The sequence below is a fragment of the Enterobacter sp. FB genome (assembly GCF_000805795.1).
GTDB lineage: Bacteria > Pseudomonadota > Gammaproteobacteria > Enterobacterales > Enterobacteriaceae > Enterobacter > Enterobacter roggenkampii.
In genome coordinates, this window is the sequence record NZ_JSZC01000015.1 from 1 (window position 1) to 48,793 (window position 48,793).

52 protein-coding genes and 7 pseudogenes are annotated in these 48,793 nt (G+C 49.9%); 29 read left to right on the top strand and 30 right to left on the bottom strand.

The window, feature by feature from the left end:
- A partial coding sequence (locus PI91_RS20480; protein ID WP_039267002.1) for a DUF4158 domain-containing protein occupies positions 1–177 on the bottom strand: 177 nt, incomplete at its 3' end.
- 161 nt (positions 178–338) lie between these two features.
- Here PI91_RS20480 and PI91_RS20485 point away from each other — a divergent pair.
- Positions 339–894: pseudogene (locus PI91_RS20485) on the top strand (recombinase family protein).
- Between the two features lie 100 nt (positions 895–994).
- Positions 995–1,656, top strand: a pseudogene (locus PI91_RS20490) (IS30 family transposase); the annotation flags it as partial.
- 39 nt (positions 1,657–1,695) lie between these two features.
- Here PI91_RS20490 and PI91_RS20495 read toward each other — a convergent pair.
- Positions 1,696–2,400, bottom strand: coding sequence for an IS6-like element IS26 family transposase (locus PI91_RS20495; protein WP_001067855.1), 705 nt, complete (start codon positions 2,398–2,400; stop codon positions 1,696–1,698).
- A 355-nt stretch (positions 2,401–2,755) separates the two neighbouring features.
- Between PI91_RS20495 and PI91_RS20500 the strand changes: the two genes are divergently transcribed.
- Positions 2,756–3,352 carry a recombinase family protein gene (locus tag PI91_RS20500; RefSeq protein ID WP_000583524.1) on the top strand — a complete coding sequence of 199 codons (597 nt, stop codon included), beginning with the start codon at positions 2,756–2,758 and terminating at the stop codon, positions 3,350–3,352.
- A 759-nt stretch (positions 3,353–4,111) separates the two neighbouring features.
- Here the strand turns inward: PI91_RS20500 and PI91_RS20505 are convergent.
- Positions 4,112–4,831 (bottom strand): replication initiation protein, encoded by a 720-nt coding sequence (locus tag PI91_RS20505; protein ID WP_000359513.1) that lies wholly within the window; start codon positions 4,829–4,831, stop codon positions 4,112–4,114.
- A 559-nt stretch (positions 4,832–5,390) separates the two neighbouring features.
- On the opposite strand from PI91_RS20505, the gene ardK reads away from it, so the two are divergent.
- A complete protein-coding gene (gene ardK, locus PI91_RS20510) occupies positions 5,391–5,732 on the top strand; it encodes an antirestriction protein ArdAB regulator ArdK (RefSeq protein ID WP_000057569.1) in 342 nt (113 codons plus the stop codon).
- 14 nt (positions 5,733–5,746) lie between these two features.
- Here the strand turns inward: ardK and PI91_RS20515 are convergent, their stop codons facing one another.
- From PI91_RS20515 to mucA, 3 genes are all read right to left on the bottom strand, one after another.
- Positions 5,747–6,538: a SprT-like domain-containing protein gene (locus PI91_RS20515; RefSeq protein ID WP_001452808.1), complete on the bottom strand. Its 792-nt coding sequence runs from the start codon at positions 6,536–6,538 to the stop codon at positions 5,747–5,749.
- A 150-nt stretch (positions 6,539–6,688) separates the two neighbouring features.
- Entirely contained in the window at positions 6,689–7,954 is a 1,266-nt protein-coding gene (mucB, locus tag PI91_RS20520) for a translesion error-prone DNA polymerase V subunit MucB (RefSeq protein ID WP_000457702.1), read from the bottom strand.
- Positions 7,942–8,382, bottom strand: a complete 441-nt coding sequence (mucA, locus tag PI91_RS20525) for a translesion error-prone DNA polymerase V autoproteolytic subunit MucA (RefSeq protein ID WP_000861760.1) — start codon at positions 8,380–8,382, stop codon at positions 7,942–7,944. Before mucA ends, mucB begins: the two co-directional genes overlap by 13 nt.
- 412 nt (positions 8,383–8,794) lie before the next feature.
- On the opposite strand from mucA, the gene ardB reads away from it, so the two are divergent.
- The 8 genes from ardB (at position 8,795) to ccgAII (ending at position 13,921) form a co-directional block, all read left to right on the top strand.
- Positions 8,795–9,220: an antirestriction protein ArdB gene (gene ardB, locus PI91_RS20530; RefSeq protein WP_000447669.1), complete on the top strand. Its 426-nt coding sequence runs from the start codon at positions 8,795–8,797 to the stop codon at positions 9,218–9,220.
- A gap of 57 nt (positions 9,221–9,277) precedes the next feature.
- Positions 9,278–9,682 (top strand): antirestriction protein ArdAB regulator ArdR, encoded by a 405-nt coding sequence (gene ardR, locus PI91_RS20535; RefSeq protein WP_000881514.1) that lies wholly within the window; start codon positions 9,278–9,280, stop codon positions 9,680–9,682.
- Positions 9,683–9,691: 9 nt separating this feature from the next.
- Entirely contained in the window at positions 9,692–9,931 is a 240-nt protein-coding gene (locus PI91_RS20540; protein WP_015059329.1) for a hypothetical protein, read from the top strand.
- A gap of 883 nt (positions 9,932–10,814) precedes the next feature.
- The gene (gene ccgD, locus PI91_RS20545) at positions 10,815–11,111 is read left to right on the top strand and encodes a protein CcgD (RefSeq protein ID WP_000545925.1); all 297 of its coding nucleotides are present in this window, start codon (positions 10,815–10,817) and stop codon (positions 11,109–11,111) included.
- Positions 11,112–11,243: 132 nt separating this feature from the next.
- Complete coding sequence (gene ccgC, locus PI91_RS20550; protein WP_000274934.1) at positions 11,244–11,528, top strand: protein CcgC; 285 nt, start codon at positions 11,244–11,246, stop codon at positions 11,526–11,528.
- Between the two features lie 497 nt (positions 11,529–12,025).
- The gene (locus PI91_RS20555) at positions 12,026–12,535 is read left to right on the top strand and encodes an antirestriction protein ArdA (RefSeq protein ID WP_000129958.1); all 510 of its coding nucleotides are present in this window, start codon (positions 12,026–12,028) and stop codon (positions 12,533–12,535) included.
- An 831-nt stretch (positions 12,536–13,366) separates the two neighbouring features.
- Entirely contained in the window at positions 13,367–13,546 is a 180-nt protein-coding gene (gene ccgAI, locus PI91_RS20560) for a protein CcgAI (RefSeq protein WP_000214483.1), read from the top strand.
- Between the two features lie 54 nt (positions 13,547–13,600).
- Complete coding sequence (ccgAII, locus tag PI91_RS20565; protein WP_000211833.1) at positions 13,601–13,921, top strand: protein CcgAII; 321 nt, start codon at positions 13,601–13,603, stop codon at positions 13,919–13,921.
- A gap of 110 nt (positions 13,922–14,031) precedes the next feature.
- Here the strand turns inward: ccgAII and PI91_RS20570 are convergent, their stop codons facing one another.
- The 4 genes from PI91_RS20570 to stbA form a co-directional block, all read right to left on the bottom strand.
- Entirely contained in the window at positions 14,032–14,376 is a 345-nt protein-coding gene (locus PI91_RS20570) for a hypothetical protein (RefSeq protein WP_015059326.1), read from the bottom strand.
- A 181-nt stretch (positions 14,377–14,557) separates the two neighbouring features.
- Positions 14,558–14,926, bottom strand: coding sequence for a plasmid stabilization protein StbC (stbC, locus tag PI91_RS20575; protein ID WP_000414913.1), 369 nt, complete (start codon positions 14,924–14,926; stop codon positions 14,558–14,560).
- A 1-nt stretch (position 14,927) separates the two neighbouring features.
- Positions 14,928–15,644, bottom strand: coding sequence for a StbB family protein (gene stbB, locus PI91_RS20580; protein WP_000861577.1), 717 nt, complete (start codon positions 15,642–15,644; stop codon positions 14,928–14,930).
- An 8-nt stretch (positions 15,645–15,652) separates the two neighbouring features.
- Positions 15,653–16,021 carry a plasmid stabilization protein StbA gene (gene stbA / locus PI91_RS26515; protein WP_031942885.1) on the bottom strand — a complete coding sequence of 123 codons (369 nt, stop codon included), beginning with the start codon at positions 16,019–16,021 and terminating at the stop codon, positions 15,653–15,655.
- Between the two features lie 512 nt (positions 16,022–16,533).
- On the opposite strand from stbA, the gene PI91_RS20590 reads away from it, so the two are divergent.
- From PI91_RS20590 to PI91_RS26650, 4 genes are read left to right on the top strand one after another with little or no spacing between them, the layout of a single operon-like run.
- Positions 16,534–16,950 carry a hypothetical protein gene (locus PI91_RS20590; protein ID WP_001532083.1) on the top strand — a complete coding sequence of 139 codons (417 nt, stop codon included), beginning with the start codon at positions 16,534–16,536 and terminating at the stop codon, positions 16,948–16,950.
- 1 nt (position 16,951) lies between these two features.
- The gene (locus PI91_RS20595; RefSeq protein ID WP_000342688.1) at positions 16,952–18,481 is read left to right on the top strand and encodes a type IV secretion system DNA-binding domain-containing protein; all 1,530 of its coding nucleotides are present in this window, start codon (positions 16,952–16,954) and stop codon (positions 18,479–18,481) included.
- Positions 18,481–21,717, top strand: coding sequence for a MobF family relaxase (gene mobF / locus PI91_RS20600; protein WP_011407157.1), 3,237 nt, complete (start codon positions 18,481–18,483; stop codon positions 21,715–21,717). Before PI91_RS20595 ends, mobF begins: the two co-directional genes overlap by 1 nt.
- A complete protein-coding gene (locus PI91_RS26650) occupies positions 21,717–22,343 on the top strand; it encodes a DUF6710 family protein (protein ID WP_000434930.1) in 627 nt (208 codons plus the stop codon). The genes mobF and PI91_RS26650 overlap by 1 nt, the downstream gene beginning before the upstream one ends.
- Before the next feature lie 173 nt (positions 22,344–22,516).
- Here PI91_RS26650 and PI91_RS20610 read toward each other — a convergent pair whose 3' ends face one another.
- From PI91_RS20610 to PI91_RS20670, 14 genes are all read right to left on the bottom strand, one after another.
- A complete protein-coding gene (locus PI91_RS20610) occupies positions 22,517–23,050 on the bottom strand; it encodes a phospholipase D family protein (protein WP_000731968.1) in 534 nt (177 codons plus the stop codon).
- Positions 23,050–24,045: an ATPase, T2SS/T4P/T4SS family gene (locus PI91_RS20615; protein ID WP_000128596.1), complete on the bottom strand. Its 996-nt coding sequence runs from the start codon at positions 24,043–24,045 to the stop codon at positions 23,050–23,052. Before PI91_RS20615 ends, PI91_RS20610 begins: the two co-directional genes overlap by 1 nt.
- 41 nt (positions 24,046–24,086) lie before the next feature.
- On the bottom strand, positions 24,087–25,247 hold the full coding sequence (gene virB10 / locus PI91_RS20620; protein WP_000101711.1) for a type IV secretion system protein VirB10: 1,161 nt from the start codon (positions 25,245–25,247) through the stop codon (positions 24,087–24,089).
- The gene (locus tag PI91_RS20625; protein ID WP_000735067.1) at positions 25,247–26,131 is read right to left on the bottom strand and encodes a TrbG/VirB9 family P-type conjugative transfer protein; all 885 of its coding nucleotides are present in this window, start codon (positions 26,129–26,131) and stop codon (positions 25,247–25,249) included. Before PI91_RS20625 ends, virB10 begins: the two co-directional genes overlap by 1 nt.
- 10 nt (positions 26,132–26,141) lie before the next feature.
- Positions 26,142–26,840, bottom strand: coding sequence for a virB8 family protein (locus PI91_RS20630; protein ID WP_000646594.1), 699 nt, complete (start codon positions 26,838–26,840; stop codon positions 26,142–26,144).
- On the bottom strand, positions 26,830–26,988 hold the full coding sequence (locus PI91_RS26655; protein WP_012561180.1) for a hypothetical protein: 159 nt from the start codon (positions 26,986–26,988) through the stop codon (positions 26,830–26,832). Before PI91_RS26655 ends, PI91_RS20630 begins: the two co-directional genes overlap by 11 nt.
- Positions 26,989–27,058: 70 nt before the next feature.
- The gene (locus PI91_RS20635; protein ID WP_000886022.1) at positions 27,059–28,099 is read right to left on the bottom strand and encodes a type IV secretion system protein; all 1,041 of its coding nucleotides are present in this window, start codon (positions 28,097–28,099) and stop codon (positions 27,059–27,061) included.
- 15 nt (positions 28,100–28,114) lie between these two features.
- Positions 28,115–28,342 (bottom strand): IncN-type entry exclusion lipoprotein EexN, encoded by a 228-nt coding sequence (eexN, locus tag PI91_RS20640; protein WP_000734973.1) that lies wholly within the window; start codon positions 28,340–28,342, stop codon positions 28,115–28,117.
- Positions 28,343–28,349: 7 nt separating this feature from the next.
- Entirely contained in the window at positions 28,350–29,063 is a 714-nt protein-coding gene (locus PI91_RS20645; RefSeq protein WP_000749362.1) for a type IV secretion system protein, read from the bottom strand.
- Between the two features lie 17 nt (positions 29,064–29,080).
- A complete protein-coding gene (locus tag PI91_RS20650) occupies positions 29,081–31,681 on the bottom strand; it encodes a VirB4 family type IV secretion/conjugal transfer ATPase (protein WP_001200711.1) in 2,601 nt (866 codons plus the stop codon).
- Positions 31,681–31,998, bottom strand: a complete 318-nt coding sequence (locus tag PI91_RS20655) for a VirB3 family type IV secretion system protein (protein ID WP_000496058.1) — start codon at positions 31,996–31,998, stop codon at positions 31,681–31,683. Before PI91_RS20655 ends, PI91_RS20650 begins: the two co-directional genes overlap by 1 nt.
- A 49-nt stretch (positions 31,999–32,047) precedes the next feature.
- On the bottom strand, positions 32,048–32,341 hold the full coding sequence (locus PI91_RS20660) for a TrbC/VirB2 family protein (protein WP_000209137.1): 294 nt from the start codon (positions 32,339–32,341) through the stop codon (positions 32,048–32,050).
- A gap of 9 nt (positions 32,342–32,350) precedes the next feature.
- The gene (gene korA, locus PI91_RS20665; RefSeq protein WP_000440698.1) at positions 32,351–32,632 is read right to left on the bottom strand and encodes a transcriptional repressor KorA; all 282 of its coding nucleotides are present in this window, start codon (positions 32,630–32,632) and stop codon (positions 32,351–32,353) included.
- An 8-nt stretch (positions 32,633–32,640) separates the two neighbouring features.
- Positions 32,641–33,375 carry a lytic transglycosylase domain-containing protein gene (locus PI91_RS20670; RefSeq protein WP_000033783.1) on the bottom strand — a complete coding sequence of 245 codons (735 nt, stop codon included), beginning with the start codon at positions 33,373–33,375 and terminating at the stop codon, positions 32,641–32,643.
- A gap of 112 nt (positions 33,376–33,487) precedes the next feature.
- Here PI91_RS20670 and PI91_RS20675 point away from each other — a divergent pair, with 112 nt between their 5' ends.
- From PI91_RS20675 to PI91_RS20700, 6 genes are all read left to right on the top strand, one after another.
- A complete protein-coding gene (locus PI91_RS20675; RefSeq protein ID WP_000960954.1) occupies positions 33,488–33,793 on the top strand; it encodes an H-NS family nucleoid-associated regulatory protein in 306 nt (101 codons plus the stop codon).
- Positions 33,794–33,808: 15 nt separating this feature from the next.
- On the top strand, positions 33,809–34,186 hold the full coding sequence (locus tag PI91_RS20680) for a hypothetical protein (RefSeq protein WP_000504251.1): 378 nt from the start codon (positions 33,809–33,811) through the stop codon (positions 34,184–34,186).
- Positions 34,149–34,463: a TrbM/KikA/MpfK family conjugal transfer protein gene (locus PI91_RS20685; protein ID WP_000734776.1), complete on the top strand. Its 315-nt coding sequence runs from the start codon at positions 34,149–34,151 to the stop codon at positions 34,461–34,463. The genes PI91_RS20680 and PI91_RS20685 overlap by 38 nt, the downstream gene beginning before the upstream one ends.
- A 113-nt stretch (positions 34,464–34,576) precedes the next feature.
- Entirely contained in the window at positions 34,577–34,810 is a 234-nt protein-coding gene (locus PI91_RS20690; protein ID WP_001191790.1) for a hypothetical protein, read from the top strand.
- 55 nt (positions 34,811–34,865) lie between these two features.
- Positions 34,866–35,510, top strand: a complete 645-nt coding sequence (locus PI91_RS20695; RefSeq protein ID WP_113771515.1) for a restriction endonuclease — start codon at positions 34,866–34,868, stop codon at positions 35,508–35,510.
- Positions 35,511–35,708: a hypothetical protein gene (locus PI91_RS20700; protein ID WP_000844102.1), complete on the top strand. Its 198-nt coding sequence runs from the start codon at positions 35,511–35,513 to the stop codon at positions 35,706–35,708.
- 200 nt (positions 35,709–35,908) lie between these two features.
- Here PI91_RS20700 and PI91_RS20705 read toward each other — a convergent pair whose 3' ends face one another.
- Together PI91_RS20705 and PI91_RS25380 are read right to left on the bottom strand one after the other, a co-directional pair.
- A complete protein-coding gene (locus PI91_RS20705; RefSeq protein WP_000027057.1) occupies positions 35,909–36,769 on the bottom strand; it encodes a broad-spectrum class A beta-lactamase TEM-1 in 861 nt (286 codons plus the stop codon).
- A 176-nt stretch (positions 36,770–36,945) separates the two neighbouring features.
- A pseudogene (locus PI91_RS25380) lies at positions 36,946–37,281 on the bottom strand (IS30 family transposase); the annotation flags it as partial.
- 60 nt (positions 37,282–37,341) lie between these two features.
- Here PI91_RS25380 and PI91_RS20710 point away from each other — a divergent pair.
- The 3 genes and pseudogenes from PI91_RS20710 to PI91_RS20720 form a co-directional block, all read left to right on the top strand.
- Positions 37,342–38,046 (top strand): IS6-like element IS26 family transposase, encoded by a 705-nt coding sequence (locus tag PI91_RS20710; protein WP_001067855.1) that lies wholly within the window; start codon positions 37,342–37,344, stop codon positions 38,044–38,046.
- A gap of 54 nt (positions 38,047–38,100) precedes the next feature.
- Positions 38,101–38,871 (top strand): annotated as a pseudogene (locus PI91_RS20715) (ISKra4-like element ISKpn19 family transposase); the annotation flags it as partial.
- Positions 38,872–38,903: 32 nt separating this feature from the next.
- A pseudogene (locus PI91_RS20720) lies at positions 38,904–39,332 on the top strand (recombinase family protein); the annotation flags it as partial.
- Positions 39,333–39,650: 318 nt separating this feature from the next.
- On the opposite strand, the gene PI91_RS20725 reads toward PI91_RS20720, so the two are convergent.
- A complete protein-coding gene (locus PI91_RS20725; RefSeq protein ID WP_001516695.1) occupies positions 39,651–40,307 on the bottom strand; it encodes a quinolone resistance pentapeptide repeat protein QnrS1 in 657 nt (218 codons plus the stop codon).
- Positions 40,308–40,701: 394 nt separating this feature from the next.
- On the opposite strand from PI91_RS20725, the pseudogene PI91_RS20740 reads away from it, so the two are divergent.
- Positions 40,702–41,717: pseudogene (locus PI91_RS20740) on the top strand (IS3 family transposase); the annotation flags it as partial.
- A 42-nt stretch (positions 41,718–41,759) separates the two neighbouring features.
- On the opposite strand, the gene PI91_RS20745 reads toward PI91_RS20740, so the two are convergent.
- Positions 41,760–44,765, bottom strand: coding sequence for a Tn3-like element Tn3 family transposase (locus PI91_RS20745; RefSeq protein WP_001143760.1), 3,006 nt, complete (start codon positions 44,763–44,765; stop codon positions 41,760–41,762).
- A 163-nt stretch (positions 44,766–44,928) separates the two neighbouring features.
- Here PI91_RS20745 and PI91_RS20750 point away from each other — a divergent pair, with 163 nt between their 5' ends.
- Positions 44,929–45,486 (top strand): recombinase family protein, encoded by a 558-nt coding sequence (locus PI91_RS20750; RefSeq protein WP_001235713.1) that lies wholly within the window; start codon positions 44,929–44,931, stop codon positions 45,484–45,486.
- 103 nt (positions 45,487–45,589) lie between these two features.
- Positions 45,590–46,252: pseudogene (locus PI91_RS20755) on the top strand (IS30-like element ISApl1 family transposase); the annotation flags it as partial.
- Positions 46,253–46,291: 39 nt separating this feature from the next.
- Here the strand turns inward: PI91_RS20755 and PI91_RS20760 are convergent.
- Positions 46,292–46,996 (bottom strand): IS6-like element IS26 family transposase, encoded by a 705-nt coding sequence (locus PI91_RS20760; RefSeq protein WP_001067855.1) that lies wholly within the window; start codon positions 46,994–46,996, stop codon positions 46,292–46,294.
- Positions 46,997–47,351: 355 nt separating this feature from the next.
- Here PI91_RS20760 and PI91_RS20765 point away from each other — a divergent pair, with 355 nt between their 5' ends.
- Entirely contained in the window at positions 47,352–47,948 is a 597-nt protein-coding gene (locus PI91_RS20765) for a recombinase family protein (protein ID WP_000583524.1), read from the top strand.
- A 713-nt stretch (positions 47,949–48,661) separates the two neighbouring features.
- On the opposite strand, the gene PI91_RS26660 is transcribed toward PI91_RS20765, so the two are convergent.
- Entirely contained in the window at positions 48,662–48,790 is a 129-nt protein-coding gene (locus PI91_RS26660; RefSeq protein ID WP_006789970.1) for a hypothetical protein, read from the bottom strand.
- Positions 48,791–48,793 lie beyond the last annotated feature (3 nt).

A 48,793-nucleotide genomic window follows, 5' to 3' on the forward strand; every position in this document is an offset into this window, starting at 1 on the left:
GACACATCCAATTTGCAGGGCAATGCCCAGACGGTTGTGATCACCTCTGCTTTTTCCGATAAATTCCTTGTCTGCTTCATCAAGGTGAAAATATCGTGCCAGCTGAAGCTCATCCGGTTCACCGGTGAATCTGCCATAGCTTTCAGTCTGCTCAGTGGTCAGAAAGTCAACGGGCATATCGCCTCCCTGCCTGACGGGCATTTAGTAACATTTTTCCAACCGTACGAAATGTTATAAATTATCGGACATCGTAAAACTGTTACATTAATATGTCTATTAAATCGTAAATTGTAATAATTAGACATGAGTTGTCCGATATTCGATTTAAGGTACATTTTATGCGACTTTTTGGTTACGCTCGGGTCTCAACCAGTCAGCAGTCTCTTGATCTTCAGGTCAGAGCACTCAAAGACGCAGGTGTGAAAGCAAACCGTATATTTACCGATAAGGCATCCGGCAGTTCAACAGACCGGGAAGGGCTGGATTTGCTGAGGATGAAGGTGGAGGAAGGTGATGTCATTCTGGTTAAGAAGCTCGACCGTCTTGGCCGCGACACTGCCGATATGATCCAACTGATAAAGGAATTTGACGCTCAGGGCGTGGCAGTCCGGTTCATTGATGACGGGATCAGTACCGACGGTGATATGGGGCAAATGGTGGTCACCATCCTCGGCTGTGGCACAGGCTGAACGCCGGAGGATCCTAGAACGCACGAATGAGGGCCGACAGGAAGCAAAGCTGAAAGGAATCAAATTTGGCCGCAGGCGTACCGTGGACAGGAACGTCGTGCTGACGCTTCATCAGAAGGGCACTGGTGCAACGGAAATTGCTCATCAGCTCAGTATTGCCCGCTCCACGGTTTATAAAATTCTTGAAGACGAAAGGGCCTCGTGATACGCCTATTTTTATAGGCTGAATTTACAATCCAAGTGCAACAAAAAAAAGAAGTACTCAACTAGAATATAATTTTTTTCCACACAAAAACCATTTCCAAATGATGAGTACTTCCTACCGACATCTTACAATAAACGAGCGAGAAAAGATAATGATTTTACTCGCACAGGGCAAAAAACAAGCAGAAATTGCCAAAGCACTGGGACGTAGCTCCAGCACCATTTCTCGCGAGCTGAAACGACACGCTCTAGAAAGCTACAGTGCAACGAACGCACAAAACAGCTATTTGAAGCATCGTCAAAATAGCAAAGCACAGCGCAAATTAGAGCAGCCTGAATATTTCAATTTGGTGCAAGAAAAGTTTCTGACAGAAAACTGGTCGCCCGAACAAATCAGCGCACGATTAAAATTGGAAAAATCTGAATTATCCATTAGTTATTCAACCATTTATCGTGGTATTTATTCAGGGTTGTTTGATATAAGCGAACGCAAAGCCAGTCGCAAACTGCGCCACAAAGGCAAAACACGGCATACAAAAATCATCATGAAAAACGTGGCAAAATTCAGATATCCAACCATTTGAACGACCGTCCCATTTCGGCGCAAAATCGCAGTCGCTTTGGACATTGGGAAGCCGATACCGTACTGGGTAAAGCGGGTGGAGCTTGTTTGCTGACGCTGACGGAACGCAAAAGTCGTTTTGAGTTGGTGAAGAAAATTCCTGCCAAAAAAGCCGAAGCAGTCCAAAAGGCACTGTTGCAAAGTTAGCGATGAGGCAGCCTTTTGTCTTATTCAAAGGCCTTACATTTCAAAAACTCTGCTTACCAGGCGCATTTCGCCCAGGGGATCACCATAATAAAATGCTGAGGCCTGGCCTTTGCGTAGTGCACGCATCACCTCAATACCTTTGATGGTGGCGTAAGCCGTCTTCATGGATTTAAATCCCAGCGTGGCGCCGATTATCCGTTTCAGTTTGCCATGATCGCATTCAATCACGTTGTTCCGGTACTTAATCTGTCGGTGTTCAACGTCAGACGGGCACCGGCCTTCGCGTTTGAGCAGAGCAAGCGCGCGACCATAGGCGGGCGCTTTATCCGTGTTGATGAATCGCGGGATCTGCCACTTCTTCACGTTGTTGAGGATTTTACCCAGAAACCGGTATGCAGCTTTGCTGTTACGACGGGAGGAGAGATAAAAATCGACAGTGCGGCCCCGGCTGTCGACGGCCCGGTACAGATACGCCCAGCGGCCATTGACCTTCACGTAGGTTTCATCCATGTGCCACGGGCAAAGATCGGAAGGGTTACGCCAGTACCAGCGCAGCCGTTTTTCCATTTCAGGCGCATAACGCTGAACCCAGCGGTAAATCGTGGAGTGATCGACATTCACTCCGCGTTCAGCCAGCATCTCCTGCAGCTCACGGTAACTGATGCCGTATTTGCAGTACCAGCGTACGGCCCACAGAATGATGTCACGCTGAAAATGCCGGCCTTTGAATGGGTTCATGTGCAGCTCCATCAGCAAAAGGGGATGATAAGTTTATCACCACCGACTATTTGCAACAGTGCCGTAATTCTCACATGCGATCTCGAGTAGCCAGTTGTGGAAAACCGACATAAACATCCCCTGTTACCCTGAAACTCTACTCACCATTTTTTCATAATTATATACAAACAGCCAGAAAGGCTGTTACAGGCGATTTGATCTGCAACCTATTGGTTAAATTAATGTATCAAAAACGATGGTTTCTGTGACACATCCCTATAAGCAGTTGCCTATACAATAAAACGCTCTCCGGCTGTAACAAAACCCGTTACAGTATCAATACAACAAAAACGATGTAACAAAATAGGGTGGCAAAATGATAATCGGCTATGCGCGTAAATCGACACATCTTCAGGATGTAACGCATCAGGTTGATGAACTGACAAAAGCGGGTTGCGAGCAAATCTATCATGAACAGATCTCACGCGGCGGCACTAAACGCGCCAAAAATGGTGCCCCGGAACTGGAGAACTGTCTGAAGGCATTGCGCGAAGGTGATACCCTGGTTGTTTGGGCGCTTGATCGGCTCGGCGGTTCATTGAGCCAGGTGATTACGTTGCTTGACGACCTGAAAAAGCGCGGAATCACCTTTATAGCCATCAAAGACAGAATAGATACTAGCGCTCCTGTTATCGGGGAAATCTATACTCATCTGATGGCTATATTCTCTAACTTTGAACGCAACCGCAATATTGAACGAACGAGATCTGGACTCGCAGCTGCTCGCGCAAGGGGCCGTGTAGGGGGAAGAAAACCGTCACTTTCGGAAGATGATATTAAGCAAATGAAAATTCTGCTTGCTGATCCTGAAATGACAGTAGGAGCTGTTGCGAAGCGCTTCAATGTTTCTCGCATGACTATTTATCGCTACACGACAAAAGGCAACCATTCAGAGAAAATAAATGATGAATAACATTCTAGCCTGATGACTCCGGTTAGGTTGGGTTTCGTCGAATGCGATGTGCCGCCATATGCCCGTCAGGGCATGGAAGGCGACCGCGCCGGACTCCACCGGACACCGGCCGCAAATCGCCGGAAACTGCGGGACTGACCGGAGCAACAGGCCAACCCCCCTCCCTGCTAAGCCATAACCCAGCCCGCCGCCACGCAGCTGCCGCACGTCCTCCACGGGGGTGCGCAGTGGGCGCCGCGCGCCTGCGCGCGGGTACGGCGGCCCGCCTGCGGGTCGCGGCGCCGTACTGCGAGTTAGCGGCCGCCGCGCGGCCGGTTACGGGGGACACCGCACCGTCACGGCCAGCGCCCCACTGAGCTGCACAATCCACAAATAACACAAAGGTATAATTAAAGTTATGGAAATCCGCCCACCTTGCCGGGCGCCGGTGCTGTGTGGAAATCCGCCCACCTTGCCGGGCGCCGGTGCTGTGTGGAAATCCGCCCACCTTGCCGGGCGCCGGTGCCGTGTGGAAATCCGCCCACCTTGCCGGGCGCCGGTGCCGTGTGGAAATCCACCCACCTTGCCGGGCGCCGGTGCCGTGTGGGAATCCGCCCACCTTGCCGGGCGCCGGTGCCGTGTGGGAATCCGCCCACCTTGCCGGGCGTCGGTGCCGTGTGGGAATCCGCCCACCTTGCCGGGCGCCGGTGCTGTGTGGAAATTCGCCCATCTTCATGACAAAAATTTGTCAAATGACAGGCTCATGTGTGCTGATTTATGTCAGACGGGATTTTGCTTATCAATTATTGAGAACAGAAATTTTCCTGAATCATCAATACTATACTTAGCAAGTAAAGGTGTTTTCTCATTTATCTGCTTGAGAGCAGGATCAAGGAAAGATCGTTTCAACTCTGCCAAGTTCTTCTGTTGGGATTCCGGCAAAAGGAAACGGTCATTTAACCAAGCATGAGTAGTAACCCATAAGCCTGAAGATTTGAATTGAGCAAGACTTTCATAAAGGCGGATCGTCCGTGGATTTCGAAGACTGCCACAATCGCGGAGCGAGTAGGTGGTGAACTGGTTCGTCAGGCCGTAAATGTACCGCAGGAGTTTATGGTTAAATTCGATTTCCCAGATACCACGAGCTGATCGGCTGCCAGCCTCTGTTAGCCAGGGGCGCGCGACGCAGTCAAAACTCCCTTCTTTCGGGTAAAAGATTACCGCAGAACGGCTTAACTCAAACACGCCTTCTTTAACATCCTTGATAGCCTGGTTACGGCTTACCTGAAAAATTTGCTGATAGTCAGCCACCTTTACTTTGAAAGTAGAGTCACCGAGTACAGCCATCTCATCATCATCTTCGCTTACTGAAGCTGTGAAATACGTCTGCATAAGACATAACCAGAGAACGCGCTTTGCTTTTAGCGAGAGGTAGTAAGCAGCTTCGGTAAGCTCGTTAGACTGCTTAACTTTTATCTTTTTGTTCAGCAACTTATCCATGAGCCTTGCCTTTGTGGGTTAAAAATTACTCTCCACACTACCACAAAGTTCAAACAAGTAAATACATTTTTTACAGTTTCGTCTAAGGTGGGCCAATTCCCATAACAAGGTGGGCTAATTCCCATAGTAAGGTGGGGTGTTTCCCATAGATAGGTGGGCCAATTCCCATAACAAGGTGGGCGGATTCCCAGAGATAACACTTATTTATGATTTTAAATCAATGAGTTATATAGCTCTAAAAGACTTTAAAAAGATAAAAAATCTATAAAATACCTTTTAAAAATATGCCTGTGGATATGTGCATATCATCGCTTACCAGCGCCGCTTCGCGGCTCGGTCAACCCCTCAGAACCGCGAAAACAAGTTTCGCAGTTCTTCACGGTTCATGTTTTAATCCAAGCATGGCGCCAGCACCTTCGCGGCACCATCGAGGCCCGCGCTGCTGCCGCACCGGGCCTCACCCTCAAATAAAATAAAGTTTATAAAAATCGTACTTGTATTGACCCCTATTTATTCTGAGTATATCCTTTCTGTAACCAAAACTACGGAGGCGCCACAGATGGCTCAGAAAAACAGAATTTCAGAAACAGAATGGAAACAGCTGCTGCCGCAAATGGCTTCCTTTGCACACATCACAACAGATATTGGCTATTCCGTGCTTGTCAAAGGTGAGAAATCATCAGACGTAGCCACGCGAGTAGGCCGTTCCAAGCAAAACATTTCCAGCACCGTTAAGCGAATCTGGGATTTGTACCAGAACACCACTCTTAAAGCCGAGAACGGCGAACCATTAAAATTAGTTCAGGTCTGGATACCAGCAAGCCTTGCTGAAACTGTTTTAAAAGAAGCCGCGAAGTACAGCATTAATAACATCACGACCTCCGAAATGGAAAAAAAATAAAGTCCGAAAGGACTTTATTTTAAGACTACTAACGCGGCTTTATTACAGTGCTCGCCACCACAGTAAACCACTATCCCCGGTTTACCCCAGAGATTGATATGACACACCGGGCAGCTGTACTTTTCCCGGTTTGTTTTGTTCACCGGCGCTTCAGGCGGCGGGGTTACAAATCGCATGGCCTCTATGATCTCGTCGTCGAGTTCAACCGGGTCGCGCCCTTCCTCCACCTCCTGTTCGTGTTCGCTATCATCTTCCTCGTCGTCAATATAGCCTTTTCCTGTAGGGCTTAGCACAGCGCCAGGCTTAGGCTGGTAAGGCGGAAACCTGTCCATCCAGGAAAGCCGGAAATGGCCTGTCAGCAGTTCATCACAGGCCATATCGAAAGGGCCACCGGCAATAATATAATGGGTCATGCTCTGGCCCACTTTCCTGCCTCCCGGTTCGCCGGTATCAGAAGGCATTAGTCCTACCCGTTCCATCCGGGCCGCCCACTGTTTGTTGTGATAGCCACGGCGGCCAGGCTCGCCAAAATGGAATTGCCACTGATGAACCATCTCATGCACCAGTGTTGAAAGCGTGGCCTTTATGGTTCTGATCGAGAAATACACCGGATTCATAGCGATCTCGTCTACCGTGTACCCACTCTCACGGCCGACGAAACGCTTAAAGGAACAATAGCCATACGTTCGCTTCTCACGCTGCAACGTTATCAGGCATGGCGGCAGCTCGTTGCTGAATAGCTTCTCATTGAAAAAATCGTAGGCTCTCTGAAGTTCATCGTAGGTTTCGGGTGTAGGCAAATTCACTGCTAACCTCACATATATGTATTGTGCAATACACATAATTTAGATGATCTTTTATACAGAGGAAACGGCTTTTACCGAAAACCGCGAAACCGTGCCGAAACTTGTTACGGCCGGTTGAGGGGTTAACCGGCCCGGGTACGGCGCCGGTAATTATTTGATGGTGGCTATTGGTATTGAGCGCCAGTCTGTCGTGTAATCAGGTGACAACATCTGACGACGCATGGCAAAGGAGTTATCGATGCCCTGGCCTGCAAAAAAAAGCTGGTTCTTTCCACGCCGGTTTATACCATCAAGAACAGCCATTAAAGCCTCGCTGCCAGCTGAAGGCGTAGCAGAGTCGAATAAATCAAGCTGGGCCTCCTTCCCGCTAAAATCTGCCAGCATGACCCCTGCTTTTGCATACGCAATATCTTCCCGCCAGATCCGCGCCAGCGCGGCTTGTGCTGCCTGAATTATCGTGCGGCTGTCCTGGGTTGCCACCGTCAGTTTTTCGGTTGCCTGATTGGCATACTGTGTATCACGCACTGAATAAGGACTGGTACGGATAAAGACGCTTATGACGCGGCAGTATTGCCTCTCATTACGCAGTTTTTCAGCTGCGCGCGCTGCAAATCCGGTGACAGCCTGCTGCATGTCCGTCAGGGTTTCTACGCGTTGGCCGAATGAGCGCGACACAACAATCTGCTGCTTCGCAGGAGGGTTTTCTTCCAGGCTGAAGCAAGCCTCGCCGCGCAACTCCCGTACCGTTCTTTCAAGCACAACGCCGAATGTTTTACGGATTAGGCGCGTATCTGCCCTGGCTAAATCCAGCACCGTTTTGATCCCCATTGTGGCGAGTGCTTTCTCTGTACGATGGCCGACGCCCCAGACTTCCGCAACCGGCAGGATGCTCATTAATTTCTTCAGTCTGGCGCCATCGTCCAGAGCAACCACCCCGCCAGTAGCGGGCCATGTTTTTGCAGCGTGGTTACACAGCTTCGCCAGCGTCTTAGTACGGGCAATACCGACCCCGCATACCAGCGTTGTGTGTCGCCTGACTTCCTCGCGCAGTTGGCGCCCGAAAGCGTCAAGGCTCATGGCGGCCGTTATCCCTTTGCAGTCAACAAAAAGCTCGTCGATTGAATACTGTTCGACGTGGCTTGCAAGGGACTCAACTACGGCCGCGAACCGGGCCGACATGGAGGCATAAAGAGTGTAATTAGAGCTAAAAATAGCGATGTTATGACGCTCGATTATGGGTCTGACTTTGAAGTACGGATCGCCCATTTTCAGGCCCGCTTTCTTCGCCAGGTAATTACGGGCCACAATGTTGCCGTCATTGTTGGATAAAACGGCCACTGCTCGGTTTGCCAGATCTGGCCTAAATGCCTGCTCACAGCTGGCGTACATGCCATTGACATCAATCAGCGCAAACATACCGGATGCTCGATAAGGGAATGCGTAACCACTCCCCAGATTTCAACGCTCTCATTATCCGGGTCAATGTAGTACACAGGAAAATCTTTGTTCATCGGCATTAGGCAGGGTCTGGGCCTCAGCAGTAGTCGCTTCACGGTAAATTCATTATGGATGCAGGCGACTACGATTGAGCCGTGGCTGGCCGTCAGCGAGCGATCCACAACCAGTACGTCACCATCATGGATGCGGCCATCTTCCATTGACGAGCCAGAAACCCGCAGGAAGTAAGTTGCTGAAGGGTGACGAACACAATACTCATGCAGGTTTAACTCCTGCTTTTCATAGCCCTGGGCCGGGCTGGGGAACCCCGCAGAAATTCTTTGCAGATAAAAAGGGATGCTGTGTACCCGGCTGGCGCCGGAGCTTTCAAAAATATCGACCTTCATAGCGATCTTCCAAATAACTGTTTATTTATACAGTATCGCTGTTATGGTCAGGTTGGCAAGTTTTACAGGTTCTCTACTATATGTAGTGCTGCTTCAGCTGCCAACGAACGCTATATATAGTGTTTGTTGGCTTTCTGCTTTCTCAGTGTCCCCTGTAACCGGCCGCGTGGCGGCGGGCTAGCAGGAAGGGGGGTGGCCTGTCGCTCCGATCAGTCCCGCAGTTTCCGGCGATTTGCCCCCGGTGTCCGGTGGAGTCCGGCGAGGTCGCCTTCCATGCCCTGACTGGCATAAAATAGGTAAATAAATTCCGTACTTGTATTGACCTTTAAGGCATAATCACCGATAATTAAATCATCGGGAGGCAATACCGCCGCCCGAAAAATTGCCGGTATCGGCTTAAAGAGGAAGTATCATGGAAACTATCGAAATCACCGCCCGCTACATTTCTGAAAACGCCCGCATGAACTTCATGCCTGCGGCATTTCGTGGCGCTTTCTTCAGCGCAGATCACTTCATTCAGTCCTTTCTGAATCGTTACGCTAAAGACTACCAGGGAGGGTATTGGGAATACCTTCAGGCCAGCAATGGCGCGTTTTTTATGGAAGCGCCCCAACCTCTTTGGCTCTCGTTACCTAACTATTTTGAAGGTGAATGCAGCGCGCGCGAAGTAGGGATTATTGTTTGTCTGTATGCCTACAGTTACTTTTGCGGGCTGGCATATGAAGAAGGCAAAGCCGAACTGAACGAAACGATGGCTAACCGGTATCACCTGTTGCGGGAGTACGTTAATACGCTGGAGAACGAAAGCCAGAATCGTATTTATCGTGCCATTGATTAACTGATAACCAGGCGGGCAAAGCCCGCCTTATCGTGACTGTCACGCTCAGGGGAAACTATGTTAGCGACACTTCAACACCCTACCGTCTGGCAATTGCCAGATCGGTTAATGCTTTTGGAACTGTTAATGTTCGATTACCGAAATTCCGATCAGGAGCGCTACGGCCAGCAAATCTATCACCACTATCGTAAACAGGGTAATCATCGCTGGGATACTTCTGTTCATCAGGATAGCGGCGGCCAATACGCGATTATTTTCCGGCACTCCTTCAGCAAAAAACAGGCTGATGGCGTTAAGCGAACGATGATCCGCGATGAAACCGTTATACGGGCAGGTACGGCGCAGGAGCTGACAGAAGCGACATTTCCCGACTTCCAGGATAGCGATATTCTGAAGGCGTCGGATTTCTTTAAGTCGCTTATCCAGCGCAAAGCGGCAGACGTAACACAAACCGATATTTGAGGATCAGCGATGCTGAACAAAACCGAAAACAACACCAACATTAGTAGTATCAACCCCTGTTCTACAGAGAGCCTAATAGCCGTGACGGGAAATGATGGAGAGACGCATATCATTCAGCGTGAGTTAATATCCCACTCTGTTGAAGGGCATGAAGCCACAATCATTCACCTTGTAACCAGGAAGTCGATAAGGGTTTCTTTGTCATCTGAAATTCTGGCAAAAAAACTAGGCATTACCGTGTCTGAATAACGGGTTTTGTTGCTTGTTATAAGGTTTTATCTGTGTGTGGCAGAGTTCTAAAAAGGGAAACGTGAGAGATTCTGAATACGATTAGTATAACGGAAATCGTGTTGAGTGTGCTTCTTGCGGGCGCTTTGGGGCCGGTTTTATTACGTCGAAAAAAAGGTCTGCTGTTACTGTTGTTGATTCTGGTCTGCACGATACTTTTGCTTCATGGTGTCACTACGATTTACTGATGTGGTCGAAAATCTTTAAAAGCGAACCCCCGGACGTCACCCCTCCGGGGCCGTTCTGCTGTGCTGCGCATCGAGCCGCTACGCGTCTCGCCCCGCTCACGCGGGCAGCTGCCACTGACGCCTCCGGCCTGCGGCCTCCGCGCTCCGCTTGGCAACCCCTTCCCCTGCTGCCGCTCATTTCCCTTTCAGCCTCCTATCATGATTCGTCTCCTGCATTATCCGTGGATTGTGCAGCTCAGTGGGGCGCTGGCCGTGACGGTGCGGTGTCCCCCGTAACCGGCCGCGCGGCGGCCGCTAACTCGCAGTACGGCGCCGCGACCCGCAGGCGGCCGCCGTACCCGCGCGCAGGCGCGCGGCGCCCACTGCGCACCCCCGTGGGGGACGTGCGGCAGCTGCGTGGCGGCGGGCTGGGTTATGGCTTAGCAGGGAGGGGGGTTGGCCTGTTGCTCCGGTCAGTCCCGCAGTTTCCGGCGATTTGCGGCCGGTGTCCGGTGGAGTCCGGCGCGGTCGCCTTCCATGCCCTGACGGGCATAAAAACAGGTAAATAAATTCCGTACTTGTATTGACTTTTAAGGCGTAATCACCGATAATTAAATCATCGGGAGGCAATACCGCCACCCGAAAAATTGCCGGTATCGGCGCTTACAGGAGTCGTCATGCACTTTACTAACTTCCTTCAGCGTTACTTCGATATAGAGATTGAACATACCTTTGACCCTACCATTCAGGGCAGCAACGAAACGGGTAAAGACGTCACTAAAATCTGGATCTATGAGAAGGGCGAGGATAGCGAACCGCTGCTTACTCTGACAGAAGCATGGTGGTATACCGAGACAAAAACGGCTGGTAACTGGCTTATCGGCAACGTGTATTCAACGCTTGAGCATGGGCGTGAAATTCATGAAAGCGAATTTCGTAAACTGGTAACAGCTGGCAAGGTGATATCAGCATGAGTAAGGGGAAAAGTTTCACGTTACCCCGGCTCAGGTCAATCTCCTGGACGCGCAAAACCTCTAATTAAATCATCGGGTGGCAATACCGCCGCCCGAACAATCGCCGGTATCGGCAACCATTAAGGAGTTCACATGTATCACTATCTCGTTTTTGTCCCTCTCGCATTAATTATTAGCGCCGCTGCGCTTGCCCTGCCCTGGTTTATCGTTCGTGCGGGATACAGGGATCTGGTGCAGATCACCTGCGCCTGCGTCTCTATTCTGGGCCTGTGTGCGGCGACAGGGGTTTTCAGCTACTTCGATAATAAGCCGCTTGCGTTTCTGTACGGTTGCGGCGCGCTGGCGTGCTTTTTGTACGCGGTAGACTGCGCGATACCGTTGTATATGACGCGTAAAAAGCCACGTAAGCAGCTGTAAGAAAAAAGGCGGGTAATCCCCGCCTTTTTTTATTGAGGCTGTCAGGAAGCGATTCAGGCACTCGATTGTGCATCTCAGCGGGGCGCTGGCCGTGACGGTGCGGTGTCCCCCGTAACCGGCCGCGCGGCGGCCGCTAACTCGCAGTACGGCGCCGCGACCCGCAGGCGGGCCGCCGTACCCGCGCGCAGGCGCGCGGCGCCCACTGCGCACCCCCGTGGGGGACGTGCGGCAGCTGCGTGGCGGCGGGCTGGGTTATGGCTTAGCAGGGAGGGGGGTTGGCCTGTTGCTCCGGTCAGTCCCGCAGTTTCCGGCGATTTTCGGCCGGTGTCCGGTGGAGTCCGGCGCGGTCGCCTTCCATGCCCTGACGGGCATAAAAACAGGTAAATAAATTCCGTACTTGTATTGACTTTTAAGGCGTAATCACCGATAATTAAATCATCGGGAGGCAATACCGCCACCCGAAAAATTGCCGGTATCGGCGCTTTAAGGAGTACACCATGACTGATATTACGACCCCTTCTGTTTATGTTGGCACTTACCATAAATACAACTGCGGAAGCATTGCGGGAGCCTGGCTCGATCTGACCGATTTTGATAGCTCAGAGGAGTTTTACGAGCGCTGCCGCGAGTTACACGCAAATGAGGCTGATCCAGAATTTATGTTCCAGGATTGGGAGGGTATTCCGTCTGATATGGCGTCAGAGTGCCATATCAACTGGGATTTTATTAACGGCTTTAAACAAGCCCGCGAGGAAGGAAACGAAGCGGCGTTTGTGGCCTTTGTTGATCTGTTTAATAGCACTGATTTCGACCTGTTTAGAGATGCCTATATGGGCGAAGCTAAGGACGAAGAAACTTTTGCAGAGGAATACCTGAATGATAGCGGTCTACTGAATGAAATTCCTGAATCCGTAGCCCGATATTTTGACATCGTAGCCTATGCGCGGGATCTGTTTATTGGGGATTTCAGTTTACATGACGGACACGTATTTAACATGACTTGCTGAAACCTAGTCCCCCGCCACGCGGGGGATATTAAACACCGCTCTAATTAATCGCCGGTATCGGCAAACAGCCATCTGGGCGGCTGCGCCGCCCCTTTGCTGCTGCTTGCCGGTGATCTCTACAGCTCATGTTCTGCCATTGCGCTAAATCCTGATGCCACACCGGGCGTTACCCCTTCGGGGTCGCTCTGCTGTGCTGTGCATCGAGCCGGTTCCCGTCTCGCCCCGCTTACGCGGGCAGCGGCCGCTAACGCCTCCGGCCTTCGGCCTCCGCGCTCCGCTTGGCAGGCCACACCCTGCGCCGGACTCGCCCGGCCGCAAGCGGCCGCCCCGCCCCTTCGGGGTGCCAACGCCCTTCAGGCGTCGGCATCCTTTGCCAGTGCGCTATTGTGTTATCCGTGGATTGTGCAGCTCAGTGGGGCGCTGGCCGTGACGGTGCGGTGTCCCCCGTAACCGGCCGCGCGGCGGCCGCTAACTCGCAGTACGGCGCCGCGACCCGCAGGCGGGCCGCCGTACCCGCGCGCAGGCGCGCGGCGCCCACTGCGCACCCCCGTGGGGGACGTGCGGCAGCTACGTGACGGCGGGCTGGGTTATGGCTTAGCAGGGAGGGGGATTGGCCTGTTGCTCCGGTCAGTCCCGCAGTTTCCGGCGATTTGCGGCCGGTGTCCGGTGGAGTCCGGCGCGGTCGCCTTCCATGCCCTGACGGGCATAAAAACAGGTAAATAAATTCCGTACTTGTATTGACTTTTAAGGCATAATCACCGATAATTAAATCATCGGGAGGCAATACCGCCACCCGAAAAATTGCCGGTATCGGATCACTAAGGAGTAAGCATGACCACTGTTACCACCCCTTCCCAGCTGAAAAAAGAAGTCGAATCTCAGAAAGAATTATTGCTGCGCGCCTGCCTCGAAGCGTTCAACCAGCTGCCTAATCAGCGCCTGCAAGGCGCTTTCACATCGACGTATGCACTGGCGGCAAAATTAGACCAGCTGCTGCAACAAACTAAATAGCACTGACGACCCGGCCAAGCCGGGTCTTTAACAGAAAGATCGAGGACAAACGACATGACCACACAAACCCTTGAGCAGACTCTTGAAGATTTTCGTCGCCAGTGTGAGAGTTTTGCGCGCAAACAGCAGCCCCGCTGCGGCCTAATTTATGAACTGTATCAGCGCCGCCTGAGCGCGGATATTGACGGCTATCTTGCTGGCGTTCCGGCCGAGTATCGGGAAGAACTGATCGCGGTAGCGCGGCGTGAATTTGACTATCTGACCCAAGACGAGATCGCGGAAGAAATCCGGCAGGATCGGGAAAACGATTATTGCAGCCACGGTATTGAGCGTAATTGTTGCCCGCTGGGCTGCGGAGATCTAGACGATTACTGAGCCGCCGAAAGAAAAAAACCCGGATTGACCGGGCTTTTTTCTTTCCGCTGCGCGGCCGTTTCAGTTATTACTCCGCGCTGCTTTTGGCTATTTCTGTATAGCACAATACACTACACATTAAGCTCGTTTGCTTCGACGGCTAGCCAGCAGTTAAAGGTTTCGCTCTGCCGTTCGCCGCCGCAACCTCCCTCCGCTTTCAGCTTTCCGCAAGCCTGGCATTTCCCCAGCTGCGCCTTTTGCTCCTGCCACTGTTGCCAGTTTCGGATCAGCAGCAGTTGGAAAAACTCATTCGTTGAATAGGCTGTTCGTCCTGGACGGCGAACCCGGCAAAGCTCCTGTAACATTGCTTCTTCCTGTTTTATTAGCGTGACTGTCACGCTAGCGCCTTCCTCTTTGAGTCGCGCGCGGCGCCGGGCCTGGCGAATACGGGCTTGTTCACGCTGTCGGTCATTCATATTTTTCCTCCACGTGACTGTCACGTTGAATTAAACTGGGCATTACCCCTGCGGGGCCGTTCTGCCGTGCTGCGCATCGAGCCGCTACGCGTCTCGCCCCTTCGGGCGGCGGCCACTAATGCCTCCGGCCTGCGGCCTCCGCGCTTCGCTTGAAAAAAAACCGGGACATGCCCGGTTTACATTATCTCAGTAGAATTATGGCTATCGCGGCACCCACGGCGGCGCCCACAATAGTGCAGCCAGCTGTAATAAAAAGGATCTGACGGGTTAACGTCTCAGCTCTGGACGCCTGCGCGCGGCGGAACTTCGTCAGAAATTCCTCACGCGCCTTAGCATCATCACTAATTGCCAGGCTAATTGAACGCTGGTTTTCTACTAAAGTCCGTTTAAGAGAGTCTGCCGTCTCTCCTAAACTTTCGGTGTCTTTTGCCAGCTTTTCCGAAAGCGCAGAAAGTATCTCAGTCATTTCTTTCTGACTTGCGGTGATTTCCTTCGCGTCACCTAAAAACCAATCCATCAGAACTTCAAATTTATCTGGCTGCTTTTCCATTTTATTCTCCCATTAAAGCCGCATATGCTTTATCGAGATTAGCTTTAACAGGAATTGCCTGTTTCATGTAGGTATAACGGCGGGCCAGTTTTTTGCGCTCGTCAGCATCCGTTGTTTGTTTAGCGCGGGCTTTAAATTCTTCTGGATCTTCAGCGGTCAATGCTTCGAATGAGATACGGTGATACGCGAGATATTCGAAAACTTCACTGTTATAAATAACAGATTTCTTGCTGATTTTGCCAATTTTCGTTCGTTTGACAAATTCAAATACCGGCGCCAGTACATCCTCTACTTCACTATCTGGACTAATGCGGTTTGGAACAAAGATGATTTTATCGCTGCTTACACCTGCCTTACTTAACGTATGTGCTGTTTTCATGCTTTCATCAATGGCCTTATTATCAGGCGTAACCGGGATTACATACTTATCAAATTCATTCGCGCCACTGTCAAAGCGGGACATTGCCATCAGGAACGCTTCTACGTTTGACGCACCAATATCAATAATCCCGGCATCTTCAAAAACAATATCTTCAATCAACCGTGAAAAGTCATCACCTTTAAAAATGGAAACATTCTCAATCCCCAGATCGGAAGCAGACTGGTTGATAGTTTCAACCGCATAGAATTTTGCTCCAGTCAGACGCGGGGCTAACAGGTAGGATGAAATTAAGGTTTTACCAACGCTGCCACTGTAATTAATTACCGCTACTTTCATAAATCACCTCAGAATTTTTTGTTGAACATCTTAGGGTCGAAATCTTCACTGATTTTATTGAAGAACTCTTTATCAATAATGCCGGGACTTTCTTTTTTTTCACTTCCTTGCGGTTCAGGCTCAGGCGGCGTTTGTGTATTGTGCAATACACTATCTTCATTGTTCGGCATCCTTCCATGTGTATTGTGCATTCCATTTTTCCGGATTTGCCGCGCTCTATATAGGGACGTATCAAAGCTACGAACGTTCACACCTTCCAGGCCGAAGCGTTCAGAAACTGCTTTATAAATTTCCGCCCTGGAAACTCCCAGTGACATCATTTCTTCTATTTCCGGCAACATCAACTGAAGTGCCGCCCTGATACTTTTGGGCTTCATAGTACCCTCATTTAGAATGATGTAATTTTGATGTATTTCTGATGTATTTATGATGTATTTTTGATGTACTTTTGTTGTACTGGCTACCTCATGACCAGATAATGATGTAATTCTGTTGTACTGTCAACCTTCAAGTGATGTACTTTTGATGTAATTTTGATGTACTTTTGTTGTAATAGTGTTGTACTGGTATTCATGCAAGCATGAATACGGAATATTGAACGCTTTTTAGTCAGTTAGTCCTTAACCTACGTAGATCGCTCCTACCAAAAAAGATGATTTTTTATCCCTTAACCTGCTATACACCTAACGCAGCGCGATAAATCACGCTATCACACTGATTTAAAAAATAAAAAAATAAATAGCGTCAATATTCGGTAATAATTAGGTATTAAAAACACCTAATAACTCATTGTTTTATAATGAGTTTGCTTTATTACTTTGGTAATACTAAGATTTCAGCTTGTTAGATCCCAATCTTTTGTTTAAGAAATGCACAATGTGAGGACTGAATGCCAATAATAACCGCAAAAGTATCAGATGAACTTTTGGCCTATATAGACCTGGTTTCAGGAGGTAATCGGTCAGATTATCTGCGGCGCTGCCTTGAAGCTGGCCCAGGTGATCGGGAGTCCGGGTTGAAAATAGTTGCCGACCGGCTGAGCGACGTAAATCGCAAACTGGATTATCTTTTTGACCGTGCTTCAGATGCGGATTTTGGCCCACTGCGCGATGAGCTGAAGGCAATAACCGAAACGCTATCTGGCGTAAAATTCCCACCGGCAGGACAGATGATGTTGCATGAATCACTCGCTATTGAAACGCTAATCCTCCTGCGCTCGATAGCAGAACCGGGCAAAACCAAAGCGGCAAAAGCAGAGGTTGAACGTAACGGCTACAAAGTCTGGGAACCAAAAAAGGAGCGCTGAAATGGACGATAGAGAAAGAGGCTTAGCATTTTTATTTGCAATTACTTTGCCTCCAGTGATGGTATGGTTTCTAGTTGCAAAATTTACCTACGGTATTGATCCATCCACGGCTAAATACCTGATTCCGTATCTGGTTAAGAATACTTTTTCGCTATGGCCTTTATGGTCAGCTTTAATTGCAGGCTGGTTTATTGGTGTTGGCGGTCTGATCGCTTTTATCATTTATGATAAATCACGCGTGTTTAAAGGCGAAAGATTCAAAAAGATTTATCGTGGTACAGAGCTTGTTCGCGCCAGAACACTCGCTGATAAAACACGCGAAAGAGGTGTCAACCAGTTAACCGTGGCTAATATCCCCATACCTACATACGCTGAGAACTTGCATTTTTCGATTGCCGGTACAACCGGTACTGGTAAAACCACAATTTTCAATGAACTGTTATTTAAGAGCATCATTAGAGGCGGCAAAAATATTGCTTTAGATCCAAATGGGGGGTTCTTAAAGAATTTCTATCGTCCCGGCGATGTTATTTTAAACGCCTATGATAAACGCACTGAAGGCTGGGTGTTTTTCAATGAAATTCGCCGTTCATATGATTACGAGCGCTTAGTGAACTCTATTGTTCAGGAAAGCCCTGATATGGCTACTGAAGAATGGTTCGGCTATGGCCGTCTTATTTTTAGTGAAGTTTCGAAAAAACTTCACAGCCTATACAGCACAGTAACTATGGAAGAAGTTATTCACTGGGCCTGTAACGTTGACCAGAAAAAATTAAAAGAATTTTTAATGGGGACGCCTGCCGAAGCTATTTTTTCCGGGTCTGAAAAAGCAGTTGGAAGCGCGCGATTTGTTCTCAGTAAGAATCTTGCCCCACATTTGAAAATGCCGGAAGGTAATTTTTCCCTGCGTGACTGGCTTGATGATGGAAAGCCGGGAACCCTGTTTATCACCTGGCAGGAAGAAATGAAAAGGTCACTTAATCCGCTAATTTCCTGCTGGCTGGATTCGATTTTTTCTATCGTGCTGGGTATGGGTGAAAAAGAAAGCCGCATTAATGTATTTATTGACGAGCTGGAATCACTCCAGTTTCTGCCAAACCTCAACGATGCACTGACCAAAGGGCGTAAAAGCGGTCTGTGTGTTTATGCTGGCTATCAAACCTATTCTCAGCTGGTTAAGGTTTATGGTCGGGATATGGCTCAGACCATTCTGGCTAACATGCGTTCTAACATCGTGCTGGGCGGCAGCCGTCTCGGTGATGAAACGTTGGATCAAATGTCGCGCTCACTCGGTGAGATAGAAGGCGAAGTTGAGCGTAAAGAATCCGATCCTCAGAAGCCCTGGATTGTCCGTAAACGCCGCGACGTTAAAGTTGTTCGTGCCGTAACGCCTACCGAAATATCAATGTTGCCAAACCTCACCGGCTATCTGGCGTTGCCTGGTGATATGCCCGTCGCTAAGTTCAAGGCTAAACACGTTAAATACCATCGCAAAAACCCTGTTCCTGGCATTGAACTGAGGGAGATCTGATGCTTGATATAACCACGATTACCCGCCAGAACGTCACTAGCGTTGTGGGCTACTACTCTGATGCAAAGGATGATTACTACAGTAAGGATTCATCATTCACGTCCTGGCAGGGAACCGGAGCTGAAGCCCTCGGCTTGTCCGGGGACGTTGAATCAGCCCGGTTTAAAGAGCTGCTTGTCGGTGAGATAGATACCTTCACGCATATGCAGCGACACGTGGGTGATGCCAAAAAAGAGCGTCTGGGCTACGACCTGACGTTTTCAGCGCCTAAAGGGGTATCCATGCAGGCGCTGATACACGGCGATAAAACCATTATCGAGGCTCATGAAAAAGCTGTTGCCGCTGCTGTGCGTGAAGCTGAAAAACTCGCGCAGGCCCGGACGACTCGCCAGGGGAAATCAGTAACCCAGAATACCAATAACCTTGTCGTCGCTACTTTCCGCCACGAAACGTCCAGGGCGCTAGATCCTGATTTGCACACACACGCTTTTGTCATGAACATGACCCAGCGCGAGGACGGCCAGTGGCGCGCGCTCAAAAATGATGAGCTGATGCGTAACAAAATGCACCTGGGCGATGTTTACAAACAGGAGCTGGCGTTGGAGTTGACCAAAGCCGGTTATGAGCTGCGTTACAACAGCAAAAATAACACGTTCGATATGGCCCATTTTTCAGATGAACAGATTCGCGCTTTTTCCCGCCGGTCGGAGCAAATTGAAAAGGGACTCGCTGCAATGGGTCTGACGCGGGAAACCGCCGATGCTCAGACGAAAAGCCGCGTCTCGATGGCTACGCGTGAAAAGAAAACAGAGCATTCCCGTGAAGAAATTCACCAGGAATGGGCCAGCCGCGCCAAAACGCTCGGCATTGATTTTGATAACCGTGAATGGCAGGGACACGGTAAACCTCTGGAGGCTGATATAGCGCGCAACATGGCCCCGGATTTTACCAGCCCGGAGGTTAAAGCTGACCGGGCTATCCAGTTTGCAGTTAAGTCGCTGTCAGAGCGCGATGCCAGCTTTGAACGCCAGAAGCTGATTCAAATCGCTAATAAGCAGGTGCTGGGCCATGCCACAATAGCCGATGTTGAAAAAGCGTACCTGAAGGCGGTACAGAAGGGCGCCATCATCGAGGGCGAAGCCCGGTATCAATCAACTCTGAAGGTCGGTGCTTCAGTTATGGCCGAAACTCTGACGCGCAAAGAGTGGATCGACTCGCTGACGAATAGCGGGATGCGTGCGGATAAAGCCCGTTTTGCGGTAGATGATGGTATTAAAAACGGCAGGCTTAAAAAGACCAGCCACCGCGTCACTACCGTGGAGGGTATTCGCCTTGAGCGTTCCATTCTGACTATCGAATCACGCGGCCGGGGGCAGATGCCGCGACAGCTGACCGCAGAGATTGCAGGCCAGCTGCTTTCCGGGAAAACCCTCAAGAAGGAGCAGATGCGCGCGGTTACAGAAATTGTGACGAGCAAAGATCGGTTTGTGGCCGCACATGGTTACGCCGGTACCGGTAAAAGCTATATGACGATGGCCGCTAAAGAGCTGCTGGAGTCACAAGGGCTGAAGGTCACGGCGCTGGCCCCCTATGGGACACAGAAAAAAGCGCTTGAAGATGATGGATTACCGGCCCGCACCGTTGCCGCTTTCCTCAAAGCGAAGGATAAAAAGCTGGATGAAAAATCAGTCGTATTCATTGATGAAGCCGGGGTTATACCCGCCCGACAGATGAAACAGCTGATGGAGGTAATCGAGAAGCATAACGCTCGCGCGGTATTCCTGGGGGATACGTCACAGACGAAAGCGGTAGAAGCCGGTAAGCCTTTTGAGCAGCTGATTAAAGCAGGTATGCAGACCAGCTACATGAAAGACATTCAGCGACAGAAGAATGAAGTTTTGCTTGAGGCGGTTAAGTATGCCGCTGAAGGTAATGCCGCGCGCGCCCTGAAAAATATCACCGGCGTGAACGAACTGAAGGAAGAAGCGCCCCGACTCGCTCAACTTGCCGATCGCTACCTGTCTCTGTCCTCAGAACAACAGGATGCCACCCTGATAATCTCTGGTACGAACGCCTCACGCAAAACCCTCAATGACTACATCCGGGGCAATCTGGGGCTTGCCGGAACCGGCGAAACGTTCACGCTACTTGACCGCGTGGATTCGACACAGGCGGAACGCCGCGACAGCCGTTATTTCAGTAAAGGGCAAATCATTATCCCCGAACAGGATTACAAAAATGGTATGAAGCGGGGCGAGTCTTACCAGGTTCTTGATACCGGGCCGGGCAACAAATTGACGGTTGAAAGCATCAGCGGTGAGCAGATCGCTTTCAGCCCGCGTACACACACCAAGCTGTCTGTATACCAGGCAGTCAGCGCCGAACTGGCGCCGGGCGATAAGGTTATGGTAACGCGTAACGATAAAACGCTGGACGTTGCCAACGGCGACCGCTTCACGGTGAAAACCGTGGAGGGTGAAAAACTGACGCTTGAGGACAAAAAAGGGCGCACGGTTGAGCTGGATAAAAAACAGGCTTCTTATCTTTCCTATGCTTATGCAACCACCGTCCACAAATCCCAGGGGCTTACCTGTGATCGCGTGTTGTTCAACATAGATACCAAATCGCTTACCACTTCTAAGGACGTTTTTTATGTTGGTATTTCGCGTGCGCGTCATGAGGTGGAAATTTTTACCGACGATAAAAAATCTTTGGCATCGAGCGTGAGCCGCGACAGCCCGAAAACCACGGCCGCAGAAATTGACCGTTTCTTTGGGCTTGAGGCCAGGTTTAAGGATATTGGCCGCGATACCAGTTTAGAAACCCGATCAGCTGAAAAAGGTCTGCCAGAAGCCACGGGGGAAAGCATGGCGTTTAACCAGAAACCCGATGAACATAACATGACAACCGGCACTGATTATCAGCCGGTGAGCAACGCAGAGGACGCCTTTCATCTTAAGCAGAACCCTATGGATGATTCCGTTGGCCTGCGGCGTCATGAAGCACAGCAAAATGATGCAGAGCTGGCCCATGATTATGCTGCTGCCGACGATCAGCAGTGGAGCGCGCAGGAGTATGCCGATTACGAGCATTATGCCGAAGCATCCGACTACGACTTTGACAGCAGCATTTACGACGATTACGCCATGCCGCAGACGTCTCAGGCGGAACAGAGCCATACCGGAAAAGAACACACCCATGAGCATGAGCATGAAGAAGGGGGCCATGAAATCTGATGGAGCAGATCGACAAGCGCAAGCAGGATAAACTGAAGTTCGACCGGGTAATTAATCTGGCGCACAGACTGCCGCAACCGGCGATCCATGACTTACTACGCGCGCTGATACTGCCAATTCAGGCCGATTACTTGCTGGCCGTTGGCACGGAGGGCCAGGACGCGCGCCCGGACATGAACGAGCGCGAGTTCTTCTTCACAAAAATCATCTGGGCGATGGATTACACGCACATGAAATCACTCAGGCTTGCAGCTGAAGATTTTCCCCTGGCGCTTGCGACGGCCAAGATCCTGCCGTGGCCGTGGGGTGAATCAAGCTACCGGAGTGCTTTAGCCGATATAGGCAGCGCTAAGGGCAATCCGTGGGTACAGGATATTAACCACCGCGTTACTTTGTGGTTGCCCTGGCGGATAGGCTTTGTACGAGGAGGGAATCATTCTATTGCCAGCGGCGTTCTGGCCGGTGAGGGTGAGGTAATACCCGATACGGTTTATGATATGCGGTATTTGCTCGATATTGTCAGCACTGACGGGTATTACTGGTACATGAGCGGGAAGATCTGCGAGAGAGTCAGTGACTACCGTACAGCCGCCTTTTTTGAAATAGGCCGCCTGCTTACACTGTGATTCCTTCAAAATATCTCAACGAAATTTCCCGACACCTGTTTAAGCTATCTTGCTGATATTTCTGTTTTTCGATTTTTGCCGGCGCGATGCCGGCGACGTTGGCCAGCTGCCCCGGGCGCGATACTGAGATCAGTTTCTTTGAACAAAAAAAACCGCCTTTTGGCGGTCAGTATTCAGTAGCTGGAACGGTAGTCTCTTCCCTGATTCCAGCGGTCTTGCCAGTGTTCGAGGAATGATTCAGCGAGCTTAGGCATGTTCCAGATCACCACCGCATTCTCCGAGTTTTTCGTTTCGGCCGCTTTGGTGAAATTAAAGCTGCCAGTTTCAACGGTCACATTATCCACGATGATCACCTTGTCATGCTGGATAGGGAAATTACTGTCAGTACGCAAAGGGATGCCGCTGTTCGCTATGTAGTTCATGGCCGCAATGCTGGCGCGCCCCGTATTGCCCCTTTCATCAATTACGATTTTCACATCAACTCCCCGTTTTTTGGCTGCTACCAGTGCCTTCATAATATCCGGGGCGGTAAAAGAATAAGCCATCATCCGTATCGAGGTTTTTGCGGAGTCAATGGCGCTCAGGACGAGAACGCGGGCGCTTCCTTCAGGCGAGTAGCCAACCTGAACGGATGGTTCCACCGCAAAGGCGGGCAGGGCGGCTGTCGTAAATGCTGCGGCCAGAAGCCAGGTTGCTAATTTTTTCATTACAGGCTCCCGTTCACACACTGCATTTTATATTCAGGGTCAAAATAAATTTCTTTGATTTTCCGCTTTTCCATATGCACCACAACGTCAATGGTGGAGTAGAGCATTCGCATAATATCGCTCATATCGAGCATACGGCCGATAGGGGTCGCCTTGATAAGCAGCCCAATACGGTTAAAGGCATCGCGCGCAGAGTTAGCGTGCGTTGACATAACACCGCCTGGATGGCCGGTATTAAGTGCTTTAAGATAATCCCACGCAGCATCATCCCTAAGCTCAGTCATGATGATACGGCCCGGTGTCAGACGCATACAGGCTCGCAGGGCATCAGTGGCGCTGACGCGGCCGATCTTTCCTGCATCGCCGTACATCATATAAACGGCTTCTACAACGTGATCGACCGTGACTTCGTGAACGTCCTCTAAAATAATTACACGCTCGTCTTTATGTAGCGATTTTAACAGCGCGCGCGTGAGTACCGTTTTCCCCGACCCGGTTTCACCGCAGATCACGATAGTGCGTTTCTTCTCAACGGCGGTTTGCAGGAATGCGGGCCATTTTTCGCTGCTGTGCAGCTCTTTAAGGAAAAAATCATCATCCGTTAGGCTTTGCTTGCTGCCGGTAATCTTCCGGCAGTCACTGAAAATCCCCTCGCTGGTCAGCTGCTCCAGATTTTTATCGGCCGCCAAATCCTTACGAAACGCTACGGCCGTTGTACCGTCAATCACCGCAGGGGGCAGACAGATAACGCCCCTGATCCCGCCAGGCAGGATCACGTCATTAATGGCCTGCATGGTCAGCTTGTTGCTGCTCACCAACGATTTAGCAAGGTTCCTAATAAAATCTGCCGTAATTGCCGCGTTCTGCACAACCCTGCGGCCGCTGAACGTATCACAGATAACTTCCTGAAAGCAGTTAATGCGAATTTCAAAAACAGTAGGATCTTCTAAATACTCGCGCAGTGGGCCAAGTTGATAGAAAGCTGCATCAGTCATGATTACTCCTGAAGAAAAGCGGGCGCTAAGCGCCCACTTTTTTAGTTGTCTGCGAGCGTATAAACGCCGCTGAAATCGAGGTCGCGGGCAACAAAAATGCTCACCGCATCACCCTGCTGATCGTAGAGGGTAGGGGGGATAGACATGTAAGAGCGGAGTGCTTCAGACGCCAGCTGCCCACCGCTGTTTTCTGTGCTGTTGTACTGAATGTTATTACTCTGCGTCTGGTTAACCAGCGCCGTTAAGGTGTCAGAGAACAACGAAATCATGATCGCACCACGCAGACGCTCCCACATATGGGCATCCACCTGGCCCGGAATCCCCGCGCTGCCGAGTGAGTTCGTTCCGGCACTGTCAATATTAACGATTGTCCCGTCCTGGTCATTACGGATACGCTCCCAGAGAACAAACACGCGCGCCTGGCCGTCTTTGATACCACCGGTAATCTGCCCGTCAACCCATGAGCCTTTATCAATCAGCCTAACGAGTCCATCAGCTGAGTAAACGTCCTGTGAAACCCGGCAGGAAACCTGACCCGGAACAGTGGTATCCAGCTCGGTGCCGGTACCACAGGGGATCATTTTGCCTTTCGGAACAGTCAGGCTGGGATTAGCCATGACTCCAGCGCGGCTAGCCTTCAGCCTTGCAGGAGTCAGGTTTTTAGCGAGTGCTGAACTACCTTCGCTTGTTTCGTTGTCCTGGGGCTGCGCTCCGGGACTATTGCTTGTAGCCGCCTGATTAGTCTGGGCCAGCTCGCCGCCCAGACGACGCTGCATAGCCAGTTCTTCAGGCGAAGGTTCTTTACGCTTATTAGAGGTACGCGCGCCGGTATTGCTGCTGCCCGCATCTGCATCTGCCTGTGCGGCAGCCTGCACAGCACGGGCATCAGTGGCGCTATTCTGCGCAGTTGCAGGTTTATTAACATCAGGATCGCTGTTAAAGCTGTAGTTTGGCAGTGTATTGGCCTGTTGCGCTTTACCACCGTCTTTATCAGCTTCAGCTTTAGCCGGGGCGCGAATTTTACCCATGACCGTAATCCCGATGAATACCAAAGCAAGCAGCGCCATCAGTATGACAAAGGCTTTCATACCAGGAGCCGAACGGCGGTTACTGCCATTAAATCCGCCACGCTCGCTTTCAAATTCACCGTCTCCGGTGTTTTCATCGAGTTCCTGATCTACATCGACACTTTTACGGGCCATCAGTTATCCTCCCCAATTTGAACCCTGCGCACATCCGGGGAAGCCGTACCGGTTGCTACCGCACCGGCGCCCGGCGCGAAATTATTATTACGAACGCCAACGACTTTATCGCCCAGACGAATACGCCACTCTTTAGCGACGGTTTCCACCTCGATGATGTTGCGGTTCTCACCCACAACATGAGAGTTAGGCAGCGTTTCTTTGCCACTGGCCGAGATCATGTAGACCTGCGGTAACTCCGCATTGGCCGGAAACTCAAACCGGGTAAAGCGGTAGTTATCCCAGACGTGAACCGGCTGGATGCTGCGCATTTCAGGCTGTTCGCTCATTACGTACTGATAGTTCTTCGCCCCCGCAAAAGCCGTCTGCTTCAGCTTCTGCGTAATGCGTTTTTTATCAGCCGCGCTTTTGGCTTTTTCCTGCTGCTCAAACGGATATTCATAGGTCAGCTGAAGAACGGCATGGCGCACAGCCCACGGCGTTTCAATAAAGGATTTTGATACCGTACCGTCTGCATTTTTCTTCGTTTCTTCACCGATGAAATGGAGGACGATGTTATAGGTGCGCTTATCGGTGACGATCACCAGGTTGGTATCACTCATGGCCTGTTTCGGCTTCACAAAAAAATGGTTCATTTTGTGCGCAAACGTCCAGCTTTCAGAATCGCCAAAAGCATGAGTGATATAGGTTTCGTCAGGCGCGACAACAATGTGGGTAGCCACACCGGCGACAGCGTCAATTTTGACCACATTAACAGGGTTATAAACAACGCTTTTAATGCGATAGTCATAAGGAGAATTGCGGCCAACCTCAAGCGCCATAACGTTAGTGGCCGCGCCTCCCAGGACTGACAAAACGACTGCTGAAAGAAGTAGTTTTTTCATGGGGCAGCCCTCAGTTAACTTCCGGGTTGACGCGATAACTCGTCACGCGGAAACCCAGCGGGTTGACATAACGCTGCTCAGCATTCATCGCCAGCGATTTATATTCATACCCCATAATGGCAATCCAGCGCTGCGGCTGATCATCAACGGGATTGCTGCGCACGCGGCGAACCGTAGTAAAGCGTATTGTTGCTACGCCGTGCGGTTTATCGAGGATCACAGAGTTAATCTTCACGCGGGTCGTTTCACTGTCGCCCAGAACCTTATCAAGACCATTGCGGCCCTTGAACTTGCTCTGGTAAGACTCTGCCACGTTCGGCGTGGACATTAAGCCAACGGCCGTATAGTCGACCTGAACTGAATAGAAGTCATAGCTCTCACGGTGAATGACATATTGTGTCAGCCAGAACTTATCAATTTCGTCACCATAAGAGGTCTGGTCGCGGGTCAGCTTGACCTGCTGTACTTCGTGAGTGGCCTCGTTGAGCGTTAGCAGATGTGCGGGGATTGGCTGGCTGTACTTATGCACTACGTAACCAACTAAAGAGAGTGCAAAAACAGTTACCACCGCTGAACCGGTGGCAACCATCCAGGCGGTACGCCGGGACTTCAGCACTTCATCCATCAGATCAACTTCAAGCCCTTTACGGCTTTCGTTGAACTCTTTAATGGCTTCACGTGTAAGCCCTGTTTTTTTATTAGCTTTCATTTGCACCACCTTGCGTATCAACCGGGATTGTTTTGTTTACTGGAACGGTGTTGCTCCAGTCCGGCTCCGGTGGCGGTTTATGCCCGCTGGAACAGGCGCTAATCAGAAGAACTCCCATAAGCAATAAGCTGCGCATTACGGCATCCATTATCGGTTGTTGAACGTACCAATTATAATAAGTCGTCGAAATTGCAATTTCAACGACTTTTGTTTTAATTTTATGCAGCCTTCTTCCCGCGACTGCCCCTTGCCTTACCACTTAAATTAGAACCACTGCTTCCTCCGCTGTTGCTGCCACTTCCTCCACCTGCCGATTGCTGGCCGCCGCCGGTATTACCGCCCCGGAACGCATTACCGCCAAACATGCCATGACTACCCATGTTGCCAAGCGCCTGCATTGAAGAACCGGTAGAACGTGCAGCATCTGCGACACCGGCACTGATACCGCTACCCCAGCTCTGGGCGACCTGCGGGATCTGAAACAGAACAAAGATAGAGATAATGGTCAGCAGCAGCGCGGCCATAGAGCCAGTGATAGATGAATAGGCCGCATCGGAGTTCATCGAGGACAGAAGGTTGTCGAACATCTGCATGATGAAACCAAACACGAGAGCCAGCACGACAACGACCAGCCCGTAGTTGATTACCGATCCAAGCCAGCGCGCGAAGATGTTTTTTGTTGGCCCCCACAGCAGGCAGAAAATGGCAATCGGGCCGAAACAAAGCGTAACGGCAAGAAGGATTTTCGCCATGATCACAAAGCCCGCACCGAGGCCACCCAGCACAACGGTAGCAACCAACATAATTCCGCCAATGGCATATGCGGCCAGACCGCTTGACGAAAATACATCTGCCGCATCCCACGCTGTATTTACAATCCTGACGCCTTTTTCAATACCGCTATCAATGATCGCCGGTACGCCGCTGGCTTCGACTTTATCAGGGGAAGATAAGATGCCAGCAAAATCATCTGGCATGTGAAGCGCCACATTAACCAAATCCTGCTGAAACCAGCCGCCTGCCGTCGCAAAGCTCAGGATAAGGGCTATAGATAGATACTCTTTAATCAGCGAGCTTAGGCTGTCGCCTGCCCCCGGATTAAACATCGAGTACAAGCCCTGCATCATCAGCTTTATGGTCAGGCAGGTTGCCACCAGAGGCGTAACGTCAGAGATAATGGTGGCAACGTTGGCGCTCACCATTGACGTAATCGCCCCGTCTACTTTTGCGAAAATGTCTTGTACCAGGGTGAATGCCATATTGCCTCCTTACTCTTAAATTTTCGGTGAGTTAATTTCACCGTCCTCTTTACCGTGAACAAACAGCTGGCGATCAGCCTCACGCGCGTTTTTGCAGTCTGGCTTCTGGAGTTCATCAGCATTCTTCTTGCACTCCTCGATCGTTGCCTTGCGCTCTTTGTCATGCTTTTTGTACCAATCAACGTCATGCGAAGCGTCGCAGGCCACCAGGAAGAAAGGGATAAGCAGCAGTAGTTTTTTCATAATTTCCTCAGTTAATTGAAGGTGACGCGGTAACGTCCCCACCGGTTCCAAAAACAAAATTACGGGTCGCACGATCCTTCTGTGCGCGCAAAAGTTTGTCCTGCGATTGCTGTAACATATTCATCAAATTCAGCTTCGCCTGCTCACCCTGTATAGCGCCTTGTGACGTCTGGATACGTGCTTGCAGGTCGGCAATGGATTTCAGGTCTGGCGTCGATTTAATCTGCTCCGTCAGCGCCTGCATATCGCTCAGCTCTTGCATCTGGTTGTTGTAGGCTTTTTCGGCCATCACACGGTCGTAAGCACCTTTTTCCGCCAGCTTTTTGTTCATATAGGCGATTGCTTCGCTGGGCGTCATGTCGTCAACCTCAGCATTAAACTGGCCCATCATGCTGTTAACAGAAGGCGTGACCGACGAACTGGAGTTCATCGCGTCGCTGTACACCTCTTTCCAGTTGTCAGGCAGGTTATTCGCCAGCGTATTGGTTGACGTCCCCAGCAGATCGCCCAGGTTGGTTGTTTTAGCCATCGACTCATACATATTTTTCTGCGTCTCCAGCTGGCTTTTAAGCTGCTCCAGCTGTTGAGCCATTTGTTCAAGCTGTTCACCCTGTTTAATCAGCTCGGTGGGGTTGGATACGATGATGCCAGCGGAGGCGCTTTGCGCGCCCCCAAGAATCAAGCCGGTGGTCAGCAGCACTGCCGTAAGTGATTTTTTCATGGAGTTTTGCCTCGTTGTTAAGCCGTCAGGCGCCAGTATTCTTTGAGCCATACTTCAGGGTCATTACCGAGCCGTTCAACCAGCTCATGCGCAATTTCGGCGTTTTGTGGTTCACCGGACAACACGCTAAGTACGTTGTCCATTGTCTTAATATCTGCATCAATATCGTCGCTGTTGCGAGGGTAGAGATTGAAAGAAGCAATCGCAGACTGTTGCCCTTGTTTAACCAGGAACTGTCTGGAGTGTTCGGTAATCGACATCAGCGCGTCGTATTCAGCATCAGTAAGGAAGGCATAATCCTCTCGGATAGCTTCCGGATCGCGCAGGCAGATTTTTGTGACGGTCTGCGACATGATCGTGCGGCCAATACGGCTGGACAGCGCATCGTTCGGCTCCTGCGTGGCAAACACATAGATAGCGTCTTTCTTACGGTCAGTTTTGATACCACGCTTAACTTCACGCTCGATAACCGGATCGTCAAGGTAGGCGTGGAACTCGTCAAAGCACTGAATGACGCGGCGTTTGCCGTCGATGGAGTCACGTACCCGGTACAGAAGGTACATCATGAGCGGAGTACGGGCCGGGCTGGATACTTCCTCTTTGGCTGCGATAAACTCGGATAAATCGAAGCCAAAAATATCATTCGCGCTGAGATCCAGGCTGTCTTTATCATTGTCAAACAGCCAGCCATACTGGCCTTCGCGCGTCCATTCGCGCAGCAGCCCTTTCAGTGATACGCCATTTTCCACAACTTCATTCACGTACCCGTCCAGGATCGTAACGGTGCGCGCCTCGCGTGGAATAAGTGAGCCTTCCCCCATAACCGCATCAACGCCTTCAGCCAGTTCGGTAGCCATCGTTGCGCTGATAGGCCCGTTATTGGTGGTTTCCACACAAATGCGGAACAGGTTTTTAATGAGGGCAATATTGCGTTTGGTCGGTTCAATCTGAAGCGGGGCAAACCCGGACGGCATACCCTGTTGCAGAACTTTATAGTAGCCACCAACGCTTCGAATGAACGGCTCCATACCGCGGTCACGGTCATAAACAAAAAGTCGCGGGTTGTACTTCATTGACTGCGCCAGCAGGAAGTTAAGCAGCGTGGTTTTACCTTCCCCCGACATACCCGTTATTAACGCATGGCCCAGTGGGCGTTTACCGTAGGAAAGTTCTTCAAGCGGGGTCACATGGAAATTAAAATAGAGTGGCGTACCGCTGATCGTGCGGAACATGGTCAGCGCTGGCCCCCACGGGTTATTGTCAGGCTTGCCACGCATAAAATTGTGGAACGGGCTGAAGTGCAGGAAGTTCCATGAGTTTATCGGAACCGGGCGCGGCGCCCATTTCTGGTTGCCAGGCAGTCTCGCATAATATGCAGCCTCAGAGGCCAGGCTGAGAGTCCCACCAACCACGCCACAGCCGGTTAGCATAACCTTCACACGACGCGCTTTGCGCTGTACCGCGTTTTGGTCATTATCCCAGACATGCACGGTTCCATGATGGTAGCCCATCACGAACTCTCTGGACGTCAGCATATCGAGCGCGGTACCAAGCTGTGCCAGCTGGCTTTGCGCACGGTCGCGCGTTTCCTGCAAAGATTTTTCCTGATGCGTCAGAAACGTTTTAGCTGAAGATTCAGAGAGGCAAGAAAAACTCTGCGTCAGAAGGTATTCAAAATCGGCTTCTTTAAGCATGTTAAGCTGGCCTGGCTCTGTATCTTCTTCGTATTCACGAAATTCAATGCCGGTGGTATAGAAGTTGTGATCTACCGTTCTGATCTGGACAACATCCCCCCACAGGGAGCTAACAGGGCGGTTGTCCATGATGTACTCACGGATACGATCACGGCAAACAGGCACGATGGCCCATTCCATATTTGCGAGGAAATAAAGGAACTCCAGCGCTTTTGAATAAGCGTGAGCCTGCGAAGGTTCAGGCTCGTTGCGTTCGATAACAATGGCTTCGTCAAAAATGTCTGATTCATCGACTTCAGCAAGTTCTTCACGTTCTTTTTTATCAGGCGCAGGAATTTCAACACCGCGTTTGTCACGATAATAGATACCCAACTGCTGAATGCCATACGGCTTCATTGCTTCCAGGATTTGTTCAGAAATATCTTCCAGACCTTCAAGCGCCTCATTCTGCATTTGCTGAATTTCGTCACGAGTCGGCTTTTCAAATTTCGCCAGAAACTTCTGTGTTTTATCCCCTACCTGTTTGTAAATAACGGTCAGATAAAGGTCATTAATCAGCTGCTTGGAATCACCGTGCAACTTACGGTTATATTGATCAATATAAGCAGGGAAAAAATGGTCATACTCACCATCCGGGTACTCTTTAGCCTCATGGTGATATTCATGCGTCCACAGCTCTACATGGTCTGTTCCGAAGCTCTTGACCAGCGTATTAAGGTCTTTATGCCAGGTGACCAGTTCCCGATCTGATGCGCAGTCATGTGTGCGGCCATCCAGCTTGAAAAAAGCCATCAGATCGCCGTTTTCCATCGAAATCACGTAATCATTGAGGTGATAAGAATAGGGCAAATACTTTTTATTTACTGATGGCTCCTTACGGTAGGCATCAATTTTTTTTGGCTTCGTAGCGGTGGCAGCTCTCATTATTTTAAACCCTTACGTTTGTAGTCAACAGAGGAATAAGACGATCCTCCCCACTGCTTAAACGGAGAATCAAACCAATTACTGAATTTGGTTTTCAACCACAGGCCCATAATTCGAAACATGCGGTCGTCATATTTTGTTAATGCAGCTGAAGGAATCCACAAAAAGACGAACACCAGGATCGCCCACATATGAATAATCATAAAAAGCGAGGCAGAAATCATGAATATCATCATAGCTACATTACGTGGTACACCCAGCGCGCGAGGTAAGCGAGTCGCACCTTTGAAAAGCGGTCTTTTCCCGTCAACGAACATCTTTGTAGTCCTCACTTTGGGGGACAAAAGTCCCCCCTTTTCGCGTTGTTCAGCTTCCTACGCCCGTCAGGGAAACCAGATATGATGCAGAACCAATACCAATCAGAGAGATTACGATACGAGGAATAAAGCTGGCTGGGATTACGTGAAGCATCCACATAAAGCAACTAACCATGATCGCAATAGCACAACCAATTGGAATCCATGTGCTCAACCACGTCTGGATTGATGTAGCGGTTGATTCACCAGTATCGGTGCCAGCGGCCAGCGCAATTTGCGGCAGGGCAATGGACAAAACGCCCATAACTACCGCAGGGCCATACTTCTTAAACAACGTGGTCATACTTTCTCCTTACTCACTATCTTCTGTTGATTGCAGATTTAACCGGCATTCTTCAACGCCACACTTATCTTTCAAAAACTCTGCCAGTAGCCTTAAATCAGCCCAGGTTCGTAGCTCATGCTCTTTGTTAACCCGAATGGAACATGCGATCTGGCCCAGCTGTTCATCGTCTATCTGAAAAACGGGATACCACTTCTTTAATGAAACCCGTTCTATCGTTACCTCCTTCACTTTTCCTGCTTCAAATAACTCCAGGATCTGTGATTGCAATACAAGATACAAACGTTCCATTCATAACCTCATTCCCCCTTCGCTGTTTCCTGTCTGGTTAAAAAGGCATCCGTATTATTTCGGCTGAAGGCATCGCCATCACCAGAACCAAAAACATCTTGTTCACCGTCATACTGCGGCGCCGTACTTTTTGCCTGCTGAGGCTCATTCGCGGTGCTGTCCTCACTGGTCTGGCCGTCAGGTAGCAGCGTAGGGATTTTCAAATCAGTTGATTGACGCGCCACGTTGATAACTTTCGTGACATACCCGTTAGAAATCCCGTTTGTGAGTGAGCCGGTGTTGTAGCAGGAAAGCGCGTGTCTCAGCGCAACCTGCCCGGCTGGGTAGGATTTCAGGGCGCTATCATAACAGGCTTTAAGAATGGTCTGGCTCGCCCGCAGGTTGATGCAGGGTTTGAAAATATCGTCAACCGAAAGACCCAGGCCCACTAAATTATTTGAGTTAATTTGTGCAAGGCCCATATCAAAACTTTTATTATCCTTCAGCAGAACTTTCGCAACGCTGACGGCCTCAGCTTCAGTACGCGGTTGCTGTTTTAACTGAATACTACCGTTAATATTGATCCTGTACGGTCCATTTGAGGACTCATGGCCGACGATGTACGCCATCGTTAAGGGTGAAACATCAGGCGCACATCTCTGCGCAAGCCTGGCAACTTCATCGGAGGCAGGCGCAGCACTGGCACGGCCAGCACAAGCAAGGCAGGCCAGAGCGAGAACCAGGAGTTTTGGATGTTTACTCATTTATGTTTCACCGCGTAATTGTAATTTCGACGACTTTTGTTTATGATAAGGGCTAATGAGATCGTGTCAAGAAGAAACGAAAAGAAAACCGCTGAAGGAAGGAAGGAAGGTGATGCTGGTTCCCCTGAAATCAGAAAAACGACCAAAAGGCGAACCCGTGTATCGTGACCCGGATAACCCTTTTAATACGTGGACTGGTATAGGGAAGCGCCCGGCCTGGCTAACTGCAAAATTGGACGCTGGCATTAGCCTGGAAGCCATGAAGATGCAGGGCGTAGCCAACCCCAGAGAACATAGACCAGCAAAATACCGCGACCCCAGGAACGCAGAAAATACCTGGTCCGGGACTGGCCGCCGACCCACATGGCTCAAAGAGCTGCTTGATAGTGGTTTATCACTTGATGATCTGAAGATATAACCGGAGGGTATAAAAATGGGCGAACTTATTGATTTTGCGGAAAGGCAAAAAAGCAGAAGGAAGAAAAAAGCATCTTCCATTCCGCCCATTTTTAGAAAATTTCGTGTCCATGCGATCAGGTTACTCGCCAGCATCATCAAATCCGGCTCTTATTCAGTTGCTTATATCGTTAAAAAAATTACAGGAAAGTTAATCAAGTTTTACACAATTTTAACGATTTTCATTTTTGTTGTCGAATATATTGCAGGCGATATAGGTTACAAATCCATTTATAACGCAGCGTTATTATTAATATTACTTACCTTTATCAACATTCTGGCGAGTGTATATCTGAACAAACTGTTAAGGACAAAAAATGAAGAAACTCTTAATACCTCTGATAGCAGCTGGTAGTCTGCTTTATCTTCCTGCCAGCCATGCTGAAGATCCCTGCAAAGTTATTATGTGCATGGCGGGCAAGCTCACCGGCGATAGCGGCGGAAGCGAGTGTAACAGTGCTGAAGCTGCTTTCTTCAATATCGTTAAAAAGAACAAGCACGGCTTTTTACCCAACCACACGAAGGATGCTAGGAAGGCTTTTCTTAATGAATGCCCGGATAATGGCGAAGGTGGAAGTAACCAGTCGATGATAAGCCAGATCATAAGTAAATACGGGAAAGTTCGCTTATAGGCGAACCAGGAATAATCTCAATTTAAGGAGCCAACGTGAAAAAAATAATATTAAGTGCATTAGCCTGTACAGCTCTCTTAACTGGTTGCGTCAGCCAGGATAAAGGTAATGCGATGCAGAGCCAGCTGAATAACCAGCAACGCCAGATTAACGAATTATCCGTTCGTTTGCAGTCTGCGGAGTCCCGGCTATCAAAGCAGGAAGAAAAGCTGCGCAACGAACTGCTGCAATCCAGCGGCTATTGCTATCTGAATGGCGCCCGCTACTCGACCGGCACCGTACTTTACGGGCGGATTTGCCAGAATCAGTCAGGCAGCGCTTCGTGGCAGGTATACAGCCGTCGCTAAACATCAGGGCGGTTTAACCGCCCTTTTCTTTACCCTCAGAAAGCCCACTATAACCATGATCCCCTTCCCCACTACAGAAAACCTTATTCTATGGGCTTGCAGCGCCATCGTACTGCTTGCCGTTGTATTCTTCCGGCGTTCAGTACGGCACAGGCGACACAAAAGGAAGCAGCAAAGTGCGCGGCGGGTGCTGGAGCGCATAAAGACGTTGCCGGGCTTCCCACAAAAAATTAACTACCTGAGAAAAATTGATCCTTTTGTGTTTGAAGAACTGTTGCTGGAAGGATTTGAAGCGCATGGCTTCAGAACCATCAGAAACAAACGCTATACCGGCGATGGAGGCATTGACGGCCAGGTAATAATAGGAAAATATCGCTATCTTATTCAGGCTAAACGCTATCGCGGCCATATTGCTTTACAGCACGTACAGGAGTTCGAGAAGTTGCTTAAACGTCATAACTGTCGCGGTCTGTTTTGCCATACCGGGAAAACCGGCGCAGGTTCAAAATCTGTCAGTATTGCCAGTGAACGGATGGAGATTATCAGCGGCCAGCGCCTGATAGATTTGCTCACGCCCGGTAGCTCCTTCACTATCGCAACCGCCCCGCAGACGATGATGAAGCGTACCGCAGCAACGCTAGAAACGAGCACCATTGTTAAAGATGCCGGTAAAGAAATCGATACCATGAGAGTTAATTAAATGAAGTCAGTAACTATAGAAGCAAAAACATTTGCTGAAATGTTAGGAATAACAGAAGGTGAGTTAATCTTTGCCATTAAGAAAACTGGCACATTCAAAAACAAGACAATCCCACAACCTCATGAGCCACATAAATCAAATAATAGATTTTTATATTCAGACGTAATGAGGTTTATAGAATCACTAAAAGACAAATAGAACCGGTAAGGCACTGTTGCAAAGTTAGCGATGAGGCAGCCTTTTGTCTTATTGGGGTCTGACGCTCAGTGGAACGAAAACTCACGTTAAGGGATTTTGGTCATGAGATTATCAAAAAGGATCTTCACCTAGATCCTTTTAAATTAAAAATGAAGTTTTAAATCAATCTAAAGTATATATGAGTAAACTTGGTCTGACAGTTACCAATGCTTAATCAGTGAGGCACCTATCTCAGCGATCTGTCTATTTCGTTCATCCATAGTTGCCTGACTCCCCGTCGTGTAGATAACTACGATACGGGAGGGCTTACCATCTGGCCCCAGTGCTGCAATGATACCGCGAGACCCACGCTCACCGGCTCCAGATTTATCAGCAATAAACCAGCCAGCCGGAAGGGCCGAGCGCAGAAGTGGTCCTGCAACTTTATCCGCCTCCATCCAGTCTATTAATTGTTGCCGGGAAGCTAGAGTAAGTAGTTCGCCAGTTAATAGTTTGCGCAACGTTGTTGCCATTGCTGCAGGCATCGTGGTGTCACGCTCGTCGTTTGGTATGGCTTCATTCAGCTCCGGTTCCCAACGATCAAGGCGAGTTACATGATCCCCCATGTTGTGCAAAAAAGCGGTTAGCTCCTTCGGTCCTCCGATCGTTGTCAGAAGTAAGTTGGCAGCAGTGTTATCACTCATGGTTATGGCAGCACTGCATAATTCTCTTACTGTCATGCCATCCGTAAGATGCTTTTCTGTGACTGGTGAGTACTCAACCAAGTCATTCTGAGAATAGTGTATGCGGCGACCGAGTTGCTCTTGCCCGGCGTCAACACGGGATAATACCGCACCACATAGCAGAACTTTAAAAGTGCTCATCATTGGAAAACGTTCTTCGGGGCGAAAACTCTCAAGGATCTTACCGCTGTTGAGATCCAGTTCGATGTAACCCACTCGTGCACCCAACTGATCTTCAGCATCTTTTACTTTCACCAGCGTTTCTGGGTGAGCAAAAACAGGAAGGCAAAATGCCGCAAAAAAGGGAATAAGGGCGACACGAAAATGTTGAATACTCATACTCTTCCTTTTTCAATATTATTGAAGCATTTACCAGGGTTATTGTCTCATGAGCGGATACATATTTGAATGTATTTAGAAAAATAAACAAATAGGGGTTCCGCGCACATTTCCCCGAAAAGTGCCACCTGACGTCTAAGAAACCATTATTATCATGACATTAACCTCTTGAATTGTCAAACCAAGTGCAACGATTTTTTGAAGTAAACTTCATAAGGTGTTTTCCAACCTAAACATTTACGTGGTCGTAAATTCAGTTTATTGATCACCTGTTGAATATCAACTTCGCTCCACTGATTGATGTCTTGGTGCTTCGGAAAGTATTCACGAAGTAACCCATTTGTATTTTCATTCGTTCCCCGTGTCCACGGTTGATGCGGCTCGGGGAAGTAAAATTCTACACCCAGTGCTTCTGTTACCAAACGATGTTGGGCAAATTCTTTACCACGGTCTGGCGTAATTGACCGCAATATATGTGAATCCAGCAATTCAATCATGGCTTTTTGGACGGCACTGTTGCAAATAGTCGGTGGTGATAAACTTATCATCCCCTTTTGCTGATGGAGCTGCACATGAACCCATTCAAAGGCCGGCATTTTCAGCGTGACATCATTCTGTGGGCCGTACGCTGGTACTGCAAATACGGCATCAGTTACCGTGAGCTGCAGGAGATGCTGGCTGAACGCGGAGTGAATGTCGATCACTCCACGATTTACCGCTGGGTTCAGCGTTATGCGCCTGAAATGGAAAAACGGCTGCGCTGGTACTGGCGTAACCCTTCCGATCTTTGCCCGTGGCACATGGATGAAACCTACGTGAAGGTCAATGGCCGCTGGGCGTATCTGTACCGGGCCGTCGACAGCCGGGGCCGCACTGTCGATTTTTATCTCTCCTCCCGTCGTAACAGCAAAGCTGCATACCGGTTTCTGGGTAAAATCCTCAACAACGTGAAGAAGTGGCAGATCCCGCGATTCATCAACACGGATAAAGCGCCCGCCTATGGTCGCGCGCTTGCTCTGCTCAAACGCGAAGGCCGGTGCCCGTCTGACGTTGAACACCGACAGATTAAGTACCGGAACAACGTGATTGAATGCGATCATGGCAAACTGAAACGGATAATCGGCGCCACGCTGGGATTTAAATCCATGAAGACGGCTTACGCCACCATCAAAGGTATTGAGGTGATGCGTGCACTACGCAAAGGCCAGGCCTCAGCATTTTATTATGGTGATCCCCTGGGCGAAATGCGCCTGGTAAGCAGAGTTTTTGAAATGTAAGGCCTTTGAATAAGACAAAAGGCTGCCTCATCGCTAACTTTGCAACAGTGCCGTTATGTTCGCGATCGGGATGACAAAAAGCGTAATTTTGAAATTATTGCCGGGAAGTCTTTTTCCGTTGGTGCGCCTGCTGACACCCGCCGCTTCGGTTTTGTTCAGAAGGATGACTGTCATCCGGAACGCAGGCTCATGACCCACCTTTCAGCGCAGGGAATGCAGGCCAACCAGCAGATATTTTTTCTGTCCGACGGCGCGGATAATCTCAGGGACCTCCAGTTCGGTATGTACCCTGAGTCAACGCATGTGCTGGACTGGTTTCATATCACCATGAGGCTGAAGGTGCTCATGCAATATGCCCGGGGACTGCTGGTATCAGATCCAGAGGCGGGGAGTAAAGTTCTGGCACTGCTGGAAAGCATTAAACGATATCTCTGGCATGGCAATGTTGTCGCTGCGCTGGAACATATTGATAATTGCGTTATGTATTGCGATGACCCTGAACTCAGCTATCCTAGCCTGAAATCCCTGCAAAAACATCTGGATGAAATGTATACCTACATCCGGAATAATAAGATGATGATCCCAAACTACGGCGAAATGCGTCGGTACGGAGAGCCGGTATCAACCGCGTTTGTGGAATCCACGATCAATGAAGTGATCGCCAGACGAATGGCCAAAAAGCAGCAGATGCAGTGGAGCAGAAAAGGGGCTCATTATTTGTTACAGACCCGGACCGCCGTTTTGAATAACGAACTGCAGGATAAATTTGTCTGCTGGTATCCGGGTTTTCAAAGTGACGGGAAGGGACCAGCGATGGCAGCATAGCTCACGCTGCCCCAATATTTTTTATGCTCTCGGTCGTATGGAAGCTGGACCGCCTCGGTCGTGATCTTCGTCATCTCATTAATACAGTGCACGACCTGACCGCGAGGGGGACCGGTCTGAAAGTGCTGACCGGTCACGGGGCGACTATCGACACAACAACGGCCGCTGGCAAGCTTGTCTTCGGTATCTTTGCCGCACTGGCGGAGTTTGAGCGCGAACTGATTGCTGAAAGAACGACTGCAGGTCTGGCATCAGCAAGAGCCCGTGGGCGGAACGGCGGCCGACCTTATAAAATGACGCCAGTCAAACTGCGACTGGCAATGGCATCAATGGGACAATCAGAAACAAAGGTCAGTACGCTATGCCAGGAACTTGGGATAACCCGGCAAACTTTGTACAGGCATATTTCCCCTGTTGGTCAACTGCGGGCGGACGGGATCAAGCTGCTCAACCGTGGATAATTTGAACGGACGGAAAAATCTGGGGTTCCGGCGTAGTACCCCTATCACCTCCACATTTTTGCAACAGTGCCTTATAAATGGCAGCCTTATGTTTACTTGCCAAGATGGGCTACCATATGATGTTTTATACTGAGCAATATTAATATTATCTTTAATGGAAAAATTAAGCCCACTAAGTGACCCACTGCTATATGGCTCTATTGTGAAGACGCCTGAGGGTAAAAATTTATACATGGTTGTCCCTATGTCTATTATTGCAAGGTTGACAATATTATTCGTTTTATAAATTTGAGCGTTTAAAATCACACATCAAAGCAATTAGTCAGGATAAACAACAATACCCAGTGCTTCGAGAATCAGTTCTTGCTGCCAGGCTGCAATTTTGATACCTGATGTATCGACTTTGCGGGGATCTAAACCGTCGAGTTCGGCGTGGCATAAATTGGCACCCTGTAGGCTAAATTGCCCCCAGACATCTTCGGAAAAAACACCTCGACTTAAGTCTGACTCTTTCAGTGATGCACCCGCTAGGTTCGTTCCTATCCAGCGATTTTCAAACAACTCACATTTTTCTAAACAAACCCTCTCCATATTGGCATAGGAAAGATTACATCCAGAAATAAATGCTGAGCAAAAGTACATACGATTACTCACTTGATGGGCAAAGTTTGTTCGGGAAAAGTTGGCACCTTTTAAATCACACGCACGGAACTCTATACCGTAGCAATTGGCATTACTGAAGTTTGCCATCGCAAGTTGGCATTGTTGGAAACTTGCATCACGAAGATCTGCGACATCAAAGTGGCAGCCTTCGATATCACCCTGTTCAATGAACTTGCAGTTGACGAATGTCGTATCACGCAAGTTAGCACGTCGAAAGTCGCTGCGAATGAATGTGCAAGCGGTGAAGGTGAGATCACTTAAGTCTTTATGTGAAAAGTTGTGGTGCCGATATGTATGATTGTAGGTTTCCATGAGTACTCCTTGTTGAAAGGAGGGCTAGACTACCATTATACATATGCCAAGACATTAAAATAAAAGCCTGTTACATCAACACATTACAACCCCTCAATTTACCTGTTTTAAGTGGTCAAATTGGCGCGTAGAGCGCCTATCGCTCTTGCATTGGCACGCGGCCCTGTTGAAAAAAGTTATTCGCTTTAGATAGGGTTAGGAGAGCCGTGCTTCGCCGGTAAAAAATCGGACTATCCGACGCAGGGCGGACTCATCGGCGGAGAAGCAAACTTTGACTATATCTCCCTACACTTGGAAGAGGGCTAGACTGGCCCCATAGATCACCAGACACTTCGACTCTCTTAAAATAAGAGGTAGTCTTGGAACTATGTTTAATACCAGTCAGAACGATAAGATGGTTGAAGTGTTATCAGGACCTGAGCGGCGTCGGCGTCGTACACCGCAGGAAAAAATTGCCATTATTCAGCAGACTATGGAGCCCGGTATGACCGTGTCTCATGTCGCGCGCCTGCATGGCATCAATGCAAACCAGATATTCAAATGGCGCAAGCAATATTAAGACGGTTCACTGACGGCTGTTGCATCGGGCGAGGAAGTGGTGCCGGCCTCCGAACTCGCTGCCGCCAATAAGCAAATTCGCGAACTCCAGCGCCTTCTGGGCAAAAAGACGATGGAAGCCGAGATACTCAAAGAGGCCGTGGAGTTCGGCCGGGCAAAAAAATGGATTGCGCATGCGCCCTCGTTGCCTGGGAACGACGAATAAGCGACGTTTGCAGAAGTCTTAGCGTGTCGCGTGCGCAGTTGAGCATTCGGGTTCACCGGCCATCTGACTGACAGGATCGCAGACGGCAGCCCCGTTCTGACGATACCACCGTATTGTCCCGGATAAACATGGCGGTGGCTGACCTGCCGACGTATGGTTATCGCCGTGTGTGGGCGCTGCTGCGACGGGAGTCGGAGCGGGACGGCCTGCCTGTGGTTAATGCAAAGCGGGTGTATCGCATTATGAGAACGCATAATCTGCTTCTTGAACGTAAACCCGCTGATCCTTGCCGTAAGCGGGCCCATAAGGGGCGCGTAGCAGTAGCGGAAAGTAACCGGCGCTGGTGCTCAGATGGCTTTGAGTTCCGCTGTGATAATGGCGAAAAGCTGCGGGTGACCTTCGCGCAGGACTGCTGCGACAGGGAGATCATTGACTGGGCAGCGAGCACCGGAGGCTATGACAAAGAAACGGTGCAGGATGTCATGCTGGGTGCGGTGGAAAAACGCTTCGGAAGGCAGTTGCCAACAGTGCCGGCGTTCGCCCGGTTGCTGGGACTGGAGCCTTGTACGACAGCAGTGCGAAGCCCGGAAAGCAATGGCATAGCAGAAAGCTTCGTGATGACGATAAAACGGGACTACATCAGCATCAGGATTTTAGGGGTCTGACGCTCAGTGGAACGAAAACTCACGTTAAGCAACGTTTTCTGCCTCTGACGCCTCTTTTAATGGTCTCAGATGTCCTTTGGTCACCAGTTCTGCCAGCGTGAAGGAATAATGGCCGAGCATATTGATATGTCCGTGGCAAAGCGGGGAGAGGCGTGCGATATCTTCATCATTCAGTGTTTCACCCTGCGCCCGGAGATGATCCAGGGCTGCCTGCATATAAATAGTGTTCCATAACACGACGGCGTTAGTGACCAGCCCCAGTGTGCCCAGTTGATCTTCCTGACCGTCGGTATATCGTTTTCTTATCTCACCTTTTTGACCGTGACAGATGGCTCTGGCAACGGCATGGCGACTTTCTCCCCGATTAAGCTGGGTCAGAATGCGCCGGCGGTAATCTTCATCATCAATATAATTAAGCAGATACAGCGTTTTGTTGATGCGCCCCACTTCAATGATTGCCTGAGTCAGTCCGGAAGGACGTTCACTTTTCAGCAATGAACGGACCAGCACTGAAACCTGTACTTTGCCCAGCTTCAGGGAGCCAGCGGTCCGGATCATTTCGTCCCACTGAAGGACTATTTTTCGGGGATCTGATTGCCCTCTGGCAATATCATTCAGCACGCCATAGTCGGCATCATGGTCCATTCGCCAGAAAACCGAAGCACCGGCATCAGCCAGGCGTGGAGAAAACTGGTATCCCAGCAGCCAGAAAAGGCCAAAGACAAGTTCGCTGGCACCTGCTGTATCGGTCATAATTTCGGTTGGATTCAGCCCGGTCTCCTGTTCCAGAAGACCTTCCAGCACAAAGATAGAGTCCCTCAGCGTCCCCGGTATAACGATGCCATGAAAGCCGGAATACTGATCGGACACAAAGTTGTACCAGGTGATCCCTCTGTTATTACCAAAGTATTTGCGGTTCGGTCCGGCATTGATTGTTCTGACTGGCGTAACAAAGCGCATTCCATCTGCAGATGCCACTTCTCCTCCACCCCATATCTGTGCCAGTGGCAGCGTTGCCTGAAAATCAACCAGTCTGGCATTAGCGCTGGTGATAGTTTCAGCCCGCAGATAGTTCGCTTTTGTCCAGTTCAGCCGGTGTCGGGTCAGTGCAGGAACATTTGATCTGATCAGTGGTTCCAGACCGATATTGCAGGCTTCAGCCATCAGCACGGCGCTGATGCTGACGGGCAGATCATCAACTCTGGCACTGGCTTCACTAGCATGGAAAAACTCATCAGCAAATCCGGTATGGGCGTTAATTTCGAGCAGCAACTCCGTTAAATCCACCGGAGGGAGTAGATCACTGATCATTTTGCTCAGTCGTTTCAGACTGTCCGGCTCATCAAGACTGGCGAGGGGAGAAATTGTCAACCGGGGCTTCGGGCCAGAAACATCGAGTTCGACAGCCTCATTTTCGCAAAGACGTGCAGCAACCTGTCTGTAACGACTATCAAGCTGATGACCCAGAGATTTTATTGCTTCCTGCGGGTCTGTCGGGTGCCCCAAAGAACGATAAACCTTAATCCGGTTTGCCTGCCAGTCAGCACCCTGTAGTAATCTTGCACGAGGATCTCCCCACCGGTTACTGCCGGTAACGTAGACATCCCTCCGCCTCAGACTATCCTGCAGTTTACTGAGAAAGCAGAGCGTGTATCCCCTGCGGGTGATATGTTTTTCCTTGTTAATCACCAGCCGTTTCCATGACCGACTGATAATTTCCGTTGGTGCGTCGTCAAAAAACTGCCGCCGTGAGCTGAACTCCCGGCTGAGGTAGTCACAGGCATTCAGAGTGGTAACCCCGGCAGGTGCGGATGAAAATTTAACGGTATTCAGCAGATGGGGCAGGAAACGACGAACGCGCCCGTACTGCTCCACCATTTCTTCATGAAAATTATCGTCTGAGGGCCGGGCAATTTCACGGACAAGCGTGATGATTTCAGCCAGCTTTTGCCTTGGGATGTAGCTGAACACCTCAGCACGAATCGATTCGTCCGGTGTTTCTTCTTTCAGCAGGTACGAACATGCGCTGGCGAGCGCCAATGCAGATTTATCCAGATCCTTCAGCGAGCGGAGCCGTTTTTTCTGCCCAATCTTTCTGGCGTCACGGATGATAACGGCCAGCATGGCGTCCAGAACGTCCAATGCATCATCCAGCGCCAGCGTTTCCCATGCAAGGACAAAGGCAACCAGAACCGCCATCCTTTTCTGCGGTGACATCCTGGCAATATTGAACACCGAAGTCATACCAGCATAACGTGCGAGATTTTTCAGGCGCACAGCCGGGAGTGTACTCAGGTTTTCAGCATGCAGGCCAAAATCGTTCAGAGTTTTCCAGCGTTCAATTGCTTCATTAAACGCCGGACCACTGATGGTCACAGGGCCCTTTTTCAGTGATTCCAGTAAAGACAGGCGGCTGCAATCAGTTGGCCCCAGCAGCATCTCCAGCTGTGAACGCTGTTCGGCTGACGGTATCAGTGCCAGTTTGTTCCACAGGCGCAACGTCGCCTTTTCCCTTACCTCTGAAATCAACCGGGTCAGCGTAGTGGCTCCGGGGAGAATAATACGATGTTGCATAAGCCACCCTGTCGCCAGATCGAAAAGCAGGCCAGGACGTTCGTTGCTTATCCAGCTCCGGGTATATAAAAGACGGGTAAGGCGAAATGTCCAGGGCCAGGCAAATTCACGATACTGATAGTGCTGACGTATCAGCGCTGCATGCTCACGGCGGGTATTTTCCCTCTGACCGTATTCTGCAAGAACGGTGATATCACGAATCCCGAGCTGTCTGGCGGTAAAATGCCGGACGCCGGAAGGAATATGATTCATATCGGTGAGGAAGGTGCCCAGAAAACGGACACATCCAATTTGCAGGGCAATGCCCAGACGGTTGTGATCACCTCTGCTTTTTCCGATAAATTCCTTGTCTGCTTCATCAAGGTGAAAATATCGTGCCAGCTGAAGCTCATCCGGTTCACCGGTGAATCTGCCATAGCTTTCAGTCTGCTCAGTGGTCAGAAAGTCAACGGGCATATCGGCCTCCCTGCCTGACGGGCATTTAGTAACATTTTTCCAACCGTACGAAATGTTATAAATTATCGGACATCGTAAAACTGTTACATTAATATGTCTATTAAATCGTAAATTTGTAATAATAGACATGAGTTGTCCGATATTCGATTTAAGGTACATTTTTATGCGACTTTTTGGTTACGCTCGGGTCTCAACCAGTCAGCAGTCTCTTGATCTTCAGGTCAGAGCACTCAAAGACGCAGGTGTGAAAGCAAACCGTATATTTACCGATAAGGCATCCGGCAGTTCAACAGACCGGGAAGGGCTGGATTTGCTGAGGATGAAGGTGGAGGAAGGTGATGTCATTCTGGTTAAGAAGCTCGACCGTCTTGGCCGCGACACTGCCGATATGATCCAACTGATAAAGGAATTTGACGCTCAGGGCGTGGCAGTCCGGTTCATTGATGACGGGATCAGTACCGACGGTGATATGGGGCAAATGGTGGTCACCATCCTGTCGGCTGTGGCACAGGCTGAACGCCGGAGGATCCTAGAACGCACGAATGAGGGCCGACAGGAAGCAAAGCTGAAAGGAATCAAATTTGGCCGCAGGCGTACCGTGGACAGGAACGTCGTGCTGACGCTTCATCAGAAGGGCACTGGTGCAACGGAAATTGCTCATCAGCTCAGTATTGCCCGCTCCACGGTTTATAAAATTCTTGAAGACGAAAGGGCCTCGTGATACGCCTATTTTTATAGGCTGAATTTACAATCCAAGTGCAACAAAAAAAGAAGTACTCATCAACTAGAATATAATTTTGTTTCCACACAAAAACCATTTCCAAATGATGAGTACTTCCTACCGACATCTTACAATAAACGAGCGAGAAAAGATAATGATTTTACTCGCACAGGGCAAAAAACAAGCAGAAATTGCCAAAGCACTGGGACGTAGCTCCAGCACCATTTCTCGCGAGCTGAAACGACACGCTCTAGAAAGCTACAGTGCAACGAACGCACAAAACAGCTATTTGAAGCATCGTCAAAATAGCAAAGCACAGCGCAAATTAGAGCAGCCTGAATATTTCAATTTGGTGCAAGAAAAGTTTCTGACAGAAAACTGGTCGCCCGAACAAATCAGCGCACGATTAAAATTGGAAAAATCTGAATTATCCATTAGTTATTCAACCATTTATCGTGGTATTTATTCAGGGTTGTTTGATATAAGCGAACGCAAAGCCAGTCGCAAACTGCGCCACAAAGGCAAAACACGGCATACAAAAAATCATCATGAAAAACGTGGCAAAATTCAGATATCCAACCATTTGAACGACCGTCCCATTTCGGCGCAAAATCGCAGTCGCTTTGGACATTGGGAAGCCGATACCGTACTGGGTAAAGCGGGTGGAGCTTGTTTGCTGACGCTGACGGAACGCAAAAGTCGTTTTGAGTTGGTGAAGAAAATTCCTGCCAAAAAAGCCGAAGCAGTCCAAAAGGCACTGTTGCAAAGTTAGCGATGAGGCAGCCTTTTGTCTTATTCAAAGGCCTTACATTTCAAAAACTCTGCTTACCAGGCGCATTTCGCCCAGGGGATCACCATAATAAAATGCTGAGGCCTGGCCTTTGCGTAGTGCACGCATCACCTCAATACCTTTGATGGTGGCGTAAGCCGTCTTCATGGATTTAAATCCCAGCGTGGCGCCGATTATCCGTTTCAGTTTGCCATGATCGCATTCAATCACGTTGTTCCGGTACTTAATCTGTCGGTGTTCAACGTCAGACGGGCACCGGCCTTCGCGTTTGAGCAGAGCAAGCGCGCGACCATAGGCGGGCGCTTTATCCGTGTTGATGAATCGCGGGATCTGCCACTTCTTCACGTTGTTGAGGATTTTACCCAGAAACCGGTATGCAGCTTTGCTGTTACGACGGGAGGAGAGATAAAAATCGACAGTGCGGCCCCGGCTGTCGACGGCCCGGTACAGATACGCCCAGCGGCCATTGACCTTCACGTAGGTTTCATCCATGTGCCACGGGCAAAGATCGGAAGGGTTACGCCAGTACCAGCGCAGCCGTTTTTCCATTTCAGGCGCATAACGCTGAACCCAGCGGTAAATCGTGGAGTGATCGACATTCACTCCGCGTTCAGCCAGCATCTCCTGCAGCTCACGGTAACTGATGCCGTATTTGCAGTACCAGCGTACGGCCCACAGAATGATGTCACGCTGAAAATGCCGGCCTTTGAATGGGTTCATGTGCAGCTCCATCAGCAAAAGGGGATGATAAGTTTATCACCACCGACTATTTGCAACAGTGCCGTAATTCTCACATGCGATCTCGAGTAGCCAGTTGTGGAAAACCGACATAAACATCCCCTGTTACCCTGAAACTCTACTCACCATTTTTTCATAATTATATACAAACAGCCAGAAAGGCTGTTACAGGCGATTTGATCTGCAACCTATTGGTTAAATTAATGTATCAAAAACGATGGTTTCTGTGACACATCCCTATAAGCAGTTGCCTATACAATAAAACGCTCTCCGGCTGTAACAAAACCCGTTACAGTATCAATACAACAAAAACGATGTAACAAAATAGGGTGGCAAAATGATAATCGGCTATGCGCGTAAATCGACACATCTTCAGGATGTAACGCATCAGGTTGATGAACTGACAAAAGCGGGTTGCGAGCAAATCTATCATGAACAGATCTCACGCGGCGGCACTAAACGCGCCAAAAATGGTGCCCCGGAACTGGAGAACTGTCTGAAGGCATTGCGCGAAGGTGATACCCTGGTTGTTTGGGCGCTTGATCGGCTCGGCGGTTCATTGAGCCAGGTGATTACGTTGCTTGACGACCTGAAAAAGCGCGGAATCACCTTTATAGCCATCAAAGACAGAATAGATACTAGCGCTCCTGTTATCGGGGAAATCTATACTCATCTGATGGCTATATTCTCTAACTTTGAACGCAACCGCAATATTGAACGAACGAGATCTGGACTCGCAGCTGCTCGCGCAAGGGGCCGTGTAGGGGGAAGAAAACCGTCACTTTCGGAAGATGATATTAAGCAAATGAAAATTCTGCTTGCTGATCCTGAAATGACAGTAGGAGCTGTTGCGAAGCGCTTCAATGTTTCTCGCATGACTATTTATCGCTACACGACAAAAGGCAACCATTCAGAGAAAATAAATGATGAATAACATTCTAGCCTGATGACTCCGGTTAGGTTGGGTTCGTCGAATGCGATGTGCCGCCATATGCCCGTCAGGGCATGGAAGGCGACCGCGCCGGACTCCACCGGACACCGGCCGCAAATCGCCGGAAACTGCGGACTGACCGGAGCAACAGGCCAACCCCCTCCCTGCTAAGCCATAACCCAGCCCGCCGCCACGCAGCTGCCGCACGTCCTCCACGGGGTGCGCAGTGGCGCCGCGCGCCTGCGCGCGGGTACGGCGGCCCGCCTGCGGTCGCGGCGCCGTACTGCGAGTTAGCGGCCGCCGCGCGGCCGGTTACGGGGACACCGCACCGTCACGGCCAGCGCCCCACTGAGCTGCACAATCCACAAATAACACAAAGGTATAATTAAAGTTATGGAAATCCGCCCACCTTGCCGGGCGCCGGTGCTGTGTGGAAATCCGCCCACCTTGCCGGGCGCCGGTGCTGTGTGGAAATCCGCCACCTTGCCGGGCGCCGGTGCCGTGTGGAAATCCGCCCACCTTGCCGGGCGCCGGTGCCGTGTGGAAATCCACCCACCTTGCGCGGGCGCCGGTGCCGTGTGGGAATCCGCCCACCTTGCCGGGCGTCGGTGCCGTGTGGGAATCCGCCACCTTGCCGGGCGCCGGTGCTGTGTGGAAATTCGCCCATCTTCATGACAAAATTTTGCAAATGACAGGCTCATGTGTCTGATTTATGTTCAGACGGGATTTTGCTTATCAATTATTGAGAACAGAAATTTTCCTGAATCATCAATACTATACTTAGCAAGTAAAGGTGTTTTCTCATTTATCTGCTTGAGAGCAGGATCAAGGAAAGATCGTTTCAACTC

Bases quoted from the DNA above. Each gene is read 5' to 3' on its own strand.
- PI91_RS20645 (WP_000749362.1), bottom strand. From the start codon at position 29,063: ATGAAAAAATCACTTACGGCAGTGCTGCTGACCACCGGCTTGATTCTT.
- eexN (WP_000734973.1), bottom strand. From the start codon at position 28,342: ATGAAAAAACTACTGCTGCTTATCCCTTTCTTCCTGGTGGCCTGCGAC.
- PI91_RS20725 (WP_001516695.1), bottom strand. From the start codon at position 40,307: ATGGAAACCTACAATCATACATATCGGCACCACAACTTTTCACATAAA.
- PI91_RS26650 (WP_000434930.1), top strand. From the start codon at position 21,717: ATGGAGCAGATCGACAAGCGCAAGCAGGATAAACTGAAGTTCGACCGG.
- PI91_RS20590 (WP_001532083.1), top strand. From the start codon at position 16,534: ATGCCAATAATAACCGCAAAAGTATCAGATGAACTTTTGGCCTATATA.
- PI91_RS20690 (WP_001191790.1), top strand. From the start codon at position 34,577: ATGCAGAGCCAGCTGAATAACCAGCAACGCCAGATTAACGAATTATCC.
- PI91_RS20700 (WP_000844102.1), top strand. From the start codon at position 35,511: ATGAAGTCAGTAACTATAGAAGCAAAAACATTTGCTGAAATGTTAGGA.
- ardK (WP_000057569.1), top strand. From the start codon at position 5,391: ATGGCTCAGAAAAACAGAATTTCAGAAACAGAATGGAAACAGCTGCTG.
- PI91_RS20765 (WP_000583524.1), top strand. From the start codon at position 47,352: ATGATAATCGGCTATGCGCGTAAATCGACACATCTTCAGGATGTAACG.
- PI91_RS20610 (WP_000731968.1), bottom strand. From the start codon at position 23,050: ATGAAAAAATTAGCAACCTGGCTTCTGGCCGCAGCATTTACGACAGCC.
- PI91_RS20655 (WP_000496058.1), bottom strand. From the start codon at position 31,998: ATGTTCGTTGACGGGAAAAGACCGCTTTTCAAAGGTGCGACTCGCTTA.
- ardB (WP_000447669.1), top strand. From the start codon at position 8,795: ATGGAAACTATCGAAATCACCGCCCGCTACATTTCTGAAAACGCCCGC.
- PI91_RS20630 (WP_000646594.1), bottom strand. From the start codon at position 26,840: ATGAAAGCTAATAAAAAAACAGGGCTTACACGTGAAGCCATTAAAGAG.
- PI91_RS20505 (WP_000359513.1), bottom strand. From the start codon at position 4,831: ATGGATAAGTTGCTGAACAAAAAGATAAAAGTTAAGCAGTCTAACGAG.
- PI91_RS20635 (WP_000886022.1), bottom strand. From the start codon at position 28,099: ATGGCATTCACCCTGGTACAAGACATTTTCGCAAAAGTAGACGGGGCG.
- PI91_RS20500 (WP_000583524.1), top strand. From the start codon at position 2,756: ATGATAATCGGCTATGCGCGTAAATCGACACATCTTCAGGATGTAACG.
- PI91_RS20695 (WP_113771515.1), top strand. From the start codon at position 34,866: ATGATCCCCTTCCCCACTACAGAAAACCTTATTCTATGGGCTTGCAGC.
- stbC (WP_000414913.1), bottom strand. From the start codon at position 14,926: ATGGAAAAGCAGCCAGATAAATTTGAAGTTCTGATGGATTGGTTTTTA.
- PI91_RS20670 (WP_000033783.1), bottom strand. From the start codon at position 33,375: ATGAGTAAACATCCAAAACTCCTGGTTCTCGCTCTGGCCTGCCTTGCT.
- PI91_RS20760 (WP_001067855.1), bottom strand. From the start codon at position 46,996: ATGAACCCATTCAAAGGCCGGCATTTTCAGCGTGACATCATTCTGTGG.
- ccgAII (WP_000211833.1), top strand. From the start codon at position 13,601: ATGACCACACAAACCCTTGAGCAGACTCTTGAAGATTTTCGTCGCCAG.
- korA (WP_000440698.1), bottom strand. From the start codon at position 32,632: ATGGAACGTTTGTATCTTGTATTGCAATCACAGATCCTGGAGTTATTT.
- ardR (WP_000881514.1), top strand. From the start codon at position 9,278: ATGTTAGCGACACTTCAACACCCTACCGTCTGGCAATTGCCAGATCGG.
- PI91_RS20675 (WP_000960954.1), top strand. From the start codon at position 33,488: ATGCTGGTTCCCCTGAAATCAGAAAAACGACCAAAAGGCGAACCCGTG.
- PI91_RS20680 (WP_000504251.1), top strand. From the start codon at position 33,809: ATGGGCGAACTTATTGATTTTGCGGAAAGGCAAAAAAGCAGAAGGAAG.
- stbA (WP_031942885.1), bottom strand. From the start codon at position 16,021: ATGAAGCCCAAAAGTATCAGGGCGGCACTTCAGTTGATGTTGCCGGAA.
- PI91_RS20650 (WP_001200711.1), bottom strand. From the start codon at position 31,681: ATGAGAGCTGCCACCGCTACGAAGCCAAAAAAAATTGATGCCTACCGT.
- PI91_RS20570 (WP_015059326.1), bottom strand. From the start codon at position 14,376: ATGAATGACCGACAGCGTGAACAAGCCCGTATTCGCCAGGCCCGGCGC.
- PI91_RS20615 (WP_000128596.1), bottom strand. From the start codon at position 24,045: ATGACTGATGCAGCTTTCTATCAACTTGGCCCACTGCGCGAGTATTTA.
- PI91_RS20495 (WP_001067855.1), bottom strand. From the start codon at position 2,400: ATGAACCCATTCAAAGGCCGGCATTTTCAGCGTGACATCATTCTGTGG.
- virB10 (WP_000101711.1), bottom strand. From the start codon at position 25,247: ATGGCCCGTAAAAGTGTCGATGTAGATCAGGAACTCGATGAAAACACC.
- mucA (WP_000861760.1), bottom strand. From the start codon at position 8,382: ATGAAGGTCGATATTTTTGAAAGCTCCGGCGCCAGCCGGGTACACAGC.
- stbB (WP_000861577.1), bottom strand. From the start codon at position 15,644: ATGAAAGTAGCGGTAATTAATTACAGTGGCAGCGTTGGTAAAACCTTA.
- PI91_RS20710 (WP_001067855.1), top strand. From the start codon at position 37,342: ATGAACCCATTCAAAGGCCGGCATTTTCAGCGTGACATCATTCTGTGG.
- PI91_RS20625 (WP_000735067.1), bottom strand. From the start codon at position 26,131: ATGAAAAAACTACTTCTTTCAGCAGTCGTTTTGTCAGTCCTGGGAGGC.
- ccgC (WP_000274934.1), top strand. From the start codon at position 11,244: ATGTATCACTATCTCGTTTTTGTCCCTCTCGCATTAATTATTAGCGCC.
- PI91_RS20685 (WP_000734776.1), top strand. From the start codon at position 34,149: ATGAAGAAACTCTTAATACCTCTGATAGCAGCTGGTAGTCTGCTTTAT.
- PI91_RS26655 (WP_012561180.1), bottom strand. From the start codon at position 26,988: ATGGATGCCGTAATGCGCAGCTTATTGCTTATGGGAGTTCTTCTGATT.
- mobF (WP_011407157.1), top strand. From the start codon at position 18,481: ATGCTTGATATAACCACGATTACCCGCCAGAACGTCACTAGCGTTGTG.
- PI91_RS20555 (WP_000129958.1), top strand. From the start codon at position 12,026: ATGACTGATATTACGACCCCTTCTGTTTATGTTGGCACTTACCATAAA.
- PI91_RS20745 (WP_001143760.1), bottom strand. From the start codon at position 44,765: ATGCCCGTTGACTTTCTGACCACTGAGCAGACTGAAAGCTATGGCAGA.
- PI91_RS20750 (WP_001235713.1), top strand. From the start codon at position 44,929: ATGCGACTTTTTGGTTACGCTCGGGTCTCAACCAGTCAGCAGTCTCTT.
- mucB (WP_000457702.1), bottom strand. From the start codon at position 7,954: ATGTTTGCGCTGATTGATGTCAATGGCATGTACGCCAGCTGTGAGCAG.
- PI91_RS20660 (WP_000209137.1), bottom strand. From the start codon at position 32,341: ATGACCACGTTGTTTAAGAAGTATGGCCCTGCGGTAGTTATGGGCGTT.
- PI91_RS20595 (WP_000342688.1), top strand. From the start codon at position 16,952: ATGGACGATAGAGAAAGAGGCTTAGCATTTTTATTTGCAATTACTTTG.
- PI91_RS20705 (WP_000027057.1), bottom strand. From the start codon at position 36,769: ATGAGTATTCAACATTTTCGTGTCGCCCTTATTCCCTTTTTTGCGGCA.
- PI91_RS20540 (WP_015059329.1), top strand. From the start codon at position 9,692: ATGCTGAACAAAACCGAAAACAACACCAACATTAGTAGTATCAACCCC.
- ccgAI (WP_000214483.1), top strand. From the start codon at position 13,367: ATGACCACTGTTACCACCCCTTCCCAGCTGAAAAAAGAAGTCGAATCT.
- ccgD (WP_000545925.1), top strand. From the start codon at position 10,815: ATGCACTTTACTAACTTCCTTCAGCGTTACTTCGATATAGAGATTGAA.